This window comes from Clostridia bacterium (assembly GCA_036654455.1).
In the GTDB taxonomy this organism is placed as follows: domain Bacteria; phylum Bacillota; class Clostridia; order Christensenellales; family CAG-314; genus JAVVRZ01.
Genome location: JAVVRZ010000001.1, coordinates 346,029 through 403,699 on the forward strand (window position 1 = coordinate 346,029; position 57,671 = coordinate 403,699).

At 37.4% G+C, this 57,671-nt stretch carries 49 protein-coding genes (2 of these 49 cut by a window edge); 11 read left to right on the top strand and 38 right to left on the bottom strand.

The window, feature by feature from the left end:
- The 8 genes from RR062_01715 to RR062_01750 form a co-directional block, all read right to left on the bottom strand.
- A protein-coding gene (locus tag RR062_01715) for a hypothetical protein (GenBank protein MEG2026429.1) crosses the window boundary here: on the bottom strand, positions 1–908 show its 5' portion. It extends 535 nt beyond the left edge of the window; only the first 908 of its 1,443 coding nucleotides appear in the window; its start codon is at positions 906–908; the stop codon falls past the left edge of the window.
- Positions 909–917: 9 nt separating this feature from the next.
- A complete protein-coding gene (locus tag RR062_01720; GenBank protein MEG2026430.1) occupies positions 918–1,481 on the bottom strand; it encodes a hypothetical protein in 564 nt (187 codons plus the stop codon).
- Positions 1,478–1,801 carry a hypothetical protein gene (locus RR062_01725; GenBank protein MEG2026431.1) on the bottom strand — a complete coding sequence of 108 codons (324 nt, stop codon included), beginning with the start codon at positions 1,799–1,801 and terminating at the stop codon, positions 1,478–1,480. The genes RR062_01720 and RR062_01725 overlap by 4 nt, the downstream gene beginning before the upstream one ends.
- A gap of 66 nt (positions 1,802–1,867) precedes the next feature.
- The gene (locus RR062_01730) at positions 1,868–3,037 is read right to left on the bottom strand and encodes a phage major capsid protein (GenBank protein MEG2026432.1); all 1,170 of its coding nucleotides are present in this window, start codon (positions 3,035–3,037) and stop codon (positions 1,868–1,870) included.
- Between the two features lie 13 nt (positions 3,038–3,050).
- The gene (locus RR062_01735) at positions 3,051–4,043 is read right to left on the bottom strand and encodes a hypothetical protein (GenBank protein ID MEG2026433.1); all 993 of its coding nucleotides are present in this window, start codon (positions 4,041–4,043) and stop codon (positions 3,051–3,053) included.
- A complete protein-coding gene (locus RR062_01740) occupies positions 4,027–5,871 on the bottom strand; it encodes a hypothetical protein (protein MEG2026434.1) in 1,845 nt (614 codons plus the stop codon). Before RR062_01740 ends, RR062_01735 begins: the two co-directional genes overlap by 17 nt.
- Positions 5,872–5,938: 67 nt before the next feature.
- Positions 5,939–6,418: a hypothetical protein gene (locus RR062_01745; GenBank protein ID MEG2026435.1), complete on the bottom strand. Its 480-nt coding sequence runs from the start codon at positions 6,416–6,418 to the stop codon at positions 5,939–5,941.
- A gap of 155 nt (positions 6,419–6,573) precedes the next feature.
- On the bottom strand, positions 6,574–8,007 hold the full coding sequence (locus tag RR062_01750) for a terminase family protein (GenBank protein MEG2026436.1): 1,434 nt from the start codon (positions 8,005–8,007) through the stop codon (positions 6,574–6,576).
- A gap of 164 nt (positions 8,008–8,171) precedes the next feature.
- Between RR062_01750 and RR062_01755 the strand changes: the two genes are divergently transcribed.
- Positions 8,172–9,161 (top strand): hypothetical protein, encoded by a 990-nt coding sequence (locus RR062_01755; protein MEG2026437.1) that lies wholly within the window; start codon positions 8,172–8,174, stop codon positions 9,159–9,161.
- A 151-nt stretch (positions 9,162–9,312) separates the two neighbouring features.
- Here RR062_01755 and RR062_01760 read toward each other — a convergent pair whose 3' ends face one another.
- On the bottom strand, positions 9,313–9,768 hold the full coding sequence (locus RR062_01760) for a hypothetical protein (GenBank protein MEG2026438.1): 456 nt from the start codon (positions 9,766–9,768) through the stop codon (positions 9,313–9,315).
- An 826-nt stretch (positions 9,769–10,594) separates the two neighbouring features.
- On the opposite strand from RR062_01760, the gene RR062_01765 reads away from it, so the two are divergent.
- The 3 genes from RR062_01765 (at position 10,595) to RR062_01775 (ending at position 14,245) form a co-directional block, all read left to right on the top strand.
- Positions 10,595–12,469 carry a hypothetical protein gene (locus RR062_01765; protein ID MEG2026439.1) on the top strand — a complete coding sequence of 625 codons (1,875 nt, stop codon included), beginning with the start codon at positions 10,595–10,597 and terminating at the stop codon, positions 12,467–12,469.
- A gap of 385 nt (positions 12,470–12,854) precedes the next feature.
- On the top strand, positions 12,855–13,568 hold the full coding sequence (locus RR062_01770) for a polysaccharide deacetylase family protein (GenBank protein ID MEG2026440.1): 714 nt from the start codon (positions 12,855–12,857) through the stop codon (positions 13,566–13,568).
- 17 nt (positions 13,569–13,585) lie between these two features.
- Complete coding sequence (locus RR062_01775) at positions 13,586–14,245, top strand: single-stranded DNA-binding protein (protein ID MEG2026441.1); 660 nt, start codon at positions 13,586–13,588, stop codon at positions 14,243–14,245.
- 225 nt (positions 14,246–14,470) lie between these two features.
- Here the strand turns inward: RR062_01775 and RR062_01780 are convergent, their stop codons facing one another.
- Positions 14,471–16,936 carry a DNA topoisomerase (ATP-hydrolyzing) gene (locus RR062_01780; GenBank protein MEG2026442.1) on the bottom strand — a complete coding sequence of 822 codons (2,466 nt, stop codon included), beginning with the start codon at positions 16,934–16,936 and terminating at the stop codon, positions 14,471–14,473.
- 47 nt (positions 16,937–16,983) lie between these two features.
- Positions 16,984–18,957 carry a DNA topoisomerase subunit B gene (locus RR062_01785; GenBank protein ID MEG2026443.1) on the bottom strand — a complete coding sequence of 658 codons (1,974 nt, stop codon included), beginning with the start codon at positions 18,955–18,957 and terminating at the stop codon, positions 16,984–16,986.
- 350 nt (positions 18,958–19,307) lie between these two features.
- Here RR062_01785 and RR062_01790 point away from each other — a divergent pair, with 350 nt between their 5' ends.
- The 3 genes from RR062_01790 to RR062_01800 all read left to right on the top strand — a co-directional run bounded on the left by RR062_01790 (position 19,308) and on the right by RR062_01800 (position 22,234).
- Positions 19,308–20,069, top strand: a complete 762-nt coding sequence (locus RR062_01790; protein ID MEG2026444.1) for an HAD-IIA family hydrolase — start codon at positions 19,308–19,310, stop codon at positions 20,067–20,069.
- 94 nt (positions 20,070–20,163) lie between these two features.
- A complete protein-coding gene (gene glpK / locus RR062_01795) occupies positions 20,164–21,669 on the top strand; it encodes a glycerol kinase GlpK (protein ID MEG2026445.1) in 1,506 nt (501 codons plus the stop codon).
- A gap of 226 nt (positions 21,670–21,895) precedes the next feature.
- On the top strand, positions 21,896–22,234 hold the full coding sequence (locus RR062_01800) for a hypothetical protein (protein ID MEG2026446.1): 339 nt from the start codon (positions 21,896–21,898) through the stop codon (positions 22,232–22,234).
- Positions 22,235–22,331: 97 nt separating this feature from the next.
- Here the strand turns inward: RR062_01800 and RR062_01805 are convergent, their stop codons facing one another.
- Genes RR062_01805 through RR062_01815 form a run of 3 tightly spaced genes read right to left on the bottom strand, consistent with a single transcriptional unit; the run spans position 22,332 to position 25,625 of the window.
- Positions 22,332–22,712: a DUF1284 domain-containing protein gene (locus tag RR062_01805; GenBank protein ID MEG2026447.1), complete on the bottom strand. Its 381-nt coding sequence runs from the start codon at positions 22,710–22,712 to the stop codon at positions 22,332–22,334.
- 1 nt (position 22,713) lies between these two features.
- Positions 22,714–24,162, bottom strand: coding sequence for a hypothetical protein (locus tag RR062_01810; GenBank protein MEG2026448.1), 1,449 nt, complete (start codon positions 24,160–24,162; stop codon positions 22,714–22,716).
- A gap of 26 nt (positions 24,163–24,188) precedes the next feature.
- Positions 24,189–25,625 carry a M20/M25/M40 family metallo-hydrolase gene (locus tag RR062_01815; protein ID MEG2026449.1) on the bottom strand — a complete coding sequence of 479 codons (1,437 nt, stop codon included), beginning with the start codon at positions 25,623–25,625 and terminating at the stop codon, positions 24,189–24,191.
- 176 nt (positions 25,626–25,801) lie between these two features.
- Here RR062_01815 and RR062_01820 point away from each other — a divergent pair, with 176 nt between their 5' ends.
- Positions 25,802–26,302, top strand: a complete 501-nt coding sequence (locus tag RR062_01820; protein MEG2026450.1) for a nitroreductase family protein — start codon at positions 25,802–25,804, stop codon at positions 26,300–26,302.
- A gap of 212 nt (positions 26,303–26,514) precedes the next feature.
- Here the strand turns inward: RR062_01820 and RR062_01825 are convergent, their stop codons facing one another.
- From RR062_01825 to RR062_01895, 15 genes are all read right to left on the bottom strand, one after another.
- The gene (locus RR062_01825) at positions 26,515–27,783 is read right to left on the bottom strand and encodes a hypothetical protein (GenBank protein ID MEG2026451.1); all 1,269 of its coding nucleotides are present in this window, start codon (positions 27,781–27,783) and stop codon (positions 26,515–26,517) included.
- Between the two features lie 14 nt (positions 27,784–27,797).
- Positions 27,798–28,736 (bottom strand): exonuclease domain-containing protein, encoded by a 939-nt coding sequence (locus tag RR062_01830; protein MEG2026452.1) that lies wholly within the window; start codon positions 28,734–28,736, stop codon positions 27,798–27,800.
- A gap of 209 nt (positions 28,737–28,945) precedes the next feature.
- Complete coding sequence (gene guaA / locus RR062_01835) at positions 28,946–30,469, bottom strand: glutamine-hydrolyzing GMP synthase (protein MEG2026453.1); 1,524 nt, start codon at positions 30,467–30,469, stop codon at positions 28,946–28,948.
- Positions 30,470–30,584: 115 nt separating this feature from the next.
- Complete coding sequence (guaB, locus tag RR062_01840) at positions 30,585–32,039, bottom strand: IMP dehydrogenase (GenBank protein MEG2026454.1); 1,455 nt, start codon at positions 32,037–32,039, stop codon at positions 30,585–30,587.
- A gap of 263 nt (positions 32,040–32,302) precedes the next feature.
- The gene (locus RR062_01845) at positions 32,303–32,926 is read right to left on the bottom strand and encodes a V-type ATP synthase subunit D (GenBank protein MEG2026455.1); all 624 of its coding nucleotides are present in this window, start codon (positions 32,924–32,926) and stop codon (positions 32,303–32,305) included.
- Between the two features lie 141 nt (positions 32,927–33,067).
- Positions 33,068–34,450: a V-type ATP synthase subunit B gene (locus RR062_01850; protein MEG2026456.1), complete on the bottom strand. Its 1,383-nt coding sequence runs from the start codon at positions 34,448–34,450 to the stop codon at positions 33,068–33,070.
- 14 nt (positions 34,451–34,464) lie between these two features.
- A complete protein-coding gene (locus RR062_01855) occupies positions 34,465–36,204 on the bottom strand; it encodes a V-type ATP synthase subunit A (protein MEG2026457.1) in 1,740 nt (579 codons plus the stop codon).
- A 4-nt stretch (positions 36,205–36,208) separates the two neighbouring features.
- Positions 36,209–36,535: a V-type ATP synthase subunit F gene (locus RR062_01860; protein ID MEG2026458.1), complete on the bottom strand. Its 327-nt coding sequence runs from the start codon at positions 36,533–36,535 to the stop codon at positions 36,209–36,211.
- Complete coding sequence (locus RR062_01865; GenBank protein MEG2026459.1) at positions 36,528–37,538, bottom strand: V-type ATPase subunit; 1,011 nt, start codon at positions 37,536–37,538, stop codon at positions 36,528–36,530. Before RR062_01865 ends, RR062_01860 begins: the two co-directional genes overlap by 8 nt.
- A gap of 2 nt (positions 37,539–37,540) precedes the next feature.
- The gene (locus RR062_01870; protein ID MEG2026460.1) at positions 37,541–38,110 is read right to left on the bottom strand and encodes a V-type ATP synthase subunit E; all 570 of its coding nucleotides are present in this window, start codon (positions 38,108–38,110) and stop codon (positions 37,541–37,543) included.
- On the bottom strand, positions 38,110–38,637 hold the full coding sequence (locus RR062_01875) for a V-type ATP synthase subunit K (GenBank protein ID MEG2026461.1): 528 nt from the start codon (positions 38,635–38,637) through the stop codon (positions 38,110–38,112). The genes RR062_01870 and RR062_01875 overlap by 1 nt, the downstream gene beginning before the upstream one ends.
- 64 nt (positions 38,638–38,701) lie before the next feature.
- Positions 38,702–40,786, bottom strand: coding sequence for a V-type ATP synthase subunit I (locus RR062_01880; protein MEG2026462.1), 2,085 nt, complete (start codon positions 40,784–40,786; stop codon positions 38,702–38,704).
- On the bottom strand, positions 40,783–41,091 hold the full coding sequence (locus RR062_01885; protein MEG2026463.1) for a hypothetical protein: 309 nt from the start codon (positions 41,089–41,091) through the stop codon (positions 40,783–40,785). Before RR062_01885 ends, RR062_01880 begins: the two co-directional genes overlap by 4 nt.
- Before the next feature lie 118 nt (positions 41,092–41,209).
- Positions 41,210–41,647 (bottom strand): ribose 5-phosphate isomerase B, encoded by a 438-nt coding sequence (gene rpiB, locus RR062_01890; GenBank protein MEG2026464.1) that lies wholly within the window; start codon positions 41,645–41,647, stop codon positions 41,210–41,212.
- A gap of 160 nt (positions 41,648–41,807) precedes the next feature.
- Positions 41,808–42,803, bottom strand: a complete 996-nt coding sequence (locus tag RR062_01895) for an L-threonylcarbamoyladenylate synthase (GenBank protein ID MEG2026465.1) — start codon at positions 42,801–42,803, stop codon at positions 41,808–41,810.
- A 248-nt stretch (positions 42,804–43,051) separates the two neighbouring features.
- Between RR062_01895 and RR062_01900 the strand changes: the two genes are divergently transcribed.
- Positions 43,052–44,296, top strand: coding sequence for a M28 family metallopeptidase (locus RR062_01900; protein ID MEG2026466.1), 1,245 nt, complete (start codon positions 43,052–43,054; stop codon positions 44,294–44,296).
- A gap of 269 nt (positions 44,297–44,565) precedes the next feature.
- Here RR062_01900 and RR062_01905 read toward each other — a convergent pair whose 3' ends face one another.
- Positions 44,566–45,138: a cyclase family protein gene (locus RR062_01905; protein ID MEG2026467.1), complete on the bottom strand. Its 573-nt coding sequence runs from the start codon at positions 45,136–45,138 to the stop codon at positions 44,566–44,568.
- A gap of 186 nt (positions 45,139–45,324) precedes the next feature.
- Here RR062_01905 and RR062_01910 point away from each other — a divergent pair, with 186 nt between their 5' ends.
- Positions 45,325–46,137, top strand: coding sequence for a hypothetical protein (locus tag RR062_01910; GenBank protein MEG2026468.1), 813 nt, complete (start codon positions 45,325–45,327; stop codon positions 46,135–46,137).
- Positions 46,138–46,338: 201 nt separating this feature from the next.
- Here the strand turns inward: RR062_01910 and RR062_01915 are convergent, their stop codons facing one another.
- From RR062_01915 to RR062_01930, 4 genes are all read right to left on the bottom strand, one after another.
- A complete protein-coding gene (locus RR062_01915; protein MEG2026469.1) occupies positions 46,339–46,911 on the bottom strand; it encodes an indolepyruvate oxidoreductase subunit beta in 573 nt (190 codons plus the stop codon).
- Positions 46,912–46,926: 15 nt separating this feature from the next.
- Positions 46,927–48,747: an indolepyruvate ferredoxin oxidoreductase subunit alpha gene (gene iorA / locus RR062_01920; GenBank protein MEG2026470.1), complete on the bottom strand. Its 1,821-nt coding sequence runs from the start codon at positions 48,745–48,747 to the stop codon at positions 46,927–46,929.
- Positions 48,748–49,170: 423 nt separating this feature from the next.
- Positions 49,171–52,653 (bottom strand): DUF885 domain-containing protein, encoded by a 3,483-nt coding sequence (locus RR062_01925; GenBank protein ID MEG2026471.1) that lies wholly within the window; start codon positions 52,651–52,653, stop codon positions 49,171–49,173.
- Between the two features lie 128 nt (positions 52,654–52,781).
- Positions 52,782–53,315, bottom strand: a complete 534-nt coding sequence (locus tag RR062_01930; protein ID MEG2026472.1) for a rubrerythrin family protein — start codon at positions 53,313–53,315, stop codon at positions 52,782–52,784.
- A gap of 228 nt (positions 53,316–53,543) precedes the next feature.
- On the opposite strand from RR062_01930, the gene RR062_01935 reads away from it, so the two are divergent.
- Positions 53,544–54,080 carry a GNAT family protein gene (locus RR062_01935; GenBank protein ID MEG2026473.1) on the top strand — a complete coding sequence of 179 codons (537 nt, stop codon included), beginning with the start codon at positions 53,544–53,546 and terminating at the stop codon, positions 54,078–54,080.
- A 176-nt stretch (positions 54,081–54,256) separates the two neighbouring features.
- Here RR062_01935 and RR062_01940 read toward each other — a convergent pair whose 3' ends face one another.
- From RR062_01940 to RR062_01955, 4 genes are all read right to left on the bottom strand, one after another.
- On the bottom strand, positions 54,257–55,162 hold the full coding sequence (locus RR062_01940) for a DUF4438 domain-containing protein (GenBank protein MEG2026474.1): 906 nt from the start codon (positions 55,160–55,162) through the stop codon (positions 54,257–54,259).
- Between the two features lie 37 nt (positions 55,163–55,199).
- Positions 55,200–55,820, bottom strand: coding sequence for a chromate transporter (locus tag RR062_01945; GenBank protein ID MEG2026475.1), 621 nt, complete (start codon positions 55,818–55,820; stop codon positions 55,200–55,202).
- Positions 55,817–56,575, bottom strand: a complete 759-nt coding sequence (locus RR062_01950) for a chromate transporter (protein MEG2026476.1) — start codon at positions 56,573–56,575, stop codon at positions 55,817–55,819. Before RR062_01950 ends, RR062_01945 begins: the two co-directional genes overlap by 4 nt.
- A 154-nt stretch (positions 56,576–56,729) precedes the next feature.
- Positions 56,730–57,671, bottom strand: partial view of a solute carrier family 23 protein gene (locus RR062_01955; GenBank protein MEG2026477.1) — the 3' portion only. 453 nt of this gene lie beyond the right edge of the window; only the last 942 of its 1,395 coding nucleotides appear in the window; the start codon falls outside the window, past its right edge; the stop codon is at positions 56,730–56,732.

Sequence of the window (57,671 nt, forward strand, 5' to 3'; positions counted from 1 at the left end):
TGGTTGCTTTGGTCAAAAATATTTAAATTACCCAGTACTTTTACAGCGTTTACTCCATTGAACACATATAGTCCGTCGCTAGCTAAAAACATAACAATATCGCCACAAATAGTTACTGTTTTTGGATAAATTATTCCGCTACTGCAAAATAATTGCGTTACCGAAAAACTTTCTTGTTCGGCGTAAGCTGTTAACTTAGTAATTCCAAATTGTCTAAATACAAAAACATTGTCAAGGTAACTTATTACTTTGATAATTTTTCCAAAATTGTCGCTAAACTCAATATAGCCGGCTTGGTCAAGCGAAATATTCCAATTTGTTGGGTTTAAATCGTCGCTAAACCACAAAACATTATCTCCGCTTGTTGCAAACAAACGCTCGTAGTGTATGCACATACTAATCATTTTTGGAGCGGTTGGAACAAACGATACCGTACTACCGTCATAAACATACATTCCTTCAACGTCGCTAGACAGTAATAGGCAATCTTTTTGGTCGATTTTATATCGAACTCCGCAACTTCTACCCGAAAGGGTTATTCCTTCGATTTTCTTAGGGTTAGCGTTACCTACAAAGGAATAATCGTACAAGGTATGGTCGTCTAAAAGCATAATCAGCCTGTCGTCACGATTTAAGCCGTTATTTAATGTATAGTACCACCCGTTAACAAAGAATTTGCCGTTGGGCGAAACTACGTCGTAGCTAACGCCATTTGCGCTAAGAGTAAGTTTATCTATTCCGCCTATGCTTTTAAGCCCTCCGCTTGCTCCGCTACAATTATACTCGCACACCGCAACGTTTTGCGGTAGACTCATTTCGTCTACTACGGTATTTATTCCGCCGTCAAATTTAATAGGAATAATTTTTTGACTTGTTCTTTTTACAAGAAGGGTTTTTTCATAAAACATATTTTTCTCCTAAACAAATAGACGAGGCAAAATTTTAATTTCGCCTTTTCTTGCAGAACACCTTAACGCATCTTTATATCTTTTGTCCCAAATACTAGCTTCGTCGTACATTCCGCTAAGCAAGCAATATTCGCTAGCAATACCATAGGCGATTAACCTATCTGTTATGGCTACGCTCTTTTCGACTTCGTCAAGAAAACCGCACTTTTTAGGTTTATAAGTATATATAACTTCAAATTTACCGCCTTTATCGGTTTCTACTCCGCTTGAAGTGTATCTAAATTTAATTTTTTGTTTGTTGTCTTCTATTCTAAGCACGCTTAACACATCTTTTGTAAATGCCTTGTAATCGATTATGCCGTTACTTACGATAACTTCTTTGTAACAAAGTTGTATGTAATCGCAAGCAATTTCGGCAAGCGTAAGATTAGCGCATTCGCAAAGCAACGACAACGGCTTTTGACTTAAATAGCTTGACAATTCTGCGTCCATACTTGTCTTGACAAAGACATTACTATCTACTTTTGTTCCAAGTAACAGGTCGGCAAGTTGGATAATTTCGCTTAACTTCATATAATTTTCTCCTTTTCCAAAATCTTTTCAATATCTTTTTCAATATTTTGTCTTTTTATTTTTTCAATATTTTGATTATTTCTTTCAATCTCGGCAAACACGCTGTCGCTATTTTCCTTTCTTGTGCGGTATACCAATTCGATACTTCGTTGGTCAAGACAAGAATATGGAATGATTAGTTCGATACGTTTAGTTACGCCGTTTCTTATCTCGTAGCGACTTTTTGCTGGGTTGTACGCCACAAGATAGTTATCTATGCTTCTAATTTTTGGGGCAACCCCAAACACGTCGTCATATATTTCTACAAGATAATCTTTCATTTTCGTTTTCCTTTTTTAAGTAAGTTTAGCCTTGCTAAACTAAGCTAGCAAGGCTAAAAATCTCAACTAAGCTTCGGTAATTCCCGTAAGAACTGCTTGTCCGCTAGGCTTATTACAAATTAAATCAGCATATTTTACAAGCGTTGCGGTGTAGATTGGCTTGCTAGCTACTTGTTTAAGAACTTTTCCGTCCTCGCCTTCTAGCCATCTCCAATCGCATAATTGATGCAAAGAAAATTCGGCGGTATTTAGTATGTACATTGTCTTAGGCGCTACAAATCTATCGGCGACAAGCGGTATTCCATTAAAGCTAATGGCTTTGTAACCGCCTTCAAGTTCCATTGAGTTTACATTATAAGAGGTTTTTCTCAAATAATCTTGATACGCCCTTCTTACGCCATAACTGCAACAAATGAAGTCGGCAGAACTACCCGAAACGTTTTCAAGTTCGTCTATTGCGGTTTGAATACCCATATCGCTAATATTTGCCATAGTTGCGTTATATGGTTTAAGCCAAGCGTTGTTTGCCCTATCGATTGAATAGAGTGTTTGACTGTTGCCAAAAATTGCGCCTAAACCGGTAATTTCATTGTTAAAACTGCCTTGAACGGTAATGATATCGGTATTAGTTACCGAAGAACTTGCAATGTCTGCGCCGTCGACTACAATTTTTTTGTTTGCTCTATCTACCGCAACAATTCTTCTTGTGGTAAGACCGGACTTGCCTACGCCCATTTCGCTACAAACATCAATAACCATACCTTCCATTAAGTATTGAATGGTGTCAAGCGTGATAGTTTTGCCGGTTGCAGAAACAACGGTTGCTAGTTTTCCGCTACCGTCGCCGAATAACATTCTGCCAAAGTTAAATTTGCTAGCTTTAATAAGACCGTCCATTTCGGCGTTAAGCAAATTTACAAATGCGCCTGCATTATTTGCCGAAGCCCTTATGGCTTTGTCCGAAATTTCGATTGCGCCGTACAAGTTTTTAAGCGATAACTTAAATTGAGCGTATCTATTCTCTGCCGACTTAGGCAAAGTATCGGTTTCTGTGCCAGCCCCGATACCTCCGTTTACGCCATAGGGCGCAAGTTTGATTATTTCTTTTCCCCAAACGTCGCTTTCGGTTTGTTTGAAACGATTAAATAGAGGGTTAGTATTTGTGTTAAGTTGGTCTGAAACTACCGAAAGATATAGCGCCTTTAAGGCATTATCGGCTGTTGAAAGTGTTACCATATTTTTCTCCTTTTTATAGATAATGTTTAATTAGTTTATTTGCTTCTTCAAGCGTTTTTGGTTTGTTAGGCGGAGTAAGAGGATAATTGCTACCTTGCCCGATTGTTTGCGGAACTGTATTCCCTTGTAATTTAGCAATCATTTTTGCGCTAAGTTTGTCGGTAAGCTGTCTATTTTCTAGTAGCAAATCTACAAACTCTTGCTTTTTTGCCAAACTTTGATACAACAAGGGAGAGTCGCAAATGATACCTAGCAAGACTTTTTCTCTACTGGTAATCTGGCTAGGCGGGTTGAAATTAATTTTATCTTCAATTAGGTCAAAGAAACAATTTGCTAAGGGGTACTTAGCGTAAAACTCCTCTTTTTCCACGCTCGGTGGCAAGGGCAAAGTTTGCATATTAGAAATTTCTTGTTTGTTTTGAGTGTTTTGCTCGGTTGAAATCTCTTGACTGCCTGCTTTGCCCACGACTACGCTTGATGTATCAAACGAAGTTTTGCTTGTACCGTCTATATACTCAACCGCTTCAAGCGGATTGCTTGTACTATTTTTATTAATGGTTTGACTATCTATAACTTGTTCGGCGACATCTAGTAATTTTTGTATCGCCTTCTCTTTTGAAACATCTTTTTCTTGGGTATTTAAGACGCTATCTTGATTACTTAAATTTTTTTCTTGGGTATTTAAGACGCTTTTTTGATTACTAATATCTTTTTGATTGAGTATGAAATTTGCGTCTTGCTCAATGTCGCTTGCGTTGACCTGATTAGTTTTTAGCTCGCTTATATTATTTAACTCGGTTTTAATGTCTAAGTCGTTTTCTTTGGTATTTATGCCGGCGTCTTGCGTATTTAAGTCATTCGCTTTGCTATTTATGTCATTGTCTTTTTGAGTTTCTTCAAGACTTTCTTCTAAGCTTTTAATTTTTTGACATTTTTTTGTAAAAGTGGCTTCGAGATTTTGATAGCCTTTGATAAGTTCTTCTAGACTCTTATATTTCCCGTACATTTTCGCCCTCCATTTGTTTGTGCAAGTTGATATGTTCCATAACTAAGTCGAATTTCCTTTTGCTAATATCCTTATTTTCGGGAGAAATTAAATAAGCGACGTGTTCTTCGATATGAATTTGGTGATTGTCGATTTCTAAGGGCAATTCGCCTACTTTTAATTCGAGATTTTCTTTAATCGCCTTTTGTCTATGCAAACTTGCAACGTCTTTTGCGCTTTCCCAGTTGCCAAACCCTAACATTTCTAGTATTTTTAGCTTTGCTTGCTCGGTAAGATTACCTTCGTGGTCTTGAAGAACGCCGGCTCTAAGCAATTCTGTTACAATCGAACGTCTATTTGCAAGACTATCGGTTAGCTTGTTTTCGGTTTCAAATACTATGTCGTCGCTAGTTAAATCGCTATTTGTAAAGTAATAAAGTTCTACGCTACCTTGACTCGTAAGCGACTTAGCCAGCCTAGAAACGCTAGCGAATTGCTTGTACATTCTCAAAACATATTTGCCTATTTGCTTGATAGAATTTCTTATTTCTTGGGCGCTAGAAGACAATCTAGTTTCGTCTTGCTCGATAAGAAGTTGTAGCGCCGTACCGCTTGTAACTTGGGTGGGCGTAGTGCTATTTCTAGCTAACTCGGATACGCCTGAAATAGTTATAAATTCGTTGATTAATCTATCTTCTTCGTAAGAAAAGTCTGCCGGCACGTGTCCGGGGTCTAAAAGACTTGGTTTTTGAGTCCCCTGCCTGTAAACAATTACTTTGCCCGGACTTAATCCGTCTGTTTCCAACGAATCGGTGTCTACCGAACCGTCTTCTACCGCAAGAATACCTACCGCAATTCGATTTAGAAACTCGTGTTTACGATTTTTTACCGCATTGTAACTTTTTTGCAAGGGAATTAGTCTATCAACTATGCTTACGCCCCAAAAACAACCGACTTGCGTGTGCGATAACTGTCTAATAAAAGGTATGCCCCTAGTGTTTTGGTCGCCGTTTGTGTAAGGTAATTTACCTAGATAAAGCAACGTGTCTTTTGCAACGATTGCAAGTTCGCCTTCGGGATTATCTTTATTTGGCAAGGTATACCTTTCTATAACAATAGCTTGATTATGTTTGGTTTCTTGGGTAATTGAGGGAACAGAACTGTTGTAGCCTTTTCCGCCTAGCCCCGTACCATTGTAACTAAAAACTTTTATATCCTCGCCTACGACTTTTTTGCCCCATATTCTTGCAATTTCCTCAACCGAATAAGCCTTAGCGTGTATTAACGAATTACATTCTTCGACGCTTGACGCTACGTTAGAATCGGGATAAATTTCAAAGGGCGAACAAACTGTTACGTTGACGTCGCCGTTATGATATTGTTTGCCCTTGTCGTAAATTACGTCGCCCAAACTATTGTCCCAAGTAACCTTATAAAATACCGTTCCACAAACCTCGCTCCACGAAGTCGCTTGAATTATCAATTTGTCAAATTCCATTTTTTCGCTTACGCTACCTAAGATTTTTGTAGCAAGTTTAGCGCTTTCTATGTCCTCGCTTTCGGCAGAGAAAGGTCTTACCAGCATCTTTGGTCTTACGTGATTAAGCCTTGCTATTCTTGTTTCGACAATAGGCGCTATATGGTTGTAAACTTGTTTTTGTTGCCAAAAGTAATCTTTGTCTTCTTCGACAATTTCCCCCGTAGGCGAACCGGAACAATATTGGTTACCCGAAACAAAGTTCATATTGAGTTGCCAAGCAAGTTCGTAAGGTTGTCTTAATTGTTGACGTATTTCAAAGTCTTTTTTTACGCTACTGACTAAGTCCTCATAAAACTGTTCTTTTTTCATTTTTCCTCCTGTTTTTGCTACTTAATTTTTTTATCTACCATAATTTTTATAGCTAATTATTTTAACATTAATTTTTGCTAGATTTTTTAGCTTTTATTTCGTTATTTAGCTCGTCAAGCAATTTATTCTTGATATTTTCAAGTTCTTGGTCGGTGTAATCTTGTAAATTTTGTTCTCCGCTGTCTAACACTAATTTATAGGCGGCAATGTCCGGCGGAATATGCTTTGTAACGACCTTTTTCTTAATTAGCTCCTCAACGCCATTTTCGACCGAATATTCTTCGGTTTTTTCTTTTACGGTATAGCCGAGAGCTTTTCTTACTAATTGTTTTTTAATATCAATGCTTCCGTTACTTTCAATTTCGTATTCTTGCGTCTCTTTTATTTTGCGAGTAGAAACTTGTTTGGGTAAACCTTGCCTTTCTTTATCTTGTTTAGCCAAATTTTCAACAAATTCTTGTTCTTTTTTTTGGCAACTATTTGAAGTAATTTCTAATTGTTTTTTAGCGTTATTTTGAGTTAAATCGTTGTTTTGTATTTTTTTCATATATGTTTTCCTTTTTAATTTCACTTGACAATATTAGTTATGGCTCTTAGCCTTTCTGCCTTTTTAGACAAATTTATAAAAACTATACGATATAAGTAGTTTACAATTTTGCTTAGTTAAATTTAATTAATCTTTATTTCAATTTATTTTGGCAACTAGAATTTGTTAAATCGATTACGTTGCAGTCTTTTTGCTAATTTTGCCTTGTCTTTGGCAATAAGGCTTTGTTCTTCTAGTTTAGGAGTATAAGGCTCGGGGCGAGAAGAAATATAATATCTTAATTCGTCAAGGGCGTGGTCGTCGACTTTTTTTGGTCTGTCGTTACTACCCCACCAATATCCCCGCATTTCTTTAATCAAATTGACACAGTTTTCAAATATGTACAATTTTGGTTTACCTTCAAGCGGTTTAAGTGCGCCCTTGACTCTATTTATTCCGCTAAACAAATCTTTATTTACATTAGTAGATACGGCTATGCCTTGTTCCCAAAACAACTCCGCAACGCTTTTATTACTGGCAAGAGTATGCTGGTTTGCCGCCGAATCTATTAATGCGCAAATTTTACCTTTATCAGTTTGCCAACCTAGTTGGTTACTAATCTTTTTTATTACTTCTGCGTGGTAGGAAACATCTTTTTTCGCCTCATAATGTTCGGCTATCACATACACCACACCGTCACCGTCGACTGCGTACCAATGGCAACTTAAAGGATTGTTTAGACCGGGGTCAATGGATAATTTGTCGTACCATATATAAGGCACGGCAAAAGGTTTTATTACGTGAATGTTTGGGTCGAATTCGGAATAAACTAAACCGCTACCGGTAAAAAACTGTCCATATCTTCTAGTTTTTAGGCTTTCTTCGCTAAGCGTTTGAGTATAATAAGCTGTTTCGTCTTTATTTAAATACGGATTATCCGCCCATTCCATAGTTTGACTCCAAACTTCTTTGTCGTCGCTAGAATTGAGAAATATTTCTTCGTATACCCAACTTAGCCCTTTAAGGGGCGTCATTGTGCCAAACATTATGCCTCGTCTATCAAGAAGACGCATTTTACATTCGCAATAAATATCATAGGGCGGTTCTTCGTCGAACCAAACAAAGTCAAGCGATGCGCCCGAAAACTTTTCTCTGCCCATTTCGCAACTTTTAAAAGAAACTTTCGACACTCCGCCGACTTCGTTTTTTACCAAAAGATAATCAATTATGCCGTTTTCCATACTACCCCTGCGACCTTGATTCATAACGACTTCGATTATGTAACGCTTATCGAGATATTTTAAAATTTTCTCTTGCGCAACGTCACGTTGAACTTCGGTAGATAAGGATACTACAAAGCAACTTACGTTTGCTCGGTTTTGCCTGTACGGGTGAATTCCCCTAGCTAACCAAACTGTTTCTACCGCACCGCACTCGGTTTTGCCTGTGCGATTTCCGCCAAAAACCCAACGATTTTGTTTAAGACATTTGTGAAACTCCATTTGCTTTTTATGTATTACAACTTTATTGTAATTGCAAAGTGGCGAATTTTTACGATTTTGAATTTCTTCGTTTATAGACTTTAATTTAAGCAACTTTTCTTTTATCATTTTTACCTTATTTAAATAATTATTAGCTCAATATATTTTTCTTTTTTACTACAAATTTTGCAAAAAAATTTTCTTGCAAAAATCTTGCTTGTTCGTGCTATTTTGTCAAGTAACCTAGTATGCCTTGTGATAAGGTATAGTTACTTAAAAAAAGGAGGGTATTTATGAACAAGTCGGTAAAAGTAGCCGTAGTTATAATGCTAATTTGCTTAGTATTAACACAAAGTTTGCTATTTTTTAATTGTCTTACGCCACTTCCAAATACAACAAAAACAACGCATACCGCAAGCAATAACTCAAATTGCGCTACTATTATAGAAAAACAACCCTCGATTACTCTTAATTACAAAACTAATAAACTTAACAATCTAAATACCTACGCAAATACAAATAATATAATTTCTACGCCTAACAGCTTAATTTTTAATGCGGAAAACAAGGGCGTTCAGCCGACGTTTGTAAGAGTCCGCAATAGAAATGTTTACTTTTATTCTTCAACTTCTACCGCAATGCCCCTATTTGCGCTAATTCCAACCTACTATTTAAAAGTTTTAGCAACATCGGGCGAATTTTACTCGGTTGAAGTGCAAGAACAAGCCGACAACTATGCAAAGCTATCGGGATACGTATTAATTTCTTCGGTTGAAGCTATAAACGAAGTACCCAAATTGCCAATGTACCCTAGCGCAATTATCAGCGTCAGTCAATCTAGCGCAAAACTGTATACACAGGCTAGTTCGTCCTCGATTAGCTCGATTTCGGCTACTTATATGCAGGCTATGGGCTACTACGGCAAATTGATTACTCAGCAAGGCGAGTGGTACTACGTTTGTTTTAGAGGATATCTTGGCTATGTTTCGGCTAGCGACGTTACTATGCCCGAACTTACAAATCACATTACCCCGCTTAGCGACACTTCGGTTGACATAGTAGACGAAGTTCCGCCCAAAGAAGAAACGCCAACAGAACCTTTTTCCCCTAAGTTTGATTCGGTTCAGCTTGCGTTAATTCTTTTAATTACCGTGCCGTCAATAGTAATGGTTGTAGTAATGTTTACCCCTAACAAAAAGAAAACTAAACTTCCTACTTACTCTTACACCGAAAACAACAGTGGCAAAGTCCAAAAACCTCGCTATTACGACGACTATTTCTAGTAACTCGGCATATATAAACCCAAATTAATAGTTACATTTCTACCCTTAAATATTTAGTTGGCTAAATTTACAATATTGTTTTAGATTACAAAAATTTTTATTTTTTTAATTTATCGCTGATTGCTATATATTTTTTAATTGTTTTTACTTCTTATTGCTGTTTGTTGTAGACTTTTTTTATCCAATTTTGCTTTAAATAGGTACTTAAAAACCAGTTTTCGTCGTATCCGTCAACGATTAAGCTACTTGCAAATTTGCTTATGGCTTGCGATAAATATCGATATAGCGTTGTTTGAGGCAACTTACTGTCTTTTAACATTTGTTCTAAACTAAGTTGCGTTATGTACTTAGAAACAAGCAAGCGTCTTGAAAGTTTATCTAATTTAGATAGCGCATCTTTTGCTACGTTAAAAAGTTCTAAGAGTTCGCTTTTCTTTTCAATTAACTCGGCAATCGCCTTCATTTGTCCGTAAGCGTCGCACCTTGCGTAACCATAAGTAAGGTTGTGCGATGTTACGGCGGAATTGTAGACTTGTTTGTCTATTTTTTTGACAATAGTAGGTATTGTCGTGTAGCAGGTTAGAATTGTTTTTGCAATTTTACTCATTTTTTCCTCCTAAAATTAGTATCTTAACTGTCGAAAAATTAATAATTTCATATTCAGCTTTGTAAAATTACGATTGTTAAGGGCAAAAACTTGTTAAATTTGTTCTTGCGCCATTATACAAACGGTTATTCTTATGTCAATACATTGTTTTCAACTTTTAATTTGTCGAAAAAAATATGGAAGACCAATTTTTAAACTGTTTTTGAGTCATAAACAGCTAAAAACAACCAAAATTAAGCCTTTTTTCTTAATAACTAAAATTATCATTTCCACAAATTTTTGTACAAAAATGACTATAATGGTTGACAAACCAAATTGTTAAAGATAACTAGACTCGTTGAAATAGTCGTAAGCGTTTGGTTAAACTTTAAACGTAAGTAATAGTTTTAACTAAACTTACAAACTGTCGCAATTGCTTAATTACCACGTGTACTTTGCGGTAAAAGTAAATAATGCTAATCGATTCTAGGTCAAGAAAATTGTTTTTGTTGTTTTTAACTCATCTTCTACCTGTATTATACAAAATATAATATGACAACTGTGTGTCATATTTAACTATAATTTTCATAAATTTAGAACATTTGTTCTACTTTTTTATTAAAAATAACTTGTTAAATAATGAGGAAAAAGACCGCAATATATTGATAAAAGTAAAAATGTTTGGTATAATGTAAATAAATGGAGAATTAAGGGGAAATATTTTTTATGGCAAAAAAACTTAAAATTTGGCAAAGAGTGTTGTGCGTGATACTTGCCGTCGTTCTTTTATGCAGTACGGCTTATGCGCTAATTTACTATTTGGTAATCGCAGTTTAGGAGAAAAATTTTGAAAAGGACTATTACGACAATTTTAATCTTAATAATGCTTGTTATGTCTTTTCCTACGCTGTGTTTTGCGCAAACGACAACTACCGGCGTTAGATTTGTCTTGCCACGAGATATATATGCAAATAGCGACGGACTATATGTGCTAGATAATATTAACGAACAAAAGACGGCAATACATAATTTTAACCAAAATAAAGTTAAAACTACTTATATGCTTAATGGTAAATTTAACCGTCTATTTATATTAGATAATATAGTATATCTACTAAGCGCAAATAACTTTGTCTGGGGCGAATTAAAAGATGGCAAATTTAATAAAATCGGCGAGTATTTGAGTCAACAAACAGTTATCGACGCCGACTTTTTTGTGTATATACATAACTCTATCCCCCATTTGCTATTTTTAACCGTCGAAGGTATGTTTAGAATAAATACAGCCGATAAAGATGACTATCAATCGCAAGAAAAGTCTCAGGCTTTATCTATTACAAAAGTCGGCGACATTATTTATATATTGACAGATAATCAACTGTTTGAATACAAGGTCAACAATGCAAATAACGTTATAAACGCTCTACCAAAAGAAACTAAAAACCTTGCGAACTATCAAACCGTAGCAAGCGGTTTTACCACGCTTAGCGGTTACTATATTGGCGCAGACCATAATTATTGTATGTATAACGGCAAATCGCTCTACTATGTTGACGCTTTGACAAATACCTTAATAAACGTATTTGGCAAAGACGATATTACAAAAGAGCAAAATTTTCCGCTACAAGCTTCTGGCGAAATAACTTATACTCAACTTGCCGTATACGCAAAACAAAATAAAACTTATTACTACGCTTTGACAAACGACAAAAAGATTGAGAGATTTGTAGTAGACGACAATTCGGTTATGCCTATGGCGATTGCAAAAGACGAATTTGGGCTAGGTAGCGACTATATTGTGGCGAGTTTGCCTCAAAAAGGTTCGTATGGCGTCGGCGATATCGTATTTGTAACTTCTTGCGAATATCCAAGCGACTATATGTATCGATTTAAAGACGGAGAAAACGTCGCCGAGCAAAGTATTCCCGAGAGCATTGACCTTAACGCCGAAAAGCCCTATGCAATTATTACTTATGACGGCTACGAAAATTCCAACTTCTATTGTTGTCTATATCAAGGTAAATTTGGTTTTGTTGAAAAAGCAGTTGGCAAAAAAGTCGAGGACGATAGCAATATTCACATTCTAAGCGTATTTGCAAGCGCAAAAGGCAAAGCAAATATAACAACGGCGGTATACAGTCTACCTTTTATCGATAAACAAGAAGAATTTAAGTTTGACACAATATCAAGATATACCGAATTTGCTATTACCAAACAAATTGAGATATTTGGGCATAAATGGTATTTAATAGGTTATACTAATTCGCAAAATATAAACACATTAGGGTGGATAAGGCAAGATAACGTAAGCGATTACGAGGCTGTCGCAAGCAAAACGGCAATAGGAGAAAGAAGAATTAACCCCCCTGTTGCAAGCAAGGTTAATGTTTACCTAGATATAAATAAAAACCCTCTATTAATTGACGGCAACCAAGTTAGCCTATCGGTTGGACAACGAGTGCTTCTTGTAGAAGCAGGCGAAAAACTTAGCGTTATACAGTTTACAGTAGGCGACAAATTATATTTCGGCTATGTTGATAATGAGTATATTATTGATAAAGGCGTGACTAATACTGCAATACTTGGATTTGCCCTCTTAATTGTAGCAGTACTTGTAACAACGTTTTTAATAATTATGATTAAGCGTAGACCTAAAAATCAAAAAGATATCGACGACCTAAGCAAACCCGACGAAACCTTAACTCAAACCGACAAAGATTAACTAAACTAAATAACCAAAAGCCTAACAATCAAAATCTAACAAAGATTAACTAAAATAAATTAATAAACTAAAAAAACCGTTCTTAAATAAAGAGCGGTTTTTTGTTGTTCTTGTTATGTAAAAGTCTATAAACTTTGTAGTATTACAAATTTATAATTCTAAATTATCTTTTAATATTTAAGTTTTTAATTCTATTGAGAAGTTAAAAAAACTTTTTTGCTTTTTACAAATTTTACCAAAGCGACTTGCATAAAATATAACGCTTACATCAAAAGTTACTAGTAAATGACAAAAAGAACCAAAAAAAGAACAAACGGGGGTATTAAACTTGAATAATACAAAGATAACAAAGATTGAAAAAAAAATTAAATTGTTGGCGTTAATATTGGCGATTATTTCCACAATTTCCTTTGCCCTATCGCTGATAAATGCTCAAACCGAAGTATTTGCGCAGGTTAGAAAAATTCCCGTATACAAAGTCGACACTCAAAAATCTTGCATAAGTTTGACTTTTGACGCCGCTTGGGGAAGCGATAAAACACAAGGAATACTTGATTTGCTTGATAAATACCAAATTAAATGCACTTTTTTTCTGGTATCATTCTGGATTAAAGCCAATCCTGAGCTTGTAAAGGAAATTGATAAACGAGGTCACGAAATAGGCACTCATTCGGCGACTCACCCCGATATGACAAAGCTATCTAAGGAAAAGATGCTTGAAGAATTGACTGACAGTTGCAACCGAATTACCGAGCTTACAGGCAAAAAGGTTAGGCTATTTCGACCGCCGTTTGGAGCTTACAACAACACGCTAATAAGCGTTGCCGAAAGTCTTAATCTAATTACAATACAATGGGACTGCGACAGCCTAGACTGGAAAGGAAGCTCGGCGCTAGAAATTGCGACACGAGCGCAAAGAGCTAGCAAAGGTAGCATTATTCTGTGTCACAATAATAGCGACAATATAATTAAAGCTATACCCTTAATAGTCGAAGTCGCAAGAAACAAAGGGCTAAAAATAATACCCGTTGGCGAACTAATTTATCAACATTATTATGTTGACAGTCAAGGGGTTCAACACGAAAAACCAAATTATTAATATACAGGAGAAAGACAATGAACAACAATTTTTGTAACAAAGTAAGTATATCGGGCGTGGTGTGCGAAGAATTAAAGTTCTCGCACGAAGTGTATGGCGAAAAGTTCTACAATACTAGCCTAAAAGTTGCTCGACTAAGCAATTCTTTTGACATATTGCCGATTACAGTATCCGAAAGATTAAGCGAACTAAGCCTAGACGTCGGTCAAGAAATAACCGTAAAAGGGCAATTTAGAAGTTACAACAAAGTCGAACTTGGTCGTAGTAGGTTGATGTTAACAGTATTTGTAAGAGAAATCTCACAAATTGACAAGTCAATCAACAGCAACGAAATTGAATTGTCGGGCTTTATTTGCAAACCGCCTATATTTAGAACAACGCCCTTTATGCGAGAAATTTGCGATTGTTTGCTTGCGGTAAACAGAGCGTACAACAAAAGCGATTATATACCCTGCATAGCTTGGGGAAGAAACGCAAGATTTATTAAATATCTTGCAACCGGACAACAAATTAGTCTACTAGGACGAATTCAATCGAGAGAATACCAAAAGAAACTAAGCGAAACCGAAGTTGAAACAAGAATTGCTTACGAAGTTTCGATTGGAAAAATTGCCTTAAACACTTTTGACATCAGCTCAAAAGACGAAAAAATTACATTCGACTACGATTTGCAGTAATACTAGATATTAAAGCAAAAATTAAATAATCGATAAAAATTAATAGCAAACGGCTTTCGAGCGGTAAAGAATAAAACCGCTAACTAAAACTAAAATGCCCCTTGTAAAACTACACGGGGCATTTTTATGGTAAAAATTAAATATCTATAAATTCTTAATAAAATTTACCTTTTTTTTATTTCAAGCATCGGTAAAACTTAGAAAAAATAATATATTTATGTTCTATTACTCGTTTACATACCGAATTGCATTAATTAAATTTAGAGCTTTCTTGCACGATTTAGGTAATTTACCCTTGCCGGTGCGAGATTCTTTGGACATTTCGGCGCTTGTAATTGCTAAGGTGTTTGCCACGTCCTCGACTACAAAGGAAATTTGTTGGGTAAAGTAACCCGCAGTTAAGACCGCCGAGCCGTTTGAACCTTGAAGGTCAAAAATTTTAACCCCTTTGCGATAACGGGTAAGCATTGGCAAATCTACGCAAGGCGTACGCTTGACATAACACTTGTTAGAAATAAGAGCTATTTCGCCCTCGGGGGTAATTTGTCCCGCAAAAACAATGGTATCGCCTTCGCCTAGCATCATACCTTTTACTCCGCCTGCAACCCTACCTTGAATTGGAATTTCGCTTGTTGCAAAGTTCAAACACATACCGCTAGACGACACATAGAACACGCTAGCTTGCGGAATTTCTACCTCGACATTGATTACATCGTCGTCCTCTTTGCCCTTGTAGCCCACAAAGGAAGCCTTTAACAAGAGATATTCTTCAATCGACGTGCGTTTAACCAAACCAAGCCTTGTAAACACTAGCAGATTGAGGTCGGTTGACAATTCGTCTAGTTGCAAAACTTTGACGACTTTTTCTTCCGGCAAACCGCCAAAAGCTTCGACAAGCGTCATAGCGTCGTCACGATATTTAGTTTCTTTTATCCGCCCAGCTTCGAGTTGATAACAATTACCAAAGTTAGTGAAAAATAGAACTTTACGGTTTGTTATAGTCTGCAAAATTTGACTACATAAACAAGGAAGGCTTGCTTTGTCGGTGTTATCTTTGTTGCTAAGCGAATAATTTCTACTGCTTACACGCTTAATTAAACCTTGACTTGTAACGCATATTACGGTGTTTTCAACAGGAATTTCGTTGCTAATTACTTTAACTTGCGCATAATCGGCGTTATCGATTACTATACTCTTGCGGTCATATTTGTAAGCCTTTTTTATTGCGATAAGTTCGTCTTTAAGTAGCTGCATTAACGCCTTTGGCGAACGAACAATTTCTTCGAGTCGAGCGATAAGCTTTTGCAACAATTCAAGTTCCTCTTTCAATTTGTCAACTTCTAAGCGTGTTAGCCTAGCAAGACGCAAATCAAGTATGGCTTGGGCTTGCCTATCGGTTAGCTCAAATCTTACACGTAGCTTTTGCTTTGCCTCGTTTGTCGAAGAAGAAGAACGTATTATACGTACGACTTCGTCAATATTTGTTACGGCAATTACCAAACCTTCAAGAATATGCGCTCTGCCACGTGCTTCTTCAAGCTCAAATTTACTTCTTGCAAGCACAACGGCACGTTGATAGTTAGTGTAATAAGCAATAATGTCAAGCAAACCCATAAGTTGAGGTTTGCCGTCGGCGATTGCTACCATATTAATATTAAAATTACATTGAAGATTGGTACATTTAAACAATATATCAAGAATTTGTTGACAATTAAAGTCTTTGCGAACTTTTATTACCGCTCGCATACCTTCTTTATCGCTTTCGTCGATAATTTCGGCAATGCCGGCAAGCTTATCTTTCTTATCTTCTTTAACTTTAAGAATATCAACAAGAAGGGCGCTCTTATTTACTTGAAAAGGTAGCTCGGTAATTACAATTTGTTCTCTACCGTTGTCAAGACGCTCTATATTACATTTAGCCCGCATAACTACTTTGCCACGCCCTGTTTCGTAAGCGCTAATTAGTCCCTCGCCACCTATGCAATATCCCCCCGTTGGAAAGTCAGGGCCTGTTATATACTTCATAAGTTGAGGCAGGGTTATTTTACTATTGTCGATATAAGCGATTACTCCGTTAATTACTTCGCTAAGATTGTGCGGAGGAATTGAGGTTGCAAGCCCTACGGCAATACCGCTTGCGCCGTTTACAAGAAGATTAGGAAACCTACCGGGTAACATATCGGGTTCTTTGGTTGAGTCGTCAAAATTGCGTGAAAAATGTACGGTTTCTTTGTCGATATCTTTGAGAAGTTCCATAGAAAGCTCGCTTAGCCTTGCCTCTGTATAACGCATAGCTGCCGGTCCGTCGCCGTCTACCGAGCCAAAATTGCCTTGACCTTCGACAAGCGGACAATTTAAATTAAAACCTTGCGCCATACGCACCATTGCGTTATAAACCGAGCCGTCGCCGTGAGGGTGGTATTTGCCCAAACATTCGCCGACAATACGCGCGCTTTTTTTGAAAGTTTTGTCGGGAGTAAGACCTAAATCATACATTGCGTAAAGAATACGGCGTTGAACGGGTTTGAGTCCGTCCTCTACACGGGGAATTGCCCTATCCATAATTACATACTCGGCATAAGGCATCATTGATTGCTTCATAACCGTTTCCATATCCTTAGTAATAAGGTTAGAACCGTCCGGAAGTTTCTCTATTTCTGGGTTAATGCTATCTATATCAATCTGTTCCATAATAATTTCCTTTTAAATATTTATTAATCTTTGGCAATCTAATCTAACTATACAAATTCTTCAAATACTACGTCGGCATTTTTGTTAAAGTCGGCGTGTTCTATAATAAAGTCACGCCTTGCGTCGACCTTGTCGCCCATAAGCATAGTGACCATACGGTCAGCTTCGGCGGCGTCGTCGATAGTGACTCGCATAAGAATACGGCGAGCTGGGTCCATAGTAGTATCCCAAAGTTGTTCGGGGTTCATTTCCCCTAGCCCCTTGTAACGAGAAAGTTCGGGATTACGCCCAAAATCATTCATAATAACGGCAAGTTCCTTGTCGTCATAAGCGTAAAGAACTTTATCTTTTTTGCTGACACGATATAGCGGTGGCATACCTATATAAACGTGCCCTTCTTGAAGCAAATCTTTCATAAAACGGAAGAAGAAAGTTAACAAAATTGCTCTAATATGCGCTCCGTCTTGGTCGGCGTCCGAAAGAATAATAATTTTATCATATTTTAAGCTGGTGATATCAAAGTCTTCGCCGATAGAAGTATCAAGCGCCGAGATAATCGAGCGATATTCTTCGTTTTCCAACACCTTGTCTAGCCTACTGCGTTCGGCGTTAAGCGGTTTGCCACGTAAAGGCAAAATTGCTTGAAATTTCTTATCCCTTGCTTGTTTTGCCGAACCGCCGGCGCTATCGCCCTCAACAATAAATAATTCGTTACGAGTAAAGTCTTTGCCCGTACAACTAGAAAGTTTGCCAACTAAATTGCTATTTGCAATAGTGTTTTTTGTGCGAGCGATATCTTTTGCGTGACGAGCCGCCTCTCTTGCGTTAGCGGAAGCTATTGACTTTTTGAGAATAACATCGGCAACGTCGGGATAAGCGTCAAGCTGCTTGGTAAATAAATCATTAAAAATTTGTTCAACTGCGGGTTTTGCCTCTGCATTGCCTAATTTTGTCTTAGTTTGCCCCTCAAATTGAATATTTGTCATACGAACTGACAACACGCAAGTAATGCCCTCTCGAAAGTCTTCGCCAAGTAAATTTTCGTCTTTGTCTTTGAGAAAACCTTTTTTACGGGCGTATGCGTTAAGAATTTTAGTTAAAATATTCTTAAAACCTGTTTCGTGCATACCGCCTTCGGGAGTAGGAATATTGTTGACATAACTAACCAACGTTTCTGCGTAAGAATTAGTATATTGAATAGCGTAAGACAAATCTAAGGTTTCGTTTCTACCTTCGTCGGCAAGAATTTTTAGGTGTAGCGGAATTTTATTCTCGTTTAAGTCTTTAACAAAGTCGACTAGACCGCCGTCAAATTGAAATGTCTTAGTTAAAGCAAGTCCGTCGTCGTCGGTTTCTCTCAAATCGGTAATTACAAATTTTATGCCTTTGTTAAGGTAAGCAAGTTCCTTAACACGCTTAAAAACTGTTTCGATGTTAAAAGAAACGTTGGTAAATACTCGTTTGTCGGCTAAAAATTTGACCTTCGTGCCTTTTAATTTAGACTCGCCTCTTTTTTCAAGCGGAGCAAGCGGAATGCCCGAAAGAATCTTTTTATTATCTTTTGGGTCGGGATAAGAAGCGAATTTTTGATAGTAAGCGTAGCCGTCCTTATAGACTTCAACTTCAAGATATTCCGCAAGAGCGTTAACTACCGAAGCGCCAACGCCGTGTAACCCGCCCGAAAAAGCGTAACTGCCATTATTAAATTTACCGCCTGCGTGAAGCTGAGTATAAACTACTTCAACCGCCGAAACACCAAGTTGAGGGTGAATATCTACGGGAATACCACGACCATTGTCAAATACTTCGACAGACTCATCGGCATTGATTGTAATTGTAATTAAGTCGGCGTAACCGTTTGCGCCCTCGTCTACGGCATTATCTACTATCTCCCACAGCAAATGGTGCAGTCCACGACTGCTAGTAGTGCCTATATACATACCCGGACGCATACGCACTGCGTCGAGTCCCTCTAAAATTTGAATATCCTTTGCCTCATATTGACCGCCTTGAATTGTCATATTTAGCCCTCCAAATTAATCTATAAATTTACAATTATATTATAACACTTTTTAGTATACTATGCAAGAGTAAAAATGAATAAAAATACATCAATTTTTGCCTAAAATTACCACAATAGTAATTTTATATAGTTTTTATGTATATTTATTTATAATTTGTATATTTTATTTGTTATTTTTTATCGAATTTGCAGTGTATAAATATTCATAAGCAAAATTATAACTATTCTTTCGCTTTTTATACATATTTTGACACATAAATATCTTGTTTAACTCATTTTAAAAAAACCTAACTTCTATTGACTTAACTTTACTAAAATGATAAAATATATTTATTAAAGGGAGAATTTATGAACGACATTAAGCTATATTTGCTAGATATGGACGGCACAATTTACATTGGCGATAAGTTGATTGCAGGCGCAAAAGAAAAAATTGAAGAAATTAGACAAAAGGCAAAACTTTGCTTTGTAACCAACAACTCATCTAAAAACCCTACTCAATATATTGAAAAACTTTCAAAAATGGGTATTGACATTAGCAAAGACGAAATATATACCTCGGGCGACGCTACTATCGAATATCTTAAAGAAAACTATGCTGGCAAAAGCGTTTACCTTGTTGGAAATAAAGAGTTGGCTCAACAATTTGAACAGAGCGGAATTATACTTAGCGAGCAAGCAAATATTGTCGTACTCGGCTACGATACCGAGCTGACCTACCAAAAATTGCTAATCGCCACGACAAAAATTGCGCAAGGGGCAACCTATATAGCTACTCACCCCGACTTTGTTTGCCCTTGTAGCCCGGTCTATGCGCCCGACGTAGGCTCTTTTATTGCCCTTCTTCAAAAAAGCGCCAACAGACTGCCTGACGTTATTTGCGGTAAACCCGATAAAATTATGGGCGAATGTATAAAAAGAAAATTTAAATTAGACAACGCTTCTATCGCTTTTATTGGCGACAGATTGTATACGGACATTTTATTTGGCAACAACAACGGCTTTACCTCAATTCTTGTGTTTAGCGGAGAAACAACCAAACAAGATTATTTGGCTAGTTCGATACGTTCTTCTATTACGCTTGAAAGCATAGCCGAATTAGTAGTTTAAGGGCGTAATATAACGCATCAACCAAACGCATCAATATTTTTTATAGTTAAACTGGGAGCAAAAAGCCCTATTGAAAACAAAAGGAGTAAAAATAATGAAAAGATATATTTTAGCGCTTGACGAAGGCACTACAAGCGCAAGAACGCTTCTTTACGACACGATTGAAAACAAAATTGTTGAAATGTCTAGCCGAGAATATGACTTAATCTATCCTAAAAATGGTTATGTCGAACAAGACGCCAACGAAGTTTGGGCTAATCAATTTGCGAGTCTTAACCAAACAATAGCCCAAAGCGGTATTAATCTTGAAGAAGTCTATGGCATTGGCATCACTAACCAAAGAGAAACCATTGTAGTTTGGGATAAACATAGCGGAAAACCTATTTATAACGCCATTGTGTGGCAGTGCAAAAGAACAGCCGAATTTTGCGACAAAATAAAACAAGACGACTACTGGCGAGAAACTATCTTAAACAAAACCGGACTGATAATCGACTCTTATTTTTCGGCAAGTAAAATTAAATGGATATTGGATAACGTCGCAGGCGCAAGAAAAAAGGCAAATGCGGGGCAACTTATGTGCGGAACTATTGACACTTACATCATTTATAAGTTGACGCTAGGTAAAGTATTTGTAACCGACCCTTCTAATGCAAGCCGAACTATGTTGTTTAATATCAACACACTTGACTGGGACGACGAATTGCTAAATTACTTTGGCATACCTCGTTTAATGCTACCTAAAATAGTAGATAGCAATCAAGTAGTCGGGCAAACCGAGGTGTTAAAGTCCCCTATTACAATTTGCGGTATTGCAGGCGACCAACAAAGCGCTCTATTTGGACAAGCTTGTTTTGAACAAGGCAATGCAAAGATTACTTATGGAACAGGCTGTTTTATCTTAATGAATACCGGCGATAAACCAAAAATATCTAGTAAATTGCTTACAACGATAGCTTGGAGAATAAACGGCGTAACAACTTACGCTCTCGAAGGTAGTATATTTAACGGCGGTAGTAGCATCACTTGGCTTAGAGATAATCTCGATTTTTTCCGTGCAAGTAGCGAAAGCGAACACTGGGCTAAAAAAGCTAAAAATTGCGACGGCACAGCCGGAACTGACGGGGTATATGTTGTGCCGGCTTTTACCGGTATGGGAGCGCCCTACTGGAACCAAAACGCAAGAGGCACAATAATAGGCATAACTCGCGCGACGACGAAAGCGCATATAACTAGGGCTACGTTAGAGGCTATGGCGTATTCTGTTAAGGATATTATCGGTAATATGGAAGCCGACAGCGGTATAAAAACTATACAAATCGCAGTCGACGGCGGTGTTTCGGCAAACAATTTCCTTATGCAATTTCAAGCCGATATGCTCAGCGTCAATGTTATTAGACCAACAAGCACCGAAGCTACGGCGCTTGGCGCAGTTTATCTATGCGGACTAGGTCTAGGGGTATATAAGGACATAGAACAAATAAAAAAACTCTGGCTTAAAGATAAGACTTTTAAACCTACTATGGAACAAACACAAGTCGATTGCCTCTACAAAAAATGGCAAAAAGCAGTAGAACGAAGCCTTGATTGGGAAGAATAATCTAAATTACAAATAATTATCACAAGCAAAATTTATTGCGTTAAGTTTAACTAATAAATATCTTTTTGCTTAATAAATATTTGTACGCTATTGGGTTTATATTTTACAAATTGACAAAAAATACTATATTAGTAAAAATATCTTAAATATTTATTCGTTAAAGATATTGACAGTCAAAGTACGACAAGCTATAATCTAGACATATTAAATTTGGAGGTAAACTTCTATGAGTGAAACAAAAGCGTCGGTCAAACTATTCGACATATTAGCTAAGATAGTTGCGGTATTATATGTGTTAGTACTTGCAATAGAGATTTTCAACGGCGTATGGCCCTTTATTAAAGGCGAACACGCAGAGCTAATACTTAAAATATTCTTCTACACTAAGATGTACGCAGGTCTTGCTCTTGCCGGATTAGTTGTAATGGAATTTGCAATGGGGCGTAACTTTATCATAAAGATAATCATTCTTGCGCTACTTGCAGTTATTGTTATCGCTTCTTTTTTCAGCGATACTTGGGGACAAATCGTAGACTTTGTAAACAAAACTGCATTAGGTAAATAATACATATTTTTTACGCCTACATTAATATGTAGGCGTAATTTTTTTGCATTTTTTAATTTAACTCTATATTTTTTTAAAAATTTACTTAAAACCTAAACTAGGCTAAAAACTTATATTTTAAGATAGATTGACAAAGCTCTATCCATTGACAGTCCTTGCAAAGGTCAAGTTTGTCGGCGTTAATTAGGTCGGCTATAATCGACTTTATTGCCATAATTTTGTATACTTGCCCTATTTTTAGCGTTGTTTTATCCAAAATAGCTTGGTCATAACACTTACTTTTGCCAGAATTGCAAATTCCTTCTATTAAATTTGGACAGCAAGAACATAAATTATCTTTGCCCATAACTAAGGTAAATTCTTCGCCTGACTGTAATTTTTTAAGAACGGTTGCGGTATTTAAGGTAAATTGTTGGTCGTAACCTTTTCCCACAAAAAATTGTAGACATAGTAAGTGATGCGGTCTAAGAAAAATCATACTATACTCCTATCGCTTGACCTAGTAAAAGTAACCCCGAAGTTACTACAAGCACAATGATTATATAAACTAAGTTGCGTTTAATCCATTGACCGTAGCTAATATTCGACATTGACAAACCTATTAGTAGCACTGCGTTAGTGGGGAAAAACATATTTGTAAACCCATCGCCAAAGACAAAGGCGAGAATAGCTAAATTTATACTAATACCTATCGGCGTAGGCGAATCTATACATAAAAATTGTAATATAGGCATAATAAGATAAGCTTTTGCCGAACCGCTACTGATAAAAAATTCTAAAAGTAGCACAATGCCGTAAATTGCAAGCACGCATAAATAAGGATTAACGCCTACAAGGCTAATGGTTAGCGAATTCATAATTGTATCAAGAATTTTGCCTTCTACCGCAATGTATTTAACCGAACTTGCCATAAGCAGTATAAGTACGCCCGGAAGCATAGCAAATATGCCTTTTCCAAAGTATTTTAAAGTCAAACCAACTTTTTTTGTAACAATAATTCCACAACTCAAAGAACCAAACAAGAAAACAACCATAATCAATACCATTGTTAGTCCTTGTTCTACAATTACCGGTATTGCCGAAGCAAGAATCATTACTGTTATTACGCTTATAAAAAATATTATGAAAGTTAAAAATATCTTTCTTTCGTTAGCTTGCTCAAACTCGTTTAAGTCAAGGGCGCTTTGCGAATTAGTAGGGTCTAGCTTATCGGTAGCTACTTCGTGGCGCTTTGCCATAAAGCTAACGAAAAATGAAGTTAACACCCACATCAAAACAAAAATAATCAACCTAAACCATATAGCGGAAAGCATACTACCGCCTACTATTTGATACGCTATGCCAATGGTAAAAGGGTTAAAAAGCGGACAAGAAAAACCTATGCCAGAAGCAAGCACCGACATAGAAAGCGCAGTTGTAGTATCCCAATTCATACTGCGAGCTACAATAAACATAAGCGGAAGTAGCACAAGAGTTTCTTCAAAAATACCAAACAAAGAAGAAATCAACATAAAAAAGAGTACGACAGCCCAAATAAGCAAATCTTTTTTTGAGGAGAACTTTTTAATAAGTCTTAACGCTAAGACTTTTATCCCTCCGGTTGATTCAATAATTGAGAATGCGCCCGCAAGCACAAGCAAGAGTATAGATATTACTATTATATTAAGCGAATCGCTACTTGCAAGCACTAAAATCGGCGCAAATATCCACTTTACAATAGATATTCCGCTTTCGCCAGCCAGTGGCATATAACTGTTGGGTACAATTTGTTCTTTACCATTGACAATGGTACGCAAAAATGTCCCACGAGGCACAATATATGTAAGCGTGCCTGCAAGAATAATTAAAGCTAGCAATATACACATTACGCTGATAAAAGACTTAGTGGATATTGCAATAGCTAATTTCGGCTTTGTTGTTTTGTTCATTTACCCCTCCTTATTTTTGCCAAAACCTATTTAGTTAAAAAATATTCCCTCATAAAGTCGACAGACTTTGCAAATTCGGTTTGAGAAACATTCTCGTCGTTTGAGTGCATTGAGTTTAACTGCGTTGTAGATATTTTAATAGGGTTAAACCTTATTATTTGGCTAGAAACGTCGTCCATATAGCAAGCGTCCGAAGCGCCCGATAGAATGTAGGGCAATACTATCGTATTAGGATAAATCTTTGCGACTAAGGCTTTAAGATTGGCAAAGTGAGGACAATTTGGCGGAGTTATTTTTGAAGCGTCTTTGCTATACAATATTTTTGCGGTAAGACCAAATTTGCTTGCGACTTTTGCTAATCTATCGAACACTTCTTTAATACTTTGTCCCGGCAATGTTCTAATATTTGCAATCGCAGTTGCAGTCGGCGAAATAGTGTTATTGCTTAAACTTGCGTTGACACGAGTAAAAACCAACGTCGTTCTAACAATGGCGTTAGTCGCCGGGCTAACTTTTGGAAGAATTAATTTAAGAAGTCCGCCGTAGAGCCAAAAATTACAAAGAAGAATTCGCAATCCAAAACTCATATAAGGGCTAATTGACTCAAACATTTGCTTAATTAGTGGTAAAAAACGCACTTTAAATTGTTGATGCGTATTGATATAGTTCATAAATTTAACTAATTCCGCTAGCGCAGTCGTTTCGTGAGGCATACTGCTGTGTCCGCCTTGTTCTTCGGCGGTAAATTCTATGTCAACGTAACCTTTTTCGCCCATACCTAGTAAAGCGGTGTCGTTATCTACGGTAGGATAATTACCGCTACTTAAAACTCCGCCTTCGTCAAGCGTAGTATCAAGCCAAATTTTATGTTCTACAAAATAGTTGCGACAATTTTGAGCGCCCTGCGAAAAAGTTTCTTCGTCGCAACCCGAAAAAATATATAAATCATATTTTGGTTGGTAAGAGCCTTCAAGCAGTTTATTAAGCGAAAGAAGAATTGCGCAAAGCATTCCTTTATTGTCGATTGCGCCCCTACCCCATATTTTGTCGTCGGCAATTTCTCCGCTGTACGCAGGGTAAAGCCATTCTCCCTCGGCGGGAACAACGTCGCTATGAGCCATAACTAAATTTGCCTTTTGACTACTTATACCTTTAACTAAGAACAAATAGCCATTTTTTATACTTATCGATTGACTTTTGGCAAAAAAGATTGGAAAAAGCTGTTGCAAGGACAAATAATATTTGTCAAACGAGCGTTGGTTGTTGCCGTTTGAACTAGTAACAGTTTCAAACTTAATCATTTGAGAAAGAACTTTTGAGTACTGTTCTTGCTTACTATGCGGAATTGAAAAGTTATCAGTCAATTTTATTTTCTTGCCCTTAGCGCCTGCATTAATTACGCTAATTAAAACTAAAATTAACGCAACTCCAACTAACCCTAAAATACAATATAATATAATCATAACAATCTCCTTATATTTAATTATAACACATTTAAATATCATAAGCACTATGTTGGCAATAAATATTTTTGGTTAAACTGCCATTAAATAAATTTACTTTAATTCGATAAATTACAACAAATAATTAATTGAAAAAGGTATTAAAAAGGTGTATAATTTAAACATAGGGAGCGATTATGAAAGAAATATTTGAAAGAACAAGCGTAAGAAGTTACGCTCAAAAAGAAGTAGAAGAAGACAAAATTCAAGAATTGTTGCGTTCGGCTATGGCGTCCCCTACGGCGCTTAATCAACAAGCCCGAGAATATGTAGTAGTTACCGACAAACCGACGCTTGCAAAACTTAGCAAAGTTAGTCCGGGCGCAATTCACCTAGAAAATGCCCAACTTTGTATTGCGGTATGTTTTAACAACGATTTAGCAATTTCTGTTGACTATTTTCAACAAGATTGCTCAGCCTCAACCGAAAATATTCTGCTCAGCGCAACAAGTCTAGGGTTAGGCGGAGTATGGATGGGAATTGCCCCTAACAAAGAGAGAATGGAGAGGGTTAGCCAAGTTTTAGAATTACCGTCAAATGTTTTGCCTTTTAACTTAATTTCGCTAGGTTACCCAAAAGACAAGCCAACCCCCAAACAAAAATTTAACCCCAAAAGTATTCATTACCAAAAGTATTAATATTTATTTCAAATTACGCTTTATACAATATTTGATTTTTTGTAACCTCGCAATGATATTGCAACAATTAAAGGCTTGACTAATTTAGTCAAGCCTAAAAAATAAAAATTAATTACGTAAAAATAATTTTAACCCTAGCTAACGCAAAAAAACAACTTAAAACTTAGATTGCGTAAAAAGCAATTTAAAAACCTAACAAATGCAATTTAAGCCTATAACTGCATTGAAGCAAGCAAAGTTCCGCACAAATTGAGTTCGTTACCGCCTAAAATATCAAATGAAAGGTCTTTTGGAAGTAATTCTTTCAAATATTGCTCAAAAAGTTTGCGATAATTGTAAAGTTTATAAAAAGTCGTGCCTTCGGCTACTATTGCTAAGGGCAAAGAAGAAGTTGAGTTTGCCGACTGAGTCACAAATGCAGAAACAAGCAAAGCCCCTATTTTTGCCGAACGGTCAATAAATGCGTAGATTAATTGAGATAAGATGTCTTTGTCGCTTGCATTTGGAAAATATTTAGCAACAGATTGTGAACCTATTGACAAAAAATTACTTAGTTCTGCCGTATTTACCTTATAATCGGTATAGAATTTTTCATTTTCTACCGCCGAATAACTTAATAACTTCTCTTGTTTGGCTATTCTTACAGCTTCTTTAATTAAAGACGGCAAATATCTACCGCTTGATACTTTTTCTATCAGTTGTTGGGAAGGCGCAAGAGTCTTGTCAACTATTACTTTATCAAAATCGCCCAAAATAAATTTGTCAAAATTAGAAACTTCGGTATTTATTATCATTTCGCCTTCGGGCAAATCTAATTTTTTAATATTTTTGTTATTTTCAATATAACTTACATTTGTTCCCGTGCCAAAAATGTAGCCTAAATAGGTCGAATATTGCTTATTGCAACTACATTTTCCGCCTAAAAGCGTAGCGACGGTGTCGTTACAAATCACAATTTTGCGTGAAATATCGCTATACTTGCGTAAAGACTGCAATGTTTCTGCCCCGACATAAGAGCCTAACACTCCGCTAGTTTTAATTTCTTTGCTAAAAATTGTAATAATGCCGTCAAGACTTTGCTCCATATCAACTGCGTAAGAAAAACAAAATCCTATATTTGTAGCTTTATCAACTAAATAAGAAATATTTTTAGCTATTTGACCGAAAAATTCTTCTTTGTTGAGCGAAAATTTGACTCCCGGCATAGTCGTAGAAGAAAAATCGCTAAACGTGGGCTTGCCATACTTATCAAAACTTCCTAGACAAACACGAAAATTTGTACCGCCTGCGTCAATTATTATATTTGTAACGTTAGATTGTTTAGGTAAATTTGCCGTTAAATAAGTAGGTATCATAGGCACGCAATTAGACTTGCCAAGTAGCCCTAGACTTATTTCACGTTTAAGGTTAGCCGTGAAGACTTGACTAGAAATATCTTGACTTGATTGTTTATGAGATAATAAAAAATCTTTAACGTCCATATTTGCCTCGTAAATTATTCATTTAGCATTTCGTAAAACTCTTGCAAGGTAATAATTTTTAGTTTACCAGCGTTTGCGAGAGTGATAATTGCTCTTGTCCTTGAACTATTTGCCGTAGAATTGCTTACATAGTAGTTTGCCTGAGCTAATTTTGCCGAATATTTGCCACCATTAGCATATATTTCGTTAAGAATTTTAACCGAATTTGCAAAATTGTCAAGTTCGATTATGCGGTCAAGCGCAAAGACAACGTCACTAAATTTATCGCTTATTTTTACAAATTTAGTCGCTCGAATGTAGTCGTACAATTTGCCGATGCTATTATTCTTAACTTTCTTGCTACAACCTTCTTGCATAATTACAGGGTGAATTAGCTCAAAATTAATGGTAGACCCAACTCTAATAGAATATTTTGCCATTAACTGCTCGACGGTTTGCCCGGTTTGTTCTACAAGATATTTTATCGTAAGTAGCGACACATAAGCGTCTTCCAAACTGTCGTGAGGCGTAAAAACAACGCCGATTTGCTCGGCAATTTTAGACAAACTGCGAACTTCCTTGTCGCCCTTATAGGCTTTAAATAGTAACTGAGAACATATAAAATTGAAATTAATTGGAGGTAAGCGATAGTGTTTGCAAGCCGAATTTAACATAATTACGTCGCTAACTACGGCGTGACCCAACACAATATAGTCGCCGGTAAGCAATTTTGCAAGCCTATCGTAAATTTTGTCAAAGGTCGGTGACGCTTTAAGTAGTTCGGGTGAAAGATGTAAGTCTATGCCTACGTTTGCCCGTGTGCCGTTTAAGTCATACTTCGCCTTAGGGTTAACGTAAATATTCTCTTTAAAGATTACATTAAAGTTTTCGTCGGCAATAACTACGCCAACACTACAAATGCTGTAACGTTTATATCCGTTTGCCGCCTCAATGTCGAAAGCTAGATAATTCAATTTATATTCTCCTAACAAGGCTATTTTACCAAATGTAGCGACAAAACGCAAGTTACTTTTGATATATTATTTTTAGAAGAAAAAAAAGACGAAAAAAGTCGTCTTTTTAATTACTTTAAATTTTAAAATATTTTAAATATTTTACCAACTATTACTATACTGGCTAAATATTTATAAGTTGTAGGCTAATAAACAAGCGACTTTTACCGCTATTCCCATTCGATTGTAGCCGGAGGTTTGCTTGTTATATCATAAACTACACGATTAACCCCTCTTATATTATTGGTAATTTTTTGCGAAGTCCGTTCCAAAACATCGTAGGGAATATGCGCCCATTCGGCAGTCATAGCGTCTACCGAACAAACCGCCCTTAACGCAACGGTATGAGCGTAAGTGCGTTTGTCCCCCATTACGCCGGTCGACAATACGTCGGGAAGAACGGCAAAATACTGCCAAACATTTTCAACCTTGCTTTCTTGCATTTCTTGTCTAAATATATGGTCAGCTTGACGAACTATGTCGACTTTTTCTTGGGTAAGTTCGCCGATAATGCGAACGGCAAGTCCGGGGCCGGGAAAAGGTTGACGATTGATAATTTGCATAGGAATATTTAATTCTAGTCCTACGCTACGAACTTCATCTTTAAATAAACAGCGAACAGGCTCGATAAGCCCTTCAAAATCCATTACCGACGGCAAACCGCCGACATTATGGTGAGTTTTTATCACTTCTCCGCTACCGCTACCGCTCTCAATTACGTCGGGGTAGATTGTGCCTTGCACAAGAAAACTTATATTGCCGAGTTTTTTTGCTTCTTTTTCAAAAACACGAATAAATTCTTCGCCGATAATTTTTCTTTTTCGTTCAGGCTCGGTTACCCCTTTGAGTTTAGACATAAAGTGTTCTTTTGCGTCAACCGCAATTAAATTAAGCCCTTTTTCTTGCTTAAAAATTTGTAAAACTTCCTCAGTTTCGTTTTGACGCATAAAACCATGATCGACATAAATACAAAATAAGTTGTCGCCTACGGCTTGATGGACTAACATAGCCGAAACAGCCGAGTCAACACCGCCCGAAAAAGCGCAAAGAACTCTTTTGTTGCCGACACGCTGTTTAATTTGTTCGACAGTTGATTTGACAAATTCGCCAAGCGACCAGTCGCCTGCGAGTCCGGCAATTTTATATAAAAAATTACCTAAAATTATTTGTCCAAATTGCGAAGTAACTTCGGGGTGAAATTGTATGCCGAATAATTTTTTACTTAAACATTCAGCCGAGGCGTATTTGCAATTTGCCGTACTGGAAGTTAAAGTAAATTCCGTAGGTAAAGTAGTTACGCTGTCAAAGTGACTCATAGTAACATCAAATTTGTCGTCTACGCCCTCAAAAAGTTGAGATTTGCCAACTAAAACTACTTCTGTTTTGCCAAACTCTCCTTTTTGCGAAGGCGTAACCGTACCGCCGAGTAAATGCGACATAAGTTGAAAACCATAACAAATGCCCAGTATTGGAACGCCTAAGTCAAATACCGCCTTGTCTATTGTTGGGCTACTCGCTTCGTAACAAGAGTTGTTACCGCCCGAAAAGATAATTGCCGAAGGCGAATATTCTTTTATTTTATTAAAACTTGCGTAGTGAGGCATAATTTCACAATAAATGTGATGTTGTCTTACTGTCTTTGCAATAAGTTGAACAGTTTGACTGCCAAAGTCGATTATTAAAACTTTTTGCATTGTTTTTCCCTTTAAATTTTTAAAAAGTTGAAAGTTAATTTGCATACTAAGTATTTAAGCAAGTAATACAATTAACTTATAAAGTGTAGCTAATAATTTCTTAAATGCTAACGAATTAGCCCTTAATACTATAATTTGGCGCTTCTTTTGTAATATTAATGTCGTGAGGGTGACTTTCGATTAGCCCTGCGTTAGTTATACGCACAAATTTGCCGTTAGCTCGCAATAAATCTATTGTGCTTTGACCGGCGTAACCCATACCCGACCTAAGACCGCCTACAAGTTGATAGATCATATCGCCAAGATTGCCTCTATGAGGAACTCTACCTTCTACCCCCTCAGGCACAAATTTGCTTGTCGACTCTTGAAAATATCTATCGTTACTGCCTGCTTCCATAGCCGAAAGACTGCCCATACCACGATAAACCTTAAAACTTCTACCTTGATAAATCTCTAAATTTCCCGGACTTTCGGTAGTGCCTGCAAAAAGACTACCTATCATAACTGCCGAAGCGCCTGCGACAATAGCCTTAGTTATGTCGCCCGAATATTTAATTCCGCCATCGGCGATAACTCTTTTGCCTAGTTTATCGGCTTGTTCGGCGCAGTTAATTATTGCGGTAACTTGTGGCACGCCAACTCCGGCGATAACTCGTGTGGTACATATACTGCCCGGTCCAATACCAACTTTTAATATGTCCGCACCGGCGTCAACAAGAGCCTTTACGGCTTCTGCCGTTGCGATATTGCCCGCCATAAGCGTTATGTTAGGAAACTTTGCCTTGATTGCTTGAACCATATCGAGAACTTTTTTGCTGTGACCGTGAGCTGTATCTACTGCGATTAGGTCGACTTTTGCGTTTACAAGAGCGGAAACACGTTCGAGAGTGTTTGGGCTAATGCCAACCGCAGCGCCGACTAATAATCTACCATTAACATCTCGGGCAGAAAAAGGATATTGAATATTTTTCTCAATATCTTTGATAGTTATTAAACCTTGAAGAATATAATCTTTGTCGACTATTGGCAATTTTTCTATGCGGTGCTTGCCTAAAATCTTTTGCGCTTGGTCAAGGGTTGTGCCAACGGGCGCAGTAATTAAATTCTCTTTTGTCATTATATTGTCTATTGGTTGGTTAAAATTAGTTTCAAAACGCAAATCTCGGTTAGTCAAAATACCCACTAACTTATTGTTGTCGTCAACGATTGGAACGCCGGAAATCTTGTAATGCGCCATTAAAGCTACGGCTTGACTTACTAAATTAGACGGGTGAAGAAAGAACGGGTCGGTAATTACGCCGTGTTCGGAGCGTTTGACCTTATCGACTTGACTAGCCTGTTCTTCTATTGACAAATTCTTGTGAATTATGCCTATTCCGCCCTCCCTAGCCATAGAAATAGCTAGCTTATTCTCGGTTACGGTATCCATAGCCGCCGACATTAAAGGAATATTAAGTTTGACGTTGTCGTTAAGTTTGATTGAAACATCGACTTGATTGGGCAATATTTGCGACGCTTGGGGAATAACTAATACGTCGTCAAACGTTAACCCTTCGTAAAGAACTTTCATAGTTTTCTCCTTATGTAATTAAAATTATTTTATAAAAAAAATTGCTTGCGACACGACAAGCAACTACTAGACAGCCTTAGAGCGTAGGCTAATTAAATTGTTAAAAATTATAAAAAATTGGCATTGTTGGTAAATTTGCAATTTCGCTCACCTCTATCTAGATTAGGCATACTCTACCACAAAAATTAATATTTGTAAACTTTTTTAAGCTCAAAAGTATGGCGATTTGCAATTTTATAATAGCTAAAAATATCTAAAATATTTTACCGTTTTTCCAAAAGCATAGCTTTAACTTTCATAAGACGAATTGTCGCCGAACGGTCTGCCTCGTCTAATTTCATTCTTATAAACTTAATTGTTTCGGTTAGTTGAGGAATTAAAACGTTTTCAAGCGCATTTACCCTTCTTTTATTGCGTTGAATTTCGTTTGCTAACATATTACAAGTTTTTTCTACTTCGGCTAGTTTGACAAGGCTAAGTATAACCGAGTCAAGATTGTTTATGCTTGCGTCAAGCTCGGCGGTAGAAGAAGTAAAACTGTACGGATATTTGGTGTCGCCGGTTTGAGTAACTTCTATTTTAGGGACTTGAACGTTCATAATTGATGTTTTGCTACATTTAACGGTAAGTTTGCGACAAGGTAAACAGATTGCCTCTTGTATTTGCGTAGGAAAAGACACTGCCGACGACAACGCAAATTCTTTATTTGCATTGCCCAGCCTTGTTTCGACTTCTTTTCTAAGTCGTTTATTTTCCCTTGCGATTACCACAAAGCGACGTATCATTTCGTCGGTCTTGTCTTTAAGTAATTTATGTCCACGTGTTGCGGTTTTAAGACGCTCTTTTAGCCTCTTTAACTCCATACGTGTTGGATTTACTTTAATCAAACTTGTCGCTCCTTAAATAATTTTGTTACTGTCAATATAGTTGACCAAATATTTTTCACTTTTTTAAAGTTTTGCCATAGTTGTAATTTACAACGTAAGTTATAAGTAGTGTTGCAGTTACATTAGTAACTTCAATATAATTTATTTTTGCATAAAAGTTTTGCCGTAGTATTTGTCTAGCAACTTGTCGGCTATTCTTTTAAGTTCGCTTCGAGGTAGAATAGAGAGTAATTCCCAACCTAAGTCAAGGGTTTGTGCTATCGAACGGTTTGTTGCAAAGCCTTGCGAAATATATCGCTCTTCAAATTCGACTGAAAACTTTGAGTAAAGTTTATCAATATCGGTCAAGGCTGATTCGCCTAAGATAGTAGCTAGTTCCTTAGCCTCTTTGCCCCGAGCGTAACAAGCAAAAAGTTGATTCATAGTCGCTGCGTGGTCTTCTCTTGTTTTGTTAACGCCTATTCCCTTGTCTTTAAGTCTAGAAAGACTAGGTAGAACGTCGATAGGCGGATTTATACCACGCTTCTGCAACTGTCTAGAAAGGATAATTTGACCCTCTGTAATGTAGCCGGTTAAGTCGGGTATTGGGTGCGTCTTATCGTCTTCGGGCATACTTAATATAGGAATTTGAGTTATGCTACCGCTATGTCCCTTAATTCTGCCTGCCCTCTCGTACATTGTTGCAAGGTCGGTATAAAGGTAACCGGGATAACCTCGTCTACCGGGAACTTCTTTTCTTGCGGCGCTTGTTTCACGCAAAGCCTCCGCATAGTTTGTCATATCGGTTAAAATTACAAGAACTTGCATATCAAGCTCAAAGGCAAGATATTCGGCGCAAGTTAGAGCCATTCTTGGGGTAGAAATTCGTTCAATAGCAGGGTCAGAAGCAAGATTTACAAATAAAACCGTACGTTCTATCGAGCCATTGTCGGTAAAATCTTTAATAAAAAAGTCGGCTTCTTCGTAAGTTATACCCATAGCGCCAAAAACAACGGCAAACTTTTGGTCGTCGTTTTTAACCTTAGCTTGTCTAGCAATTTGAGCTGCAAGTTGAGCGTGCGGTAGTCCGCTACCCGAAAATACAGGTAATTTTTGCCCACGAACAAGGGTATTTAGCCCGTCGATTGCAGAAATACCGGTTTGAATAAATTCGTTAGGGTAATCTCTTGCGTAAGGGTTGATGGGCAAGCCGTTAATATCCATACGCTTGTCGGCGAGAATTTGCGGTCCTTTGTCGATTGGAACGCCTAATCCGCTAAACACTCTGCCTAGCATATCTTGCGAAACGCCTAGTTCTAGGCTATGACCTAAAAATCTTGCCTTTGCGGTAGATATTTTTAGTCCTTGACTACCTTCAAAAAGTTGCACTAGGGCGGTATCATTATAAACTTCAAGCACTTTGCCTCTACGAATTTCGCCAGAATTTTGTTCTATCTCGACAAGCTCGTTGTAGGCGACGCCCGAAACGCCATTGACTAGCATTAACGGACCGACTACTTCTTTAATTGTTCTATATTCTTTCATTCTTGTCGTTCTCCTTACTTGATTAATTGATTAATTTGCTGTTTCATTAAAGTACTTATGTCGTCAAGCAAATGAAGGTCTTGTTCGGGAATATATTTTGCTCTACCTATTTGTTCGACAACGGGCAAAGCTAGAATGTTGTCAAGGTCGACGGCTTTATCTAGCGCAAGATTGCCTAAGTCGTAAAAATCTAGTATCAATTTCATCATTTTATATTGTTTTTGCATACTTGTGTAGGTATCAATCTCGTCAAAAGCATTTTGATGTAAGAAGTCTTCTCTAATTGACTTTGCAGTTTCCATAGTAAGTCTATCTCTATACGACAATGCGTCCATACCCACAAGACGAACAATCTCGTTAAGCTCGCTTTCCTCTTGTAAAATTCTCATAAGCGTAGTTTTACGTTCGGTAAAGTCGCTAGCTATATTATTGTTAAACCATTCGGCAAGCTTGTCGTCGTAAAGCGAATAACTTTGCATCCAGTCAATTGCGGGAAAGTGCCTACGATAAGCTAGGTCGGCAGATAAACCCCAGAAAACTTTTACAATACGTAACGTGGCTTGTGAAACAGGTTCGCTCATATCTCCGCCTGCTGGGGAAACCGCCCCTATTGCCGAGATTGCCCCGATTTTGTCGGTAGAACCAAGTACTTTAACTAGACCTGCTCGTTCATAGAAGTTTGCAAGACGGCTCGAAAGGTAGGCTGGGTAACCTTCTTCGCCCGGCATTTCTTCAAGTCGACCGCTCATTTCCCTTAACGCTTCCGCCCAACGAGAAGTAGAATCGCCCATAACGGCTACGGTGTAGCCCATATCACGATAATATTCGCCGATAGTAATGCCAGTATAAATTGAGGCTTCTCTTGCCGAAACAGGCATATCCGAAGTATTTGCTATTAAGACCGTGCGTTTCATTAGTGGTTCGCCGGTGCTTGGGTCTTTAAGCTCTGGAAATTCGTTAAGAACGTCGGTCATTTCGTTGCCACGCTCGCCACAGCCGACAAATATAATTATTTGAGTGTCCGCCCATTTAGCAAGTTGATGTTGAACTACGGTTTTTCCGCTACCAAAAGGGCCGGGTACGGCTGCCGTTCCGCCCTTTGCGATTGGAAAAAGGGTATCTATTACACGTTGACCGGTAATCATTGGGTAATTAGGACTCATTTTTTCTTTATAAGGTCTGCCGACACGCACAGGCCACTTTTGCAACATACATACGTCTTTGCCGTCTATGTCGGCGATAGTATCGCAAATTGTATACATACCCTTGCTTGCAATTCGTGTGACTATGCCCGATACGCCAAACGGCACCATTATATAGTGGAGTACGATTGATGTTTCTTGCACAGTGCCTAAAATATCGCCGGCTTCTACTTGTTGACCTATTGTAGCCTTAGGTATAAACTCCCAAAGCTTGCTATGACTAAGCGAGTCAACCGAAAAGCCTCGTTTAATTCGGTCGCCGGCAAGATTATATAGAACGTTAAGCGGTCGTTCAATTCCGTCGAAAATACCCTCGATTAGACCGGGCGCAAGCTCGACCGAAAGAGGTTCGCCGGTAGAAACTACGGTATCGCCCACGCATAAACCGCTTGTTTCTTCATAAACTTGAATTGAGGCTTTGTCGCCACGCAGTTCGATAACTTCGCCTATTAGATTGTTTTCGCCAACGTGAACAACGTCATACATTTTAACGTCGCCCATATTTTCGGCTACGATTAACGGCCCGCTTACTTTAATTATTTTACCTTGCATATTATTAATCCTCTTTATTAAACAATATATCTACGCCGAGAGCTTTTTCCACGTCCTTTTTTATGCCGAGCATGCCTAGACTAGACGTCGAATCGTCAAGCGGTATTGGCACAATGATAGGAAAAGGTTGAGCTTTAAGTTTTTCAATGGTGTCGGGAAATTGTTGAGCTAACGCTTCGTCTATAAAAATAACGGCAAATTCGTTTAAAGTCAGTTTGCGTATAAGTTGAAGCGCAGTAGAAGAGTCGTTGCAATCAAAAACTTCTACGCCAACTGCGGAAAACCCCGCTACCGAAGAATATTGACCTATAACCCCCATTCGCTCATACATAAATATCTTTTAACCTCGTCTTTATTAGTTCCTTATCAATTTTATTTTTAATGCAACTTAGAATAATTCTAACGTTGCTAATTTCTGCTTGTTTAGCTAAATAGTAATAAATTAATGGCATTACGCTGTTGTTTACGCTTGAATAAGGCTGTAAAAATTTCTTTTTATAGCTATCGACATAAGTTTCCGCTTGGGCAAAGGAAGTTTTTTCTTGACAAATTTTTAGACATAATTTGCAAAGCGGTAGATAAACCGAACGATTAAATTTGCCAAAAAGCTCGTAATCTTTGACGTCGAAAGAATTTGTTAAAGATGTAAGAGTATCAAAAGATAAATCTTGCAAAAGCAAATTACCGCCTTCGATAAAGAATTGTCGAGTAAATTCTGCCGTAAAGTTAGCGTTTAACGAACGGTAAGACGACATTATATTGGTCAAATCAATATCGACTTTTACGTAATCAAGCATTTCTTTGTTATTTGACTTTTTTGCTAGCGACAAAAAGTGTTTATACATAGCTTTGTCGGCAATAAGGTCAATTTCATAAGGGGCAAGCTCGGTTTTGTCGTATTCGTTAAGTAAATCTTGCGCAAACTGAGGCAATGACGAATAGTCTTGTTTTGCAATAGCGTTAAAAAGTTCTTTTACCTCTATACTGCCAAAAGTTAGGCAACTACTTGATAAGTCTTTGTCAAGTTTTTTACTTTTAACAAGTAGTTTGATGTTAAGAAAGTCGTAAAAAGTAACAAATATGTTGGTGAGTTCGGTTACCATTGTATATTTATTGAGAAAAGCAATAGTTTGCGCCATTTCTTGCATAAGCAAGGGTTCAAAATCAGGCGAATCTAGCTTAGAAAAGCTAGCATATCCAAATTCTTGTAGCAATTTGTATGCCGAAGATAAATCGACACAATTAGATAGGCGAACAATTTTATCGCCTTTTATAAGTCGCGTAGATAATACTGCGACTAGACCGCTAGCAAAATATGCGCTACTACCATTCATAATTAGTCCCCAAACAAAATTTTAAGCACTTGCGCTTCTTTTTTCTCTCTTGAAGCGACAAATATGCGTTCAAGCGTCAAATTTTTGTCGTATTCCTTTTTTGCAAGCAAAATACCGCCCGAAATATCAAGGTACTTTTTGCTTAAAAGTAAATGTAAATTGTATTTATCTAAAAATTGTTGAGTAATGCGATTTTTGTCTGCCGAACAAATGTAAACAGTTTCGCCGTCTTCGGCATTAGAAGTAATAAGAATATCTATTAAGCTAAGATATCTACTTTCGTCGGCAAAAATAACTTTTTGCGCCTGCTTATATGCGTCGTCGATAAGTTGAAGTTTGTGCGCAAGCAAAACTTTTTTGCCTTCAAGGTTGGTTTGCGATTGAGAGCGACGCATTATATCTTGACAAAGTTCGTCGCAATATTTTTGTAGAGCTAGTTCTTCTTCTTTAATTGTAAGCTCGGCCTTTTGGGCAATTTCTTTTGCCTCGCTTAAAGCCGTTTGTTCAATCTCTACGCATTTATTTGTGGCGTCTTGCAAAATTCTATCGGTTATTACTTTGGTTGCGCTCATTATACAGCTACTCCAAACCATACGATTAAGAAACTGGTTAGTAGCCCGAATATAGCGTACAATTCGATTGCGGCTACCATTAGTATGCCTTTGCCACTCATAGAAGGATTTTTCGATACCATTATGCACGCCGAGCTTGCCATTTTTGCTTGATAAATTGCGCTTAAAAAGCCTACCAAAGCAACCGGCAGGGCAGCAAATAAATAAGAAAGCCCTTGTTCGACGGTAAGAGGTACGATTGCTCCAAAAATATTAATTTTTAGCCCGATTAAGAACGCTACGATAAAACCGTACAAACCTTGCGTTGCAGGTAAGAGCATAATAATTTGTAATTTTGAATAAAGCTCGGGTTTTTCTGCCGAAATACCGGCAGCCGTTTGACCGCTACGGCATACCGCCATTGCGCTACCAATGCCTGCTGGAATAAAGGCTACCGCCATTGCAAGAAAAGCAAGCGCAGGCCCGAGTTGTAGAGGCGTTGTAGCAGCGTCGAGAGTTTCAAAAAAAGCTAGTAGGTTGAGTAACATAATATTTTCCTCCGTTTTGATTTAATTTTATCTTTTTTCCGTGATTTTAACCTTGATATATATTTTAGTTGCCTTGTTTTATTTTAACCTTTTTGGGTTCTTCTTTGGGGTAAGTATATTTTCTTTGACTTGCAATAGGCGTAAAGTAGAAGCCTTCGCCTGTATAGAATTTGCCGAAAAACTCAATGTGTTGTAATCTAGCGTCGTGAATATATGCGCCCAGTAGACTAATTGCAAGATTAAGAGTATGCCCGAATATAAGCACAATTACGCCAAAGATAAATAAGAACGGGTTGCCTAAGAGTAACCCCGCTATTGTATTAAACACTAGCCCGACTACGCCGGTAGTTAAACCTAGCCCAAAAAGTCTTAAATAACTTAAAATATCGGTAAAGACGTTCATAACGCCATAAACTCCGCCTAGTCCGCCGGTTACCTTGCCAAAGCCTTTGTTCTTTCTACCTGCCGTAAACAAGACTATGACAAGACCGCTACCCATCATAATTAAACCGATAGTAGCAAGAATAGATAAATCTGTTCCGCTTGGATTAAGCGAAGAAAACGCCCCTATTATTACAAGTATTATGCCGATATCAAAAATTATCCACGGAATACAATCAAAAATTGCGTCCCAAATTTTGCGTTTGGCTATTAAATTTGCAAAATTCATTATTACGCCACACAAAAGGTGAACCGTACCTAGCACAAGACAAAGTTCTATCATACCTAGCGGGTCGCCTAAGGGAGTAAATAATATTGGCGGAGGCGCACCTACGTCCATAGCAAACCAACCGCCAAAGACTACGCCCCATATAATGGTAGAAATACTTGAATAACCTATTACAAGAATTAAACTACGCATTCCGCCTCGTGGTTTAATAAATTTAACAAATAATACGGCTATTAAACACATAAGCACGCCGTAACCTACGTCGCCCATAATAAGACCCATGAATAACCAGTAAAAGACGGCAACGATTGGATTAGGGTCAATTTCTCGGTAGTTTGGGATAGAATACATATCGGTTATGCTTGTAAATGGTTGAACGATTTTGTTTACTTTAATTTTTGTTGGAACTTCCTCGTCGTCGGTTGGCTGGTCAAATTGACTAAAATATGCCGACAGATTAGAGTCAAGCAGATTTTGCATATTTGACTGCTGTTCTTCGGGTAACCAACCTTGAAGCGCAATAGTACTTTGCGTACATAATATATCGCTGTCGGTTTGATATATTTGCTTATTGATGTAAAAATAATCGTAAAGAGTCTTCAATTGCGGAAAATATTGCTCGTAGTCGCATAATTGTTGATTTAAAGACTGTTTAAGACTAAGTTTATCTTCGATTTGTTTGCTTGCCGAAAGAATATATTGCGTAGCCGTTACGGGATAGTCGTATACGCATTGAGCAAAACCAAAGCCAGACAAAACTTTGCTAATTTGTTCTAAATCACGCTTGTCGCAAATTGCAAGCAAAGCGGTTTGTTGTTTATTCTGCCCTAAAAAGACAAATTGAGTTGAAGTATATATTGAAGCGAGTTCTTCTAATTTTTCTTGCGTTAAAGAATTTGCAATGCCTAGTAGCATTAAACAGTTGCTGGTAGAAACAATGTCGCTAAACGCAACATCAAGATTGCGGTAAATTTCTAAGTTGGCAATATTAGCTCGCAAAGCGGTAATTTCGGTTGTTAGAGTATCGATTTGAGAAGATAAGGAAGTTATATTTGAAATATTATCAAATAAAACGTCTTGTTTGTCGCAAATGGCGATAAGTTCGTCATAATCTACAATTTCTCTTTTTGCAAGATTAATTTCTTTAAGTTTTTTATCTTTTTGAGAAACTGTTTTATCTTTTTTAGTTGAAACATTAGCGACTTTTTTAGTTTTTTTAGTTTTTAATTCTTTTTGTTCGACCTTTTTAATTGCAATTTCTCGGTCGACGGCATTTTTAACCATAGCTAAGGCTTGGTCGATATTTTGCATTTTTTGCGTAAGCAAATCTTTTTGCTGAGTTGCAAGAAGTTTTTGAGTATTGTCAAATTCTTGCATATTAATTAGATGGAGACTCTCGGCGCGTGAAAGTTTTGCAAGCAAATTATCTTTTTCGCTTGCAAGCGCAATAAGAGTCAATTTTTTCATCTTAACTATCAAATTAAATTCTCCAAAATATAGTCTACCGCTTTATTAATATTGACAGAACATTTTTGGATATAAATTTTTGCGTCTTGTTCTTTTTCTAACAAGGCTTTTTGTTTAATTTCTTTGGCGTTAGCCGTAAACTCGGCAATTTTATTTTTAACATAGTCTTTTTGGCTAGCGTGAAAAACCGAAAGCTTGTCTTCGGCGTGATAATGAGCTGAACAAATGGCGTCGCTTGCCTTTTGTTCGGCTTCGTCTATCATTTTTTTAGATTGTTGTTCGATAGCTACGATTTCATTTATAATGTCTTGTACCATTTTTTCGTCCTCAATAGGTTTAGCATTTCGACTTAATTATGCCAATAATTTATGTAAAATTTATGCTAGATTGGTGTTGAATGTGTTAATTATATATAAAAAGCAAACTAGATAGGCTTTACTTTTGGTCGAGAGCGTTTACTTTGTCAACTCTACGAGCGTGCCTTCCGCCTAAAAATTCTGTTGTAAGAAAAGCCTTTACCATAACTTTTGCCGTAGCTAAATCAACTACTCTTGCGCCAAAAGCAAGTACGTTAGCGTTGTTATGTTCTCTTGTTGCAATAGCAGTAAATTCGTTTACGCATAGACCGCAACGAATTTTAGCAATTTTGTTAGCAACCATACTCATACCTATGCCTGTGCCACAAATTAGAATACCACATTTGCTTGCGCCGTCGGCAACGCTTTTGCAAGCAGGAATTGCAAAGTCCGGATAATCACAACTATCTAACGAATATGCGCCATAGTCATAAAATTCTTCGTTAAGTTCTTTTAGATAGTCCATCACTTGTAGTTTAAGTTCGTAGCCTGCGTGGTCTGACGCAATTGCAATCATAGTTACACCTCGAAAAAATATTTTACTTTATTACATTATGGTTATTGACAAAAAAATAAATAATTAGCTAATTTGCGGTAAAACCATTAATAAATTTATTATATTAAGTTGTTGACGGCTAACAATATTATTTTTGTTGAAATGTTATCCGTTGATAGTGTTATTTAGTTATGATGTTACCGTTTACTGATTTGGTCATTCTATTTTTGATACTATACGCTAATTCGCTGTCACCGCAAAACATCTGTATGATGTAGCCGTAATCTTTTTCGGCTAAACGGACTGATGAAAAATAATTGTGAGCAATTTCTTCTTCGCTACCGCCTAAGTCAAGGCAGTTAAAACCTAAAAAATCTTGCAAATATTGACGAGCGCACAAAATTACGGGGTTATCTTTTAAATGTTGTTGGTAATGTATTTTAACAATTTCAGTCGAGGTTGTTTCAAACATAATTGTTGGACAGAGTGGCGCATAGTGCAAGTATTTCACGCCCGGTGAGTGAACTGCTCCGGTAGCTAGTGTAGAAACGGCGACAGGCACGCCTAGAAGCCGTTCAATCTCGCTCCTTGTAACTATACCGGGTCGAAGTATGGTGGGTTGGTCAACTAGGCTTAGCACGGTAGATTCTATGCCTACTTGACAATCTTCGCCCCAAAGAATTAGGGGTATTTTGCCTTGCATATCGTCATAAACCGTCTGCGCAGAGGTCGGCGAAGGGCGTGTGCTAGTGTTTGCCGAAGGGGCGCATATAGGAACATTGCAAGCCGAAATAAACTGTCTTGCCTCTTGCGAACGAGGAAGTCTAACTGCAACCGTAGGTAAGTTAGCCGTAACCGAATCGGGCACGGTGGGTAATTTGTTAAGTACTACCGTAAGCGAAGAAGGCATAAAGTTATCAAATATCTTTTGCGCAAGTTGAGAAATATCACGAGCGACTAGCCTAAGCATTGATTTATCGCTAATGTGAACAATCAAAGGATTGTCGTTAGGGCGACCTTTTGCAACATAAATTTTTGCTATTGCGTCTTCGCAAAAGACGTTAGCGCCTAGCCCATAGACAGTTTCGGTAGGAAAAGCTACTATTTCGCCATTATTAATTAACTTACTCGCAAGGAGTAAACTCTCTGCGTTTATCTTCAACATCTGCGTTTTCATTGCTTGTATTATACCATATATTTATTAAAAATGTAAACAATATGCAATAATTATATTTGTAGACAAATTAGCGTTACACTCTATTTTGCAATATCGGTAAACAAAATGTAAAATTTTTAGTTTATATCAAAAATGATTTTTTATGTCTAAAAAGAAGAAATAATGTTTAATTATTTTACTTTAATATTGACATTTGAGGTAAAAGATGTTAAAATGTTTAGGTAATTAATTTAGTAAGGAGAATGAAAATGAACAAAAACAGAGCGTTTAATCTACTTAAAAAAATGGAATTTACCCGCATCGGCGGTACGGCGGAAGAGTTAAAATGCGCAAATATGCTTGCCGACGAAATTAAAAAATCCGGGTTGACTCCTTCGATTGAGCCTTTTGCTGTTAACTCGCAGACAATCACTAAGGCAAAGCTTATTGCCGACGGGCAAGAATATCCTTGCGTAGCTTACGGAAATTGCGGTAGCACTCCAAAAGAAGGTTTAACCGCCGAATTTTATTATCTAGAAAATTTTGCTGATATTGCAGTTGCAAAACTACGTTCTAAGGGTAAGATTGTCTTGACAAATGGCTATATGGGCATTGATAGTTACAAGAAACTTATTGAATGCGGGGCGGTTGGATTTGTTACTTTTGGCGGTGACGTTCTTGACAAACAAGCTCAAACCGACTTAATGACAAGGGAACTTCGTCAGCCTCTTAAAGACGTAGCCGTGCTACAAGGCGTAAACATTAGAGCGGCTAGCGCTATGAAACTTGTCAAGCAAAACCCTAAAAATATTACTTTAATAGTCGAGCAAAAAGAAGAACAAGTCAATAGTCATAACGTAGTTGCAAAAATTAAAGGCGACTTAGACGAAACAATAGTATTTACCGCTCATTACGACAGCGTTGATTTTAGCAAAGGCGTGTACGATAACGGCGCCGGTAGCGTTATTATTATGGAACTATTCCATTATTTTTGCGAGCATACTCCACGTAGAAACCTTGTATTTATCTGGTGTGGTAGCGAAGAAAGAGGTCTACTTGGCAGTAAAGCCTATGTGCAACAGCACAAAGACGAGCTTGACAAATATGTTTTATGCGTAAACGTAGACGTGGGCGCTCCTGTTCTTGGCAGAGAAGAAGCCGTTGTTATGGCTGACGTTAGCCTAGCTAACTATGTCGACTACTTTGCAAAAGAAATTGGTCACACTATACGAGTAACTAGCGATATATATTCTTCGGACTCTATCCCCTTTGCCGATGCTGGCGTACCGGGTATTAACTTTATGCGTAACGGCGCAAGCGGTTGTAGTCACATACACGATAGATTTGACACAATGAAGTTTTTAAGCGCAGAAGCGCTTGCTAAGACTGGCGAATTTACCCAACTTGTAGCTAATAAACTTGTCAACGCTTTCGCTTTCCCAGTACCCAAAGCAATTCCCGATGATATTAAGACAAAAATTGATAAATATCTAGGCAAAGAAGTTAAAAAATAACTCTTTAATGTTACAAACAAAAAGAAGCTCTTCTTATAAATAAAGGGCTTCTTTTGTTTTAATTTACTAATTATTTTTAATTTACTATTTAACTTAGCTGTTATTGTTTTTTGATTTGTTTAATTGTTTTAGTTAGTTATTAACTTTGCTGTATTTTGATTTACATATTTCTAATTATTAGCATTAATTTTTGTAACCGTATAAGGCTAATAGGATATTGACACAATTTACAAAATTAGTTTGTAAAAATGTACCCGTCAATTTTTAAACTAAAATGCCGTTAAATCTATTAAAACTGCACGGGTGGGCGAAGCTTCGCCATCTAAAATGTTAAGGGGCAAAGCCGAAATAAAATATTTGCCGACAGGAACGTCTTTAAGGCAAACACCTTCAAGTATTGCGATGCTTCGACCCGAGAGCAAACGATGTACCATAAAGAAGTTTTCGCCCCCTATTGATTGACTTTCGCAAGCTATAAGTTTAATGTCGGTGTAATCAAGGGCAAGCGCAGCTTCGGCGCTAAGAATTCCATTACCTTTAATTAATAGACGAGTAACTCCTTTTGGAAGGCTGATAATGTCTTCTCTTGTAATCTTGTTGTCAAATTGAAATACGTTTGCGTCGCCTACAAACAAATCTATCGGCATAGCCGAAATTGTTTCTCCAAAGCGGTTAAAGTGCGACGGCGCATCGATATGCGTGCCATTATGTAGACACATTGTGAGGTTGCTTAAATTATAACCATCTTCGCTAATTGACTTAATCTGCGATATGATTGGAGAAATATCGCCTTCATACACAGCGCAATTAGGCAAGGGTTGAGAAATATCATATACTTTCATTTAGCGCCTCCTAATTATATTTTATAATAAGTCGGCGAGATTGTCAATAACTAATTTAAAATATGTTTAATTTTAACAATACTACATTATATTGCATAAAATATTTATTTTTTACTATTGATTTACACAACACAATATGATAGTATATTATTAATATAGTTAAAAATAAAAAGGAGAAGTGTAACTATGAAAAAAATTCTATGTATTGTACTTTTATTTGCGTTAATGTTCTCTTGCGTCGCTTGCGGTCAAGTGAGCTTTAACGGCAACTTTAAAGCCGCAACTGAGGAAACATACAAGGCTGTGCAACAACAAATACCTAGTTCGCCAGTTGACGGCGAAGCCAAGAAAGAAATTGCAAAGGGCTATCAAATGACTGCTAACGCTAATGCGCCCGATCAAAAATTAATGATGTCTTATAATATTAAGTTTATATTAGGGGCGGAGTTAAAAGATAGTAAAATGTCGCTAGATTATAATATGTCGGCAGATGGTATGGGAGAACTTAAATATTCGGCATATTTTAGCAATATGACGCAGTATTTAAACCTAGAAAAAGCAAATATGAAGGGACTATCCATAACCGGTAAATTTAAGTCAACCTTAAAGATTGGTCAAGACCCAACCGAAGTGGTAACGACCCAACCCAAACTTGAATATGCCTTTGACGCATACGACGAACTTGCAAAAAGCCTTAGCGACCTTAAAAAAGCTGGTATAACGGTTGAAATCGCAACAAGAGGTAACACTACAAAAATTAAATTAATTTATTCTCGCAACTCTGAGCTTACCGAAGATTTAGACGAAAACATAACTGACTTTAACGCATACTACATATATGTAATTCGAGACGGTCTACTTGTTGGCTCTAAGTTTGATATGAGCTACAAGATAAACGGTGTTTTATCTACTATGAATTTTGAAGTCAAACCATATAGCGGAGATATTACTCTACCTAGCGACTTAGACACTTATAAGGAAAACAAATTTCCGTTTTAGTTTTAATAGCTAGGGCTTCTAACAGTTGAAGCGTTTAAAAAATTAGTAAATCAAAATTATATCAACTACAAAACGCCCCTTATTACTAAGAGGCGTTTTTATGTAGTTTAAATTTAAAAGTTAATTGTCTAATTAAATTAATTAGAATAAATGTTTTATCGCTAGTTTATTTATAATTACCTTTTTAAAGTTTGACTTTGTTTAGGCTAATTCGATACCACGTTTTAACGCAAGTTTGTTTGCTTCGACAAACTTAGGTTTAACATTTTCTTCAAGAATTATATCCCAGTTTATGTCGGTAAGTTGCATTTGACCGATTATAGCGCCCAACAAAACAATGTTCATAACCTTAGTGTTGCCAAGCTTTTCCGCCTCGACATTAGCCTCGATTATGGTTGCGTTAGAATGAGCCTTAATCTCCTCAATAATGCCCTTTGGATATTCCACAGCGCCAGAAGTAATTGGCGAACCCGGTATTTCGTAATCATTTACAACTATTTTGCCGTTTGGTTTAAGAAATGGCAAATATCTAAGGGCTTCCATCTTCTCAAAAGCTACGATTAAATCAGCCGACCCCATCTCGATTACAGGCGAGAAAACTTCGTCTTTGCTGTAACGAACGTGAGTAACAACCGAACCGCCACGCTGGCTCATACCGTGTATCTCGCTCATTTTTACATCGTAACCTTCTTGTAATAGTCCTAATGTCAAAATTTTACTCGCAAGAATTGTGCCTTGACCGCCTACGCCAACTAATAAAATATTCTTTGTCATTACAATATACCTCACTTATTCTATCGCGCCAAATTTGCAGATTTGCTTGCAAACTTGACAGCCGACACACATTTCGCTATTGATGGTAGCCTTTTTGTTGACTACGCATAGAGCCGGGCAACCTGACTTTAAACACATCTTGCAACCTACGCATTTATTTGCATCGATTGTACACTTAGTTGTAAAGGCTGTTGGAAATTCTTTTTTATCAAGTTCGCTGAATTTTTTAAGCAAACACGGGAATCTTGTAATAATAACTGAGGCTTCGTTGCTATTAAACGCCCAGTCAAGCGCTTCGTCAACTGCGCCAAGCACGTTAGGATTAACGGATTTAATACGAGTGATACCTAGCGCTTTTACAATATCTTCGATATTTGCGATAGAAGTAGGCTCATTTTGTAGGGTAAAACCAGTGCCGGGATTTTGTTGGTGACCGGTCATACCTGTAATACGATTGTCTAATATTACGGTAATATTGTTAGATTTGTTATAAACTACTTCGAGTAGCGAAGTCATACCGCTGTGGAAGAAAGTCGAGTCCCCTATTACCGAAACAACTCTACGGACGTTGCCTTCAACTTTATTAAAGGCTTGTTGCATACCTGCGCCCGAGCTTACGCTTGCTCCCATACAGTTATTAAAGTCCATTGCATTATAAGGCGGAGCAAATCCTAGCGTATAGCAACCGATATCACCGGCTATAACTACGTTTTTGCGTTTGCCTAAGGAATAGAACAAACCTCTATGCGGGCAACCTGCGCAAAGCGCCGGCGGACGAGGTACGATTAAATCTTTATTGATTGTTTGAGCCGTTGGGGTGATGCCGTCGACTGCAAATTTAATAACGTCGGGTGTCAATTCGCCATAAGCGGGTAAGAAACGAGAACCGCTTGGAGCATATTTACCATAGCAAATATCAAGATGTCCTAAGGCTCTTACAGATTGTTCGATATATTCGTCATTTTCTTCTATTACATATACTTTATCGAGTTTGCTAACAAAAGAATTGATAAGTTCTTCGGGAATTGGGAATGAAAGACCTAATTTAAGATAATTTGCGTTGTCACCCCAAACTTCTTTTGCATAGTTATAGCACATACCCGAAGCAATTACGCCAATTTTTCTGCCGTTATCTTCGACTGTATTGACAGAACAATTATTTGTATACTCTTTAAGTTTGTCAAGCCTTGCTTCAAGGCTTACTCTAAGTTTGCGAGCGTTTGCAGGCACGCAAATAAATCTATTAGTATCTTTAACATAGGGTTTAATCGCTACTTCTTCACGAGGACACAATGTAACAATACTCTTTGAGTGACATACTCTTGTAGTCATACGCATCATAACTACTTGACCAAATTCGTCAAAAATTTGATAGGCTAACTTGACCATATCTTTACACTCTTGCGAAGTTGAAGGTTCAAGCAACGGCATACGAGCCATCTTTGCGTAGTTACGGTTGTCTTGTTCGTTTTGAGATGAGTGCATACCGGGTTCGTCTGCGGTTAAAATAACAAGACCGCCAATAGTCGAACCATAAGAAACCGTCATAAGCGGGTCGGCAGCTACGTTCATACCAACGTGTTTCATACAGGCAAAAGCTCTTGCGCCGGCAGTTGCGCAACCGATAACAAATTCTACCGCAACTTTTTCGTTTGGCGCCCACTCGGCGTGAATTTCAGGGTAAGTAGCAACATTCTCTAATATTTCGGTGCTTGGAGTACCCGGATAAGCCGCCGCAAAATGAACGCCAGCCTCATAAACACCCCGAGCTATTGCTTCGTTACCTGTCATAAGTACACGACTCTGGTTGCTTGTCGTATCCATTTGTTTAGTCATTACTATTCCTCCAAATGTATTTTTGGGAAAAATACATTATAATCCCAACATTTTTATTATATAATACCCTTACGTTTTTGTCAAGAATACTGTAAAAAAGAAATATATTGTTTTAAAACTATATCTAAAAAAACCATTAAAAACAGCAACAAAATATTGCATTTATGTTTTAAAAATCTAAAATTTTAATAAATTAGTTATAAATTGTTAAAATGTGAAATTTAGCCTAAAAGCAAAATTTAAGTAATATTACGGCATTTAATTATGAAATAATAACTAATATACTTAACTTCACGCCAAAAGCGATAATATAAATTTAAACGAAGTCATTAAAAAAGATGCGTAGAAAATTATCTCTACGCATCTAAATTTTAGATTAACAAATAAGTTAATACTTAACTATTGCTTTACCAAAGTATAGTTTTAATATCCAATTCCCTTTGTTTGTAGTACGTATTTGTACACTGCTTCCCAAACAAACTCAAATTGCGAAGGACCTGCGTCAAGTAAAACAGTGTTAAATGCTTTGGCTACAAATAAGTTGCCAAGTTCCTTTTCCGCATACTTTCTCATCTTGTAAAATTCGTGATAACCAAGATAATATTGTAAGTATGTAGCCGGCGAAGAAACAACTGACTTAAATACTTGTGGAGCAATAGAGTCGTTAAGTCCGTTGGTTGCTAAGAAATTGCTAACTTTCGCTAAATCCCAACCATAGTAGTTTACGCCCATATCGATAATACTAAATACCGATAGGTTTACAAGAGTCATAATTTGTCCCATTCTTGAAACTACATAGTCGAATTCGCCAAAGTCGAACATATCGTATGATTGCAATTCTACATAAACAGCCCAACCTTCGGCATAGCCATTAAAGCTTAAAACGCTACGCATCTCGTGGGGATTAGTATTAAAGAAGTAAACGTTCTGGAATAAGTGTCCCGGGAAACCTTCGTGAGCAAGCGTTGAGAATAACGAAGTATCGTCAACTTGTCCTCTATTGATGTAGATTGTGTTGTTAAAGCAATCGTCAATCGGGGGAATCATATAGAATGCCGGCGACAAAGATTCTTCTAACGCAGGGTGAACTTCTCTTACTACATAATTATTTTTAGGTAAGTCTGGGAAATCTCTTTTAGCAAGTTGTTCAAGTTGAGCAAGAATAGCTTCGGGCTCCATGTGACCAAAGTCGGTATTGTGCGCTCTATAATATGCCCAACCTTCTGGGTCTAGCGAACTCATATTTACCCATTCTCTACGAATGCTTTCCCAGTCAGCCATCATATAGTCAAATAATTCGGGGATAGGAGTATCAATACCGGTCTTATATTTAACTCTATATGTATAGTAATCAATACCTCTTTCAAGGTTGCAGTAACCGCCATCGTTTACGCCCTTGCCCTTAAATACTTCTAGTCCGGAGATAAGTAATTTATAAGCGGGCACAACATAGTTAGCAAATACGTCTAAGTGTTGAGCTACATAATTAGCTTTGGCTTCTGCTGTAAGTCCGGCAACATCATTTAATTTTGTCTCAAATGTTAAAATTAAGTAATTTGTCTTTTGGTCTTTGATAAAGTCTTGGCATTGACCGATAGCTTCTTTAAGCGTGCTATCCATTAAGCCTAGTCCCTTAGTTACTCTTACCGCTTCGTAATCAAGACACTGTTGGAAGAAGGTAGGAAGGTCTTTAAGCAAAGCTAGGTAATCTGTAATATCTTTCTCAACATAGAATTTATACTCTGCAAAGTTAATAGGCATATTATTTTGTATACCGCCTATTGAGTCAAAGTAAGTGCTGTAATACTCTAAGCCCGTAGTTGTTAAATTTAGCTCTAAGTATTTAATTAGTATTTTTTGAATTAAGATTTGCTCGGCGTTAAGTTGTAAATAATTATAAGCTCTAATTTCTTCGATAAACGCTCTAAGCTCGGCTTCTCCGCCTTCAATCTCGGTTAAATCGACCGAATACATCATTGGAGGTAGGTCGGCTAAGGAGTTATACTTTTCATAACCCGGTAAATGAGAAATCTTATAAGCGGTTGGGTCTTTTAAGGTATAGTGAAGATTAACCGTGCTACCAATCATTTCGTACAAGAATTGATTGTCGAGATACGCTTCAAAATTCTTTTCAAGTTCGGTAGTAGCTAGCGTTGTAAAGTCGGCGACCTTAACGGATACGCTTGGCATATTGCCATTTGCGTCCATTGCGGTGCGAACTCTAAGTTCGTATGCGGTTGACCTTTCTAACCACGTAAATATAACTTCGCCATTCTTGTCAGGTTCATAGAAACCTTCGACTAACTTGCCATTCTTGTATACGCCATATTCTAACTTAACATCGGTAGCTTTAATTTTTAAAGTTACAATACCGGTAGATATGTTAGCAGGGGCAATTACTGCTTGCTCTGCGGTAGGCGCATCAAGAACAATTTTTGTTGTGTAAATTCCTACGTCAGCTTCGTAGCCGGCTAAGTTGTCGCCTATTGCGCCGATACGAGCCTTAATGGTATATGTTACGTTAGGTGTAAGACCGGTAAATGTTACAAGTCCGTCTACTGGCGAAATATAACTGCCGATTAACACATTATTTAAATAAATACCATATTCAAGCCTTAAATGAGGCGCGCGTAGAGTCATTGTAGTGTCTGTCGCAGTTATGTCTTCGTCTGTAATTTTAATTTGCTCGGGCGTAGGAGCGGCAGGTTTTACTTTAATTTGAATTGTAATTACAAACACAGTCGCCGAACCGTTAGCAACGTCGCTTGAAGCATAACGAGCGTAAATTGTATACTCTTGATTGTTAGATAAATCTTCCCAAACAATAACTCCATTTTTTGCTACTGTAAACGGGGTGATAATCAATTTGCCTTGATACAAAGCATATTCGAGAGTTGCATTAGGAACCTTAAATGTAATTGTTGAAACATTAACAATCTTCTCTTGTGTGGTAACTACCATACTTGCAGTAGGAGCTACGGCAGAAGGAGAGGTTGTAACTTCAAGAACTTTTACAGGGTTACTTGGACTTAATTTTCTCGTACCAGGAGTGCGAGCGTAAATTGTATATTTAGTTCCGTTAGTAAGTTTGGTCCAGTTCATTAATCCGTCGGTTGCGGTGTTAAAGTCGGCTACTACGCCACTAGCGTCATATATTGCATACTCGAACATAATGTGTGGAACGATATATGTAATACTTGTTGCGTCAACCATAACGTTGCCCGAGGTCGAAGCAATTTCTTCAAGCTTAGGAGGTCTATTCGGGGCGGTAGCAAGCGTTGTTACTTGCATAACTATTACGTCGGCGCTTGCAGTTTTATCTGCTGTTTGCGCAAAGCGAGCGTGAATAACATAAGTAGTGCTTGGCGTCAATTCGCTCCAAACAATAATGCCATTTTCGCCTTTTGTAAAGCCTGCGATAGCGACTTGCTCGTTATATAGAGCGTACTCAATCTCGGGGTTAGTGATTGTAAGTTTAATGCTCCTATCAGCAATCGCTAAGTTAGAAATTTCCGGCTTAGCAGTAGCTACGTCGGGCGCAGTTCTAGCTGTCTTAAAGGCAATTACCACAACAGCTTCGCTAGCTAAATATTTTCCGCTTGCGGGAACTCTCGCCTTAATTGTGTAATCAGTATCTACGGTAAGGTTGGTAAATGTAACTTTACCCTCAGTTACAGATTGGTATTGGCTTACTGCTTGTTCTCCGCCGAATACTGCATACTCTAAATCGGCTTTTGGCGCTGTTAAAACAACGTTATCAGTACCGATTACAAGTTTGTCGGCAGTTGTAGCAACGTCTTCTGCGGTTGGAGTTTGGGCAATTTTTGGTGCGCAAGCCATCAACATTGGAAGAACCATTGTCAAACAAAGCGCAAGCGCTATTAACTTGATAAATCTTCTCTTCATTTTCTACTCCTTCTAATAATATTTGTAAAAAGAACTTAGCTAATAAGTTGCTCGTTCTAATTATATTAATAAATACTCAAAACTTAACAATTTATATAATAGAGTTATACTAAATTGTGTCTAACCGATTAAAAATTGCTACTTTTTAGTTCGAAATAACTCTTTGGGTGGTCACAACAAGGACAAGCCTCAGGGGCGACTTTGCCTTTAAATACATATCCGCAATTACGGCAAACCCAAATTTGTTCTTCTTCTCTTTCAAAAACCATAGCTTGGGCAATATTTTTAGCTAATTGGCGATATCTATGTTCGTGTTCCTTTTCTACGCTTGCGACAAGTCTAAACTTTGCAGATATGCGAGTAAAGCCTTCTTCCTTTGCTTCTTTGGCAAATTGCTCGTACATATCGCTCCATTCGTAGTTTTCGCCGTCGGCTGCGCCGAGTAAATTCTGCTCGGTCGAATCAATACCGTGAAATTCCTTAAACCACATTTTTGCGTGTTCTTTTTCGTTTAACGCAGTTGACGCAAAAATCTCGGCAATTTGTTCAAACCCATCTTTTTTAGCTTGGGAAGCAAAATAATCGTACTTGTTTCTTGCTTGCGACTCCCCAGCAAATGCCGTCATTAAATTTTTTTCGGTTTTACTACCCTTTAATTCCATATTACTACCTCCAATTATAAATAATTATATTATTTAAATAATAAAACATTTATAACTAAAAGTCAATACTAATTATAAATTTTTATCTAAGGCTACCGTTATTATAATAAAATGTAACTAAAAATTTGCATATTGATACTTAAATAACAATCTACAAATTAAATATGCTTGAATATTGACAACTTAGTTTATGTGTGTTATATTTGTAAAAATGCTAAGGAAGAATTTATGCAAACTTTAATTACCGACAACTTAATATTAAGAGATTTTTCTCTTGGCGACGCTTGCGACGTATACGAATATGCGCAACTAGACTGCGTAGGTAGCCGGGCAGGTTGGAAACCTCACAAAAGCCTAGACGAAAGCCTAGCAATTGTCAAAAATTTTATTTTAGAACAAGAAGTATGGGCAATTTGTCTTAAACAAACTGGAAAAGTAATAGGAAGCGTTGGTTTACACAAAGTTAATCGAGATACGGGCGACTACAAAGTTTGTTATATGGGTTACGTTCTAAATCCTTGCTACTGGGGCAAGGGTTACGCTACGCAAGCGGGTAAAGCGGTGCAAGAATACGCCTTTAAAATTGCAAAGGTCAATATGCTGTCGGTTACTCACTTCGAACCAAACATTCAATCAAAAAGAGTAATTCAAAAGTTGCAATTTAATTTTGAAGCCAAGCTAAGAAATTACGGTCTGTACGAAGGAAAGCTTTGCAATCATTGCATTTATTCGCTTACAAAAGAAGAATTTTTTGCATTAAATTAAATATTTACCCCAAATTACATATTAAACTTAAAACTATCTTTAAATTATTAGCTTACAAATTCTTTTATTTTAATAAAAAAAGACGGAACTTCCGTCTTTTTTTACTTTTATTTGTTTGCTAACGTTGACTCTGCCTTTACTTTTATTCGCTAACATTGACTTTACTTATAAACTAATTACACCTTTTTAAGAATATCTAGGTATTTGCCGATATTTGCAGTTTTATCTATTATAGGTATTATTTTATTTGTTCTACACGTCATTATTGTAGTTACGCCCGGGCCGTGACCGCTTAACAAACAGTCGCTATGCACAATAACGCCAATCGAACAAGCAGAGCCTAAATAACCCCTACCGTAATAGTTATCGCAATCTTGCAAATAAACAATATCGCCAAACTTTAAATCTTGTAAGTCTAACTCGGCTAACTTTTGCTTGTCGGCGGTCATTATATCGTAGTCGCCACTTTGCGCTTGACTGCCTATACCGCTACCCATAAGATATGCCGGCACAATAGCCGTAACCGCAACGACAATGCCTTGTTCGCTTGGATTGATGCTAAGTTTTTCAAACAAGTTAGGGTCGATATTCATTATTTTAATATCTTCATAATTTTTAAGTTGAAGTCCTTGTCCGTAAGACCTAATTTGTATTTTGTCGCCAATACAGAGCTTGTCAAGAGTATCTAAGTTAAACCAAACAAGCGTATGTTCAATTCCGCCGTGAGTGCCTGTAACATAGCCCTTGTCGCCCTTTGCTTCGCCCGACATTACAACTGCGACGTTGCCAATACAAGAAAGAAAGTTAAGGGCTAAATTTTCTTCGGCTAATGGATTTTGTATAGACACGCCGGGTTCGATATGGTCGCCAGCCAAACCGTATACGCTGTCGCCAATGCTTACGTTATAACAAATACCGCCTACGCTAGGCAGGGTAAAAGGAACGCCCTCAAATGACACTTTAAGACTTGTCCCACGTACGGTTGGAGAATGAACTACGCCAATTACCGACTGCATAACTAATTTATCTTTATTTGTAGTCAAGTCCAAAAGACTTGTGGGTTGCTTTGTTGCGTTAGACATAAAAATTGCTCCTTTATCTTTTATTTATTTACTGCGTTTATTGAACTACTTTAAATACTCCAAACACAATTATGCCAACTAAGGCAGAGCCTATTAGTAAAATTATAGGGCTAATACGTTTCTTTTTGACCTTAATAAAAGAAAGCCCTAGAAATACACAGAATATTATAAGCGAAACATAGTTAAATTGTGAAAATCCGCTTGAAACAATATTAGTAAAGTCTAGCTTAGGAAGTACAACGCTTGCAAGAATTGTAAGTATTGCCGAACAAATTAATCCTAGCACAACGGGACGAACTCCGCTCATATAACCTTTAACAAGCGTACTATTGCTAAATTTTCTAATAAACACGCATACAAGCAACATTATTATAAAAGAAGGAAGAACCACGCCAAACGTTGCGACAAGCGCCCCCATATAACCCGCAAAAATAGAATTGTACGCCTCTTTGCAAGCGCTCATACCCACAAAAGTAGCAAGGTTGATTGCAAAAGGGCCGGGCGTTGATTCGGCTACCGCCATCATATTGAGAAAAAGTTCCTCGCTAATGTAAACGCCGACAATTTCTTGTCTAATTAAGGGAATCATTGCGTATCCGCCACCGATTGTAAAAAGCCCTATCTTAAAATAGTCCCAAAATAATTGTAAAAAAATCATTTGTCCTCCTTGTCGGCGGACGAATTAGCTTGTCCTAACTTATCTTTATTTTGGCTTGCGTCTTGTTCGAGCGTTTGTTTTTGACCCTCGCAAGAACTGTCTTGTTCTTTATTTGTTTGACCCTCGCAAGAACTGTCTTGTTCTTTATTTGTTTGGCTGTCGCAAGAACTGTCTTGTTTACTGTCAAGACTTGCCCTAGTTAGACATTTTTTGTCGTTAAAATAAGCATAGCCAACGCCTAAACAAGCCGATATCAATATAAGATATATTACATTAAATTTAGTAAAAGTTGCAACGGCAAAAGAAACTACAAAGGCAATATAAGTATAAATATTTTTGTTTGCCGTTGTGACAAGATTAATAAATACATTTACAATAAGCACGACAACACAAGCTCTTACTCCTGCAAATGCCGCCGCCACAATAGAATTTGCCAAAAATGCTTCTAGGCAAAAATATAAGCTAGAAATAATTATAAAAGAAGGACAAACTACGCCGATTGTAGCAAATAACGCCCCAAAAAAGCCCCCGACCTTGTAACCGATAAAAGTCGCAGAATTTACGGCAATTACTCCCGGAGTAGATTCGGCAAGCACAATTAATTCCATCATATCTTGTTTATTTGCCCACCCACGCTTGCCGGCTTCCCGCTCGATTAAACTAATCATAGCGTAACCACCGCCAAAAGTGAACAAACCTATCTTAAAGAATACGGCGAATAATTGAAAAATTGTCTTTATAGAATACTTCTTCATATTATTATTATATCAATAATATCTTAAATAATCAATGCAATTACAACAATTAAAAATGGACTGTTTGTAAAGAAAAAACCGCTCGCATTACGAACGGTTTAATTTGTAAAAGAATAATTATTAGATTAATATAAGAATATTTTATTTAAAAATGCTATTTTTCTTGGTTTGTAGTTGCGGTAGTTTGTTCTTCAACAACTTCTTTCTTGTTAGCAAACCCGCCTACAATTAAATTTGTAAGTATGCCTACTATTAAAGCCGTCGCAATGCTTGTGACTTTTACTTTTCCAAAGTCAAGCATAATTCCGCCAATGCCTACAACAAGAATTGCGCTTACTACAAACAAATTCTTTTCGTTGCCCAAATCTACTTCTTTAAGCATTTTTAGTCCGCTTACAGCGATAAAACCATATAAAGCTATGCAAGCGCCACCCATTACGCACTTAGGAATTGAATTTACAACGGCTACAAAGGGAGTAAAGAATGATAACACTACGCAACCGATAGCCGCAACAACAATTGTCCAAGTTGATGCATTGCCTGTAATTGCTACGCAACCTATTGATTCGCCATAAGTTGTGTTAGGGCAAGCGCCAACAAACGCCCCTGCGATTGAACCGATACCGTCGCCAAGAAGGGTTCTGGTAAGTCCGGGGTCTTTGGTCAAATCGGTGTTGATAATTGTGCTTAAATTCTTATGGTCGGCTATGTGTTCGGCAAATACTACAAATGCGATAGGCATAAATAATAAGGCTATGTCGCCGATTGCCACCCAATCAAGCAACCAACCTTGTTTAAAAGCTTCGACTATTGTAAACTTAGGCGCAGAGATAAACCAACTAAATACATTGCCCGAGAAAGCCGAGCTAAACGAGCTTAAATCAAGAACCTGTAAATATGTAACGTCGGCTACAATACCGATTACGGTAAATAACAAAGACACTATGTAACCGCCACAAATACCTATTACAAAAGGTATAAGTTTCATAGTTTTGTTGCCCTTAGCGGAGGAAAGTACAATAATAAAGAATGTTACAAGAGCGCAAATAATCGAAATAAAGTTGTAACCTGTTGTTCCGTTAAACATAGCCCAGTT

Coding starts and splice junctions, on each gene's coding strand:
- RR062_01720 (MEG2026430.1), bottom strand. CDS start 1,481: ATGAAGTTAAGCGAAATTATCCAACTTGCCGACCTGTTACTTGGAACA.
- RR062_01725 (MEG2026431.1), bottom strand. CDS start 1,801: ATGAAAGATTATCTTGTAGAAATATATGACGACGTGTTTGGGGTTGCC.
- RR062_01730 (MEG2026432.1), bottom strand. CDS start 3,037: ATGGTAACACTTTCAACAGCCGATAATGCCTTAAAGGCGCTATATCTT.
- RR062_01735 (MEG2026433.1), bottom strand. CDS start 4,043: ATGTACGGGAAATATAAGAGTCTAGAAGAACTTATCAAAGGCTATCAA.
- RR062_01740 (MEG2026434.1), bottom strand. CDS start 5,871: ATGAAAAAAGAACAGTTTTATGAGGACTTAGTCAGTAGCGTAAAAAAA.
- RR062_01745 (MEG2026435.1), bottom strand. CDS start 6,418: ATGAAAAAAATACAAAACAACGATTTAACTCAAAATAACGCTAAAAAA.
- RR062_01750 (MEG2026436.1), bottom strand. CDS start 8,007: ATGATAAAAGAAAAGTTGCTTAAATTAAAGTCTATAAACGAAGAAATT.
- RR062_01755 (MEG2026437.1), top strand. CDS start 8,172: ATGAACAAGTCGGTAAAAGTAGCCGTAGTTATAATGCTAATTTGCTTA.
- RR062_01760 (MEG2026438.1), bottom strand. CDS start 9,768: ATGAGTAAAATTGCAAAAACAATTCTAACCTGCTACACGACAATACCT.
- RR062_01775 (MEG2026441.1), top strand. CDS start 13,586: ATGAACAACAATTTTTGTAACAAAGTAAGTATATCGGGCGTGGTGTGC.
- RR062_01780 (MEG2026442.1), bottom strand. CDS start 16,936: ATGGAACAGATTGATATAGATAGCATTAACCCAGAAATAGAGAAACTT.
- RR062_01785 (MEG2026443.1), bottom strand. CDS start 18,957: ATGACAATTCAAGGCGGTCAATATGAGGCAAAGGATATTCAAATTTTA.
- RR062_01790 (MEG2026444.1), top strand. CDS start 19,308: ATGAACGACATTAAGCTATATTTGCTAGATATGGACGGCACAATTTAC.
- glpK (MEG2026445.1), top strand. CDS start 20,164: ATGAAAAGATATATTTTAGCGCTTGACGAAGGCACTACAAGCGCAAGA.
- RR062_01800 (MEG2026446.1), top strand. CDS start 21,896: ATGAGTGAAACAAAAGCGTCGGTCAAACTATTCGACATATTAGCTAAG.
- RR062_01805 (MEG2026447.1), bottom strand. CDS start 22,712: ATGATTTTTCTTAGACCGCATCACTTACTATGTCTACAATTTTTTGTG.
- RR062_01810 (MEG2026448.1), bottom strand. CDS start 24,162: ATGAACAAAACAACAAAGCCGAAATTAGCTATTGCAATATCCACTAAG.
- RR062_01815 (MEG2026449.1), bottom strand. CDS start 25,625: ATGATTATATTATATTGTATTTTAGGGTTAGTTGGAGTTGCGTTAATT.
- RR062_01820 (MEG2026450.1), top strand. CDS start 25,802: ATGAAAGAAATATTTGAAAGAACAAGCGTAAGAAGTTACGCTCAAAAA.
- RR062_01825 (MEG2026451.1), bottom strand. CDS start 27,783: ATGGACGTTAAAGATTTTTTATTATCTCATAAACAATCAAGTCAAGAT.
- guaA (MEG2026453.1), bottom strand. CDS start 30,469: ATGCAAAAAGTTTTAATAATCGACTTTGGCAGTCAAACTGTTCAACTT.
- guaB (MEG2026454.1), bottom strand. CDS start 32,039: ATGAAAGTTCTTTACGAAGGGTTAACGTTTGACGACGTATTAGTTATT.
- RR062_01850 (MEG2026456.1), bottom strand. CDS start 34,450: ATGAAAGAATATAGAACAATTAAAGAAGTAGTCGGTCCGTTAATGCTA.
- RR062_01855 (MEG2026457.1), bottom strand. CDS start 36,204: ATGCAAGGTAAAATAATTAAAGTAAGCGGGCCGTTAATCGTAGCCGAA.
- RR062_01860 (MEG2026458.1), bottom strand. CDS start 36,535: ATGTATGAGCGAATGGGGGTTATAGGTCAATATTCTTCGGTAGCGGGG.
- RR062_01865 (MEG2026459.1), bottom strand. CDS start 37,538: ATGAATGGTAGTAGCGCATATTTTGCTAGCGGTCTAGTCGCAGTATTA.
- RR062_01870 (MEG2026460.1), bottom strand. CDS start 38,110: ATGAGCGCAACCAAAGTAATAACCGATAGAATTTTGCAAGACGCCACA.
- RR062_01875 (MEG2026461.1), bottom strand. CDS start 38,637: ATGTTACTCAACCTACTAGCTTTTTTTGAAACTCTCGACGCTGCTACA.
- RR062_01885 (MEG2026463.1), bottom strand. CDS start 41,091: ATGGTACAAGACATTATAAATGAAATCGTAGCTATCGAACAACAATCT.
- rpiB (MEG2026464.1), bottom strand. CDS start 41,647: ATGATTGCAATTGCGTCAGACCACGCAGGCTACGAACTTAAACTACAA.
- RR062_01895 (MEG2026465.1), bottom strand. CDS start 42,803: ATGAAAACGCAGATGTTGAAGATAAACGCAGAGAGTTTACTCCTTGCG.
- RR062_01900 (MEG2026466.1), top strand. CDS start 43,052: ATGAACAAAAACAGAGCGTTTAATCTACTTAAAAAAATGGAATTTACC.
- RR062_01905 (MEG2026467.1), bottom strand. CDS start 45,138: ATGAAAGTATATGATATTTCTCAACCCTTGCCTAATTGCGCTGTGTAT.
- RR062_01910 (MEG2026468.1), top strand. CDS start 45,325: ATGAAAAAAATTCTATGTATTGTACTTTTATTTGCGTTAATGTTCTCT.
- RR062_01915 (MEG2026469.1), bottom strand. CDS start 46,911: ATGACAAAGAATATTTTATTAGTTGGCGTAGGCGGTCAAGGCACAATT.
- iorA (MEG2026470.1), bottom strand. CDS start 48,747: ATGACTAAACAAATGGATACGACAAGCAACCAGAGTCGTGTACTTATG.
- RR062_01925 (MEG2026471.1), bottom strand. CDS start 52,653: ATGAAGAGAAGATTTATCAAGTTAATAGCGCTTGCGCTTTGTTTGACA.
- RR062_01930 (MEG2026472.1), bottom strand. CDS start 53,315: ATGGAATTAAAGGGTAGTAAAACCGAAAAAAATTTAATGACGGCATTT.
- RR062_01935 (MEG2026473.1), top strand. CDS start 53,544: ATGCAAACTTTAATTACCGACAACTTAATATTAAGAGATTTTTCTCTT.
- RR062_01940 (MEG2026474.1), bottom strand. CDS start 55,162: ATGTCTAACGCAACAAAGCAACCCACAAGTCTTTTGGACTTGACTACA.
- RR062_01945 (MEG2026475.1), bottom strand. CDS start 55,820: ATGATTTTTTTACAATTATTTTGGGACTATTTTAAGATAGGGCTTTTT.
- RR062_01950 (MEG2026476.1), bottom strand. CDS start 56,575: ATGAAGAAGTATTCTATAAAGACAATTTTTCAATTATTCGCCGTATTC.